The following is a 55,903-nucleotide window of genomic DNA, read 5'->3' on the forward strand; positions in this document are numbered from 1 at the left end:
CTCCATTGATAGTAGGCGTGGGCCGTGCCGTCGGTGACAGCTTCGGCGCGGTCGCCGGCCATTTCATAGCGTGCATCGAGCAGGCGCAGGGTGTTGTCGGCACGCTCGATAAACGTCCCCAGGCGAATAAACCGGAAGGCATCGTTGCGCATGATGGTGCCGTAGGTCGCCCCGCGAAACAGGTGGGAGCGCTCCTTGACCCATTCGCAGAACCGGCTCATGCCGTAGCGGCTCAAGCCCTGCTGGGCGATATCACGAATATCCAGCCAGGTCGCGTTGATGTTTTCCCACATGTCCGCAGTAATTCGCCCACGCACGGCATGGGCGCTGGCCCGCGCGGCGCCGAGGCAACTGTAGATGCTCGCCGGGTTGGCCGCGTCGAGGGCGAAGAAATGCAGCAGGTGTTCGGCGTGCAGTTCGCCATGACGCTCGCGGTAATCTTCCAGCGTGCCGGTGATCAACAGCGGCATGGCCAATTCATGCAGGCCATCGCCGCGCCCATCCTGGGGCATCAACGACAGCGAATAGCTGACATCGAGCATGCGCGCGAGGTTTTCCGCACGCTCCAGGTAGCGCGACATCCAGTACAAATCCGAGGCAGTTCTACTCAACATAATTCAATCCTCGACCACCCAGGTGTCTTTGGTGCCGCCGCCCTGGGACGAGTTGACCACCAGCGACCCTTCGCGCAACGCCACGCGGGTCAGCCCGCCAGGCACCACGCGGGTTTCCTTGCCGGACAGCACGAATGGGCGCAGGTCGATATGACGCGGGGCGATGCCGTTGTCGACGAAGGTCGGGCAGGTGGACAAACACAGGGTAGGCTGGGCGATATAGGCGTGGGGCTTGGCCTTGATGCGTGCGCGAAAGGCTTCGATTTCAGCCGCCGTCGAAGCCGGGCCGACCAGCATGCCGTAGCCGCCGGAACCTTGGGTTTCCTTGACCACCAGGTCCGGCAGGTTGGCCAGCACGTGGGATAATTCGTCGGGCTTACGGCATTGGAAGGTAGGCACGTTCTGCAGGATGGGTTCCTCATCCAGGTAGAAACGGATCATCTCGGGGACGAAGGGATACACCGACTTGTCATCCGCCACTCCGGTGCCAATCGCGTTGGCCAGCACCACATTGCCCAAGCGATACGCGGCGAGCAGGCCGGGCACGCCGAGCATGGAGTCCGGGTTGAACGCCAGCGGGTCGAGGAACGCATCGTCGAGGCGGCGATAGATCACATCGACGGCCTTGGGGCCGTCGGTGGTGCGCATGAACACCCGGTCATCACGCACGAACAGGTCGGCGCCCTCCACCAGCTCCACCCCCATTTCGCGGGCCAGGAAAGCGTGTTCAAAGAACGCGCTGTTGAAGCGGCCCGGGGTCAGCACCACCACACTGGGGTTATCCAGGGGGCTGGAGCTTTTCAGGGTATCGAGCAGCAGGTTGGGGTAATGATCGATGGGCGCGATGCGCTGGGCGGCGAACAGTTCGGGGAACAGGCGCATCATCATCTTGCGGTCTTCGAGCATGTAGCTGACGCCGCTCGGTGTCCGCAAGTTGTCTTCGAGAACGTAGTAAGTGCCGTCGCCGTCGCGTACGAGGTCGACCCCGGAGATGTGGGAATACAGGTCGCGGTGCAGGTTCAGCCCCTGCATCGCCAGTTGATATTGCTCGTTGGCCAGCACCTGCTCGGCGGGGATGATGCCGGCCTTGATGATGCGTTGCTCGTGGTACAGGTCGGCGAGAAACATGTTCAGCGCCTTGACCCGCTGGATGCAGCCGCGCTCGACCATCCGCCATTCGCTGGCGGGAATACTGCGCGGGATGGTGTCGAAGGGAATCAGGCGCTCGGTGCCCTGCTCGTCGCCGTACAAGGTGAAGGTGATCCCGGCGCGGTGAAACAGCAAATCGGCTTCGCGCCGGCGTTGGGCCAGCAGTTCAACAGGGGTATCAGCCAACCAGCGGGCGAACTCGCGGTAATGGGGGCGAACCTGCCCTGCCCCGTCGTACATTTCGTCGTAATAAGTGCGGATCATGCCGAACTCCTTGTCACCCGGACGCTTGAACCTTCGCAAGGCCCGTGCCAGCGGCATAAACACTTAAAAATCAGTGCGTTGAATAACCAAAGGGATCTGCTCGCACCGTCCTGGTGCGCAGAATGCCCCGCGCACAGGCGCACGCTTCATCGCAATGCGCGCTTTGGCTATCAACAGCATAGTCAGAGTTGATTTCACTGCCCGGTCGCGCTTGCGGATAATCGCAACCATCTGCTGAACAGCATGAGTACTACCGCTTCAGCGCAACGCTCTTCCCTTTAGGCCACCCTGCTCGGGTGGCTTTTTTTTGGCTGGAGAAATGCTGTGTAGGTGCGGTGATAGTGAGGTTGGCGACGATGCCGAACCGGACAGCGATTAGGGCTGGCCACAAACAAAATCGGCCGACCCGAAGGTCAGCCGATACGCTGTGTTTCTCATACTGCTACATGGGTAACCCACGCACCTCCTGCTTGACGCCCCATCCCTCGATAATGCCGCCCAGAGGCTCGACTACCGCCTCGAAGTCCTGCTCGAAGTCTCCTATGCCGTCGTAGGTTGCAAACATGATTTTGCTCAGTTCCAGGTACCAGGCGCCATCGTCGCGCGCGCTGACCTGGGCATTCAGGGATTCCCCACGAAATTCACCCGCAGCCCTGCGCGCCCGTTCCTCATCCGGGAATATGGCGTAGAACTCAATGGGGTGGAAACGCGAGAAGTCGAAGCCGCCTTCTTTCATGCGGCGCAGAACGTTGGTGCTGATGTCTTCTTGATAGGCTGTGCTCATGAAAAGTGCTCCTCGAATTGATGGATAGACTTTCCGTGCTTCCCGAAGCCCACGCCGTACTGGCGTGGGAGCTACGGCAAAAACATCACCGCTGGAAAACAAGCATGTAGCTGACAAGACCAGACCTTAGCGATTCGTTCGCTGATCTCACTTGCAGAGTAGCGCGAAGCTATCACCTCCACCAGAGGCGCTTTAAGTGTGTACAGGGAATATTCAGGCGGCGGGAGAGATGTCGAGGATCTGGATACTGTTCTGGTCTTTGAGGATCTTGACCGTAGGCTCAGGCTTGCGGCCCTCCAGGTCATTGAGGTCCAGTTCAGCGGCGATGGGCACCAGTTTGTTGCGAATCATGTGTGCCGCATCTTCGAGGCTGGGCTTCTGATCGCAGGTGAACTGCTCGACGGACTGAACGCCGTGATCATCAACGAAGGTAATCTGCCACTTTTGCATCGGTGCCTCCTCGATAAAACCCGTGTGTGGGCTTACCACTATCTGGACCTTGAGGGTTCGCCAAACGTTCCACTCAAGTCAGGAGGCACCAGATCAACTGCGCTTATTTTTCAGCGTGTTCTTTCAAGGCTTTCAAGGTGTTGAACGGCGCGTCCACCACAAACTTGTTGGCCAACCACGAAGGCACGCTGCCACCTGGCTCGGTGTGCACCTGGTAAGTGACTTCGGTCTGGTTGTCGCCTTTTGGCACGAGTTTCCAGAAGCCATCGACCTGGGCAACCCGTACGTAGCCTTTTTCTTCAGGCTTGTAAGTCGGGACGCCCTCGAGCTTACGGGTCAGCGTGCCGTCGGCCGCCTTGGTCGTGGTGATATGCAGGTAGGAATCCCGGTCCGTCACGGGGAACGGGGCCTTGAATTGGGTGTAGGTCCAGCTCTCGTCGCCTTTCTTGTCGACCAGCTTCTGGGACTTGCACTCGTGGATCCAGGCACAGGCACCGGCCACGTCTTCCTGCAGGGCGACGATTTTGGCCACAGGTGCCTTGATCACGGTCACACCGCGATAGGCCTTGTACTTGGAGCCGGCAATTTCGCTCAGGGACACTTTGATTCCGTCTTCGTCCTTGGCGACTTGCCAATCCTCAGCCTGGGCAGTGGCAGCAAACACCAGCGTAAAACCGCACAACACAGCCATTCGTTTCAGCGAACCCATTGTTGTATTCCTTATTGTTGAAGTTCCGATAGTAAAGCCCATCAAGCCGCCGTCATCTGCTCCCACCAGCCGATCAACCGGATTGCATCGGCCTGGTCGGTGCCGCAGACCTCGATATCGGCCTTGAAATCACTGCACACCGCCGGGCGTTCCGGCCGGCCGAACAGCTGGCATAGCTGTTCGACAGACAGGTGCAGGCAGCGTTCGCCGGCCGGTTTGCCGTGTGGCATGCCCGGTAATGGCGAACTGATGGAGGGGGCGATGCAGCACGCGCCACAGCCTTCACGGCATTTCATGACCAAAAGGTCCTCGACGACTCAATGTGGATGGCCGGGCTAGAGTACGCCCTTAAACAGCCGTTTTAAAATGGTCTAACAGGGGTTTTTCGCAGAAAACAAAAGTGACTGACCAGTCTGCGACAGATGGTCGAGGGGTGACGTCACGTTAAGGCGAAAAGTTTATTGCTTGAACTCGAACTCCAACGCCGCGCCTTCAACATCGCGGCGCTCTTCGTTGCGCAGTTGCAGTTTCATTTCATTGCTGAGCAGGCGCCCGTTGATCTGGAAGGCACTGTTGTCAGTGGGCTTGTCACCAAACATCGGCGGCAGCAGCGGTACGCTTTTGGGCTTGGGCATGGTGCCCAGGGGCTGCAGGTGCCGGACCATGTCCGTAGGCAGTGTCAGGTCCAACTGTGCCGGTGCCAGTTGGGTCTGGGCCACTTCGCGGGCCGATTTTGACTTGCTCGCTACCGGTGCACGCTTTTTCACCGTGGCGGCTTTTTTCTTGGTCGCGGCGGCTTTCTGCGCCGGTGCCGGTTTTTTTGCAGGCGTTTTCTGCTGGTTGCTGGCGGCGGGCTGGGCGTCAGTCACAGGCGTTGCCGCCAGCACCGGGCTGACGTTACACAGGCTTAACAGGCCAATCACCAAAGCAGCACGAACAATTGAGGTCATATCGCCTACAGCATTAACGGCAGAGGGCCATATGCTCGCTTGTTGTGCGCGGCATGACAAGCGCGGTGATTAGCCAGCTATCGGAGTTGTCCCCAATACGCCGCTCAAAAGCCGGCTGCCGTCTCCTGGCACAACTGGCTGGCCAACATCCCCAACGTCATCAGCGCCCGCTCTGCCTCGCGGTTCCACGGCGTGCCGCAATTGAGGCGGATGCAGTGGTTGAACTGCTCGGTATTGCTGAAGATCAACCCCGGCGCAATGCTGATGCCCTGTTGCAGGGCACGCACGTGCAGTTCCTGGGTATTGACCCGTCCGGGCAAACTGACCCACAGGATGAAGCCGCCGGTCGGGCGGGTCATCTGGGTGCCTTCCGGGAAATACTGCTGCACCGCCAGCTGGAAAGCGCTGAGGTTCTTGCGATATTCCTGGCGGATGTAGCGCAGGTGGCGGTCGTAGCCACCGTTCTCGAGGTACGCCGCCACCCCCATCTGGGTCACGCTGCAGGCGGAATGGGTACTGAACATCTGCAGGCGCTGGATTTCCTGCTGGTACTTGCCGGCGATCATCCAACCAATGCGCACCCCCGGCGACAACGTCTTGGAAAAGCTCGAGCAGTAGATGACCCGGTCCAGGCGGTCATAGGCCTTGAGGGCCTTGGTGCGACCGAGTTCGAACATCAGCTCGCCGTAGATATCGTCCTCGACAATCTGGATATCGAAGTCCGAGGCCAGCCGCAGCAATTGTTTCTGTCGCTCCTCGGGCATGGTGCCGCCCAGGGGATTGCTCAGGCGCGTGGTCAACACCAGGGCCTTGATCGACCATTGGTTGGCCGCCAGTTGCAGGGCTTCCAGGCTCATGCCGGTGGACGGGTCGCTGGGGATCTCGATGACCTTGAGGCCGAGCAGGTCGGCCAGTTGCAGCAAGCCGTAGTAGGTTGGTGATTCGGCGGCAATCAGGTCGCCTGGGCGTGTGAGCACGCGCAGCGACATCTGCAACGCATCCACGCAACCGTGGGTGATCACCACCTCGGAAGGGTCCACCACCACGCCGGCGTCGCGCATGCGTATCGCCACTTGGCGGCGCAACGGCTCGAAACCCGGGCTGAACATGTAGCTGAACGCACGCGGGCTCTGGAAGCGAGTGACCTTGGCCAGCTGCTGGTGCAACGCGCGGACCGGCAAGTAGTCGACACTCGGCACGGCGGCGCCCAGCGGGAACACCCCTTCACGGCGCGACTCGCCCAATACCTGCTGGATAATGCTGCTGCGGGTGACCAACCCGGGACGCTCGACACGGGCAATGTCCGGCGTTGGCGCCGTCAGCGCCGGCGTCTGGTGCACGTAGTAGCCCGATTGCGGCCGCGCCCGGATCAGCCCCTGGTCTTCCAGGTTGGCGTAGGCCTGCAACACCGTGGCATGGCTGACGTTGAGCTGGGAGCTCATCTTGCGCACCGAAGGCACGCGCTCACCCGGTTGATAGACACCGCGCCGGATGTCCTCAGCCAGTTGCTGGGCGATACGTTGGTAAAGCAACAGATTGGTCATGACGCAGCACTCGATTTCACGGGTATTTTATTTTTGTGTGAAACATACCGGCACAGTTTAGAAGTGTACGGGGACAGTTGCCACAATAGTCGAGCGCGGGCGGGAGTGACAGTAAAAACTGTAGGGGTGGGGGAATAGAATTCCAGCTCTGCACCGAAACGAAATGTGGGAGCGGGCTGCTCGCGAAGGCGGTGCATCAGCCACTTAAAGGGTGACTGATACGCCGTCTTCGCGAGCAAGCCCGCTCCCACATTTTGATCTGCGTTGGCGCCTTATCGGGCGGCGCCCAGTTGGCCCTTCTCGTCGGAGAATACAATTTCCACTCGACGGTTCTGCGCGCGGCCGCGCTCGGAGGCGTTGGCCTCGACCGGATACTGGTCGCCGTAGCCTTCGACCTGGATACGTTTTTCATCGATGCCGAGGTCGACCAGCACATCGGCCACCGATTGCGCACGGTCACGCGACAGCTTGAGGTTTTCCTGCTCGCCGCCGGTGTTGTCGGCGTAGCCCTCGATGCGCACTACGCGCTTAGGGTTCAGTTGCAGGAACTGCACGATTTTCAGCACTGTGCGGTTGGCCGAGTTTTTCAGCTCGGCGTCACCGGTATCGAACAGCACGTCGCCCAAGGTCATCACCAGGCCGCGATCGGTCTGGGTGGTGGCCAGGCTGGCGATCTGCTCTTCGAGCCATTTGCCCTGCTGCTGCACGCTGATCAGCTTGTTTTCACGCAGGGCCAACTGCAGGCGCTGGCGCTCCAATTCAAGCTTGGCGCCACGCTCCTGGTTGAGCGCCTGCTCAGTGTGCTCGCGAGCGATGGCACTGTAGCGCTGGCTCAGGTAGGCGTAATGCACCACGTCGGCGCCGCTGCCCCAGTAGCTGGACAAGCGATCGGCACGCGCGAGGGACTCACCGGCGCGGATCACGTCCTTGGGGGCGAAGCGCAGCACATTGGCGTCTTCCTTGACCTTCTGGAAGTCGTTGCCGGCCTGTTGCAGCGCCTGCTCGCCATTGGGATGGCTGGCACAACCGCCCAACACGGCGCTGCCCAGCAGCAACACACAGCTCACGGCACGGATCATCGGGCTCATTGGGCTTCCCCCAACTGCAATTGCTTGCGCAGACGCGTGATGCGGGTGTTGAGCACGTTGAGTTGTTCCTGGCTCTTGCGGGTCAATATCCGGGCTTCAGCCAGGCGCGCATCCAGCTCGGCCTGTTCGGCCTGCATGCGCGCGTCTTTGTAGGATTCATCGGCCATGTCGGCCTTGGCCTGGGCGAACTTGTCTTCGGCCAGTTTCAATTCGGGCGAGTCATCAGTACTGGCGCCCACGGCGCTGGCTTGTTCCAAGGCTTGTTGGGTGAGGCGTATTTGTTCATTCGGCGCAGGATCGGCTGCACATCCCGCCAGAGCGACAACGGCGAGGGCCGCGAAAAGAGGTCGAAGAGTCACTGAAAATCCCTACTTTGTTGGGGTGCCGACGGGTTGTTGCAATTGCGCTTTCCAACGCTCAAGATTGCGCTGCAGCGCGGCTTCCGCCACACCAGACCCGGGCAATTCTGTCATCTTTTTGGCGAGCTGTCCGCGCAACCACGGATCATTGCAGGCCGAGTTGTGGGAAATCGCCAGGTACAGGCCGGGCTGATCGATCGGGGTTTCGCGGGCGAGCAGGTCGTTGCTCATGCCCAGTGTCTGGGCCATGGCCATGCCCGAGTAACGCCCGGCCAGCACGTAATCCACCTCGCCCAGCAACAGTTTCTGGAAGGCCGGCGTCAGGCTCGGTAGACGTTGCAGGGTGAGTTGCTGATCGGCGAGGGTTTCGAACTCACGGCTCAAGCGTGCCCGCTCCGACACTGCGCCCTTGTGGCCGTGCAAGTCGGCGGCCGTGTTGTAGACCAGTGCCGAGTCCTTGCGTGTCCACACCAGATAGTCGGTCTGCACCAGCGCCGGGTGGATGTAGTCGAGGGTCTCCAGCTCGCCCAGGTTCAGCGGTGCGTCGGCGAGGATGTCCATGCGCCCGCTGCGCACTTCATCCAGGGCCAGGGAACGTTTGCCGCCGTAGAGCAGGTCGACCTTCAAGCCGAGGTCCTTGGCGACTTGCTGCAACACATCGGCGGTGGCGCCGATCAGGTGCGTGGGGTCCTGGGGATCACGCCAGAGCAACGGCGGTGCATCCGGGCTGCCGGTGATGACCAGGCGCTCACATTTGCCCGCCGCCAGCGTCAGGCTCGGAAGCAGTGACACACCCAGCAACAGCACCACCCAACGACGCAATTCCATCACAGACTCTCCCCATCACAAACGCATCCCTTGTAGGAGCCGGCAAGCCGGCGCCTACCAAGGCAAAAAAAAACCCGGTCACAAGGACCGGGCTCTTTATAAGTGAAGCGACTGGATTAGACCAGCTTCTCCAACTCGGGAACGGCTTCGAACAAGTCCGCCACCAGGCCGTAATCAGCCACCTGGAAGATCGGTGCTTCTTCATCCTTGTTGATCGCGACGATCACTTTGGAGTCTTTCATACCGGCCAAGTGCTGGATCGCGCCGGAGATACCGACCGCGATGTACAGCTGTGGCGCAACGATCTTGCCGGTCTGGCCGACCTGCATGTCGTTGGGTACGAAACCTGCGTCGACGGCAGCGCGGGAAGCGCCGACCGCAGCGCCCAGCTTGTCGGCCAGGGCGTACAGGTGTTTGAAGTTGTCACCGTTCTGCATGCCACGGCCGCCGGAAACGACGATCTTGGCAGCGGTCAGCTCAGGACGATCGGACTTGGCCAGCTCTTCGCCAACGAAGCTCGAAGTGCCAGCGTCGTGGGCAGCAGCAACAGCTTCAACCGCAGCCGAACCCCCTTCAGCAGCAACCGGGTCGAAACCGGTGGCACGTACGGTGATCACTTTAATGGCAGCGGTCGATTGCACGGTGGCAATGGCGTTACCGGCGTAGATCGGGCGCTTGAAGGTATCGGCGCTTTCTACCGAGATGATCTCGGAGATCTGGTCAACGTCCAGCTGCGCAGCAACGCGTGGCAGGATGTTTTTGCCGTTGGACGTAGCGGCAGCCAGGATGTGGCTGTAGCCAGCGCCCAGTTCCGCGACCAGCGGGGCAACGTTTTCCGGCAGTTGGTGCGCGTAGGCGGCGTTGTCGGCCAGCAATACTTTGCTCACGCCAGCCACTTTCGCAGCGGCGTCAGCCACGGCGCCAGCGCCTTGACCTGCTACCAATACGTGAATGTCGCCACCGATTTTCGCAGCGGCCGCCACAGTGTTCAGGGTAGCCGGGGCCAGCACCTTGTTGTCGTGTTCAGCGATTACCAAGATAGTCATGTTTAGATTACCTTCGCTTCGTTTTTCAGTTTCTCGACCAGTTCAGCCACCGACTTGACCTTGATACCCGCGCTGCGTGCAGCTGGCGCTTCGACTTTGACGGTCTTGTTGGTGGAGGCGGTGGAAACGCCCAAAGCGTCTGGAGTCACCGACTCAAGCGGCTTCTTCTTGGCTTTCATGATGTTTGGCAGGGACGCGTAGCGCGGCTCGTTCAAACGCAGGTCGGTGGTGACGATGGCCGGCAGTTTCAACGAAACGGTCTGTGCGCCGCCGTCGATTTCACGGGTCACAGCCACGCTGTCGCCGCTCACTTCGACTTTGGAGGCGAAGGTGCCCTGGCCGTAACCGGTCAGTGCAGCCAGCATCTGGCCAGTCTGGTTGTTGTCGCTGTCGATGGCCTGTTTGCCAAGGATCACCAGCTGAGGCTGTTCCTTGTCGACAACGGCTTTGAGCAACTTGGCCACGGCCAGCGAGGTCAGCTCTTCAGCGGATTCAACCAGGATGGCGCGGTCGGCGCCCAGTGCCAGTGCGGTACGCAGCTGCTCTTGAGCAGTGGTAGGGCCGATGGAAACCACGACGATTTCAGTCGCCACGCCTTTCTCTTTCAGGCGTACGGCTTCTTCCACGGCGATTTCGCAGAAAGGGTTCATCGACATCTTGACGTTAGCGAGGTCGACGCCGGAATTGTCCGCCTTGACGCGAACTTTCACGTTGTAATCGACAACGCGTTTGACAGCTACAAGAACCTTCATGGATTCCTCGTTACTCTCCGGTGAAAAGAAAGTCGCCTAGGCGAACCTGGCGGTTGATGCTCATCGGCACACAAGGGCACCTCCAAAAACCTCGGCGAGTGACCTTGCTCACGGGAAGTGACGACCGTTCGTCAGTGGTGACTGAGAGGTCATTCTTTATCGCAGCGTGTAAACTGCGCGCCATTGTTTGGACGCGCGTCACCTGTCTTGCTTTTGGACGTGCTCTTGAAACCTGCAGTCTGCCTACGGTAAGCGCAAAACCGACCGTATATTGACCGGAACACCTATTCTGGTCAATACGGCAAAATAGCCAGTCATAAGCCGCGCCTCTTTGATTTACCTAGCCTGCGGGCAATTCAAACAAACGTTTGTATTGGACGCTGACAGTGGTGTAGATATAATGCGCCACCTAGAGAGAAAGGTGGGTCATCCCCTGCCATTTGGCACAGTGATGATGGATACGACACCGAACCTCCACCCATTAGAAAAAAAAGCCTGTTGAGCCTTGAGTAGGAGATAGCCTGTGGAACGCGAATACATGGAATTCGACGTGGTCATCGTCGGCGCTGGCCCGGCGGGACTGTCTGCCGCCTGCCGACTGAAGCAGAAGGCCGCCGAAGCCGGTAAGGAAATCAGCGTCTGCGTGGTCGAGAAAGGCTCCGAAGTCGGCGCCCACATCCTCTCCGGTGCCGTGTTTGAACCCCGCGCGCTGAACGAACTGTTCCCGGACTGGAAAGCCCTCGGCGCCCCGCTCAACACCCCGGTGGTGCGCGATGACATCTATGTACTGCGCAGCCCCGACGCCTCCACCAAGGTGCCTGACTTCTTTGTGCCCAAGACCATGCACAACGAAGGCAACTACATCATCTCCCTGGGCAACCTGTGCCGCTGGCTGGCCCAGCAGGCCGAGAACCTGGGCGTGGAAATCTACCCAGGCTTCGCCGCCCAGGAAGCACTGTTCGACGAAAACGGCGTGGTCCGCGGGATCATCACCGGTGACCTCGGCGTCGACCGCGAAGGCAATCCGAAAGAAGGCCTGTACACCCCCGGCATGGAACTGCGTGGCAAGTACACGCTGTTCGCCGAAGGTTGCCGTGGCCACATCGGCAAGCAACTGATCCAGCGTTTCAACCTGGACAGCGACGCCGACGCCCAGCACTACGGCATCGGCCTGAAGGAAATCTGGGAAATCGACCCGGCCAAGCATCAGCCAGGCCTGGTGGTGCACACCGCCGGTTGGCCGCTGGACATCATGAGCGCCGAGAACACCGGTGGCTCGTTCCTTTATCACCTGGAAAACAACCAGGTGGTCGTCGGCCTGATCGTCGACCTGTCCTACAGCAACACCTTCCTGTCGCCGTTCGACGAGTTCCAGCGCCTCAAGCATCACCCGGTGCTGGCGCAGTACCTGGAAGGCGGCAAGCGCATCAGCTACGGCGCCCGCGCCATCTGCAAAGGCGGCCTGAACTCGCTGCCGAAGATGGTCTTCAAAGGTGGCGCGCTGATCGGCTGCGACCTCGGCACCCTGAACTTCGCCAAGATCAAAGGCAGCCACACGGCGATGAAGTCCGGCATGCTCGCCGCCGACGCCGTGGCCGACCGCCTGTTTGCCGAGTCCGAAGGCGGTGATGAACTGACCGCCTACGTCGACAGCTTCAAGTCCAGCTGGCTCTACGAAGAGCTGTTCGCCAGCCGCAATTTCGGCCCGGCGATGCACAAGTTCGGTCCGATCATCGGCGCCGGCTTCAACTGGTTCGACCAGAACATCCTCGGCGGCAAGATGCCGTTCACCCTGCACGACACCAAGCCGGACTACGCCTGCCTCAAGCTCGCGAAGGACAGCAAGAAGATCGACTACCCGAAACCCGACGGCAAGCTGAGCTTCGACAAGTTGAGCTCGGTGTTCATCTCCGGGACCAACCACGAAGAAGAACAGCCGTGCCACTTGAAGCTCAAAGACGCGAGCATCCCGATCGGCACCAACCTGCCGCTCTACGATGAACCGGCACAGCGTTACTGCCCGGCCGGCGTGTATGAAGTGGTGACCAAGGAAGACGGCGAAAAACGCTTCCAGATCAACGCCCAGAACTGCGTGCACTGCAAGACCTGTGACATCAAGGACCCTTCGCAGAACATCACCTGGGTCACGCCGGAAGGCGCAGGCGGGCCGACTTACCCGAACATGTAAGTCCGTCGCTTGAACAAACAAGGCTCCCAATCGGGAGCCTTTTTTTGTGGCCCGAAAAAAGCCACTCACCTCGGTCAAATGTGGGAGCGGGCTTGCTCGCGAAGGCGGTCTGTCTGTTGAGGAATGTGTTAACTGACCCAGCGTATTCGCGAGCAAGCCCGCTCCCACATTTACGCTGTTGTGCCTGATGGAATTATGCAGCCCGCTCTTCACCGGGGTTGCGCAAAAAGTAGCGCTTGTACTCGCGACTGAACTGCGACGTGCTCTGGTATCCCACGTTATGCGCCGCCTGCGCCACGCCCATGCCTTCGACCAGCAGCAACTGCTGGGCCTTGAGCAGGCGCAGCCGTTTCAGGTATTGCACCGGCGACAACAAGGTGCAGCGCTTGAAATGCTCATGGAACGTCGACGCACTCATGTGCGCATACCCCGCCAATGTCTCGATATTCAGCGGCTCGGCGTAATGGGCATGCAGGTGATTCAACGAGGTAGCGATCCGCGAAAACTGCCCCTGCTGTTCCACCAGTGCGCGCAGTACATCGGCCTGGGGCCCGCGCAAGGCGGTGAACAACAATTCGCGCACCCGCGCCGGGCCCATGATCCGGCTTTCCAGCGGATCGTGCAGGCACTGCAACAGCCGCTCGACGCAGCCGCGCATCGCATCGTCGAGCACCACAGAGCTCATCGATTCCAGGGTCTGCGCCGTCGGCGGCGGCCCGGCCTGCATGCCCATGGCCATGACCAACTCACCCAATACCACCCGATCGATGCCCACTGTCACCCCGTACAACGGGGCGTCGGGCGCCATGGCAAAGGTCTCGCATTCGAACGGTACCGGCATCGCCTGGATCAGGTAGTGACCGGCGCCGTACTCCAGCGTGCGCGGGCCCAGGTAGGCGACCTTGCTGCCCTGCGCCACGAACATCAGGCTCGGCTCATAGATCTGCGGCCCGCGCGCCACGTCGCAACTGGCGCGCAAGACCTGCACGCCGGGCAAGTGGGTCGGGGAGAAACCGTCGCAGGGCGTGAGCCCCTCAATCAAGGAAACCAGCGTGGCGTTGGCATCGAGATGGCGGGTCAACAACATAAAAGCAGCTCTCGCAAAGATACGTCTTGGTGCAGGCCAGCTGGCTTCAAGCCACAGGCTGCAAGAAAGCTCGCAGTTTATAGCGTGCCGCTTGCAGCTTGCCGCTTTTAGCTGCTCCTCCGGAGCTTTAGGCATGAGACTCGGAGCATTTGCCATGGTCGCACCCGGGGTCGGCGCGCAGAATGCGCCACCTCCCCAGTCCAAGCTTTTGCGAGGTTTCCCCATGTACACCGCTATCGGTTATGCCGCCCAGTCGGCCACCACTCCCCTCGCCCCCATGTCGTTTGAACGTCGCAGCCCACGTGCCGATGACGTGGCCATCGAGATTCTCTACTGCGGCGTCTGCCACTCCGACATCCACCAGGCACGCAACGAGTGGGGCATCGCCGTATACCCACTGATGCCGGGCCACGAGATTGTGGGCAAAGTCACCGCCGTCGGCGCCAGCGTCACCGCGCACAAAGTCGGCGACCTGGTCGGCGTAGGCTGCATGGTCGACTCCTGCCGCCACTGCGACGCGTGCAAATCGGACCTGGAGCAATACTGCCTCGAAGGCCCGACCATGACCTACGCCACCCCCGACCGCGTCGACGGCAGCAACACCATGGGCGGCTACTCCGACAGCATCGTGGTCAGCGAGCACTTCGTGGTCAAGATTCCAGCCAAGCTCGACCTCGCCAGCGCCGCGCCGATCCTCTGCGCCGGCATCACCACCTACTCGCCGCTCAAGCACTACGGCGTCAAGGCCGGCGATAAAGTCGGCGTGCTGGGCATGGGTGGCCTGGGCCATATGGGCATCAAGTTTGCCAAGGCCATGGGCGCGGAAGTGACCTTGTTCACCCGTTCGGCGAGCAAGGCTGAAGAAGGCCGTCGCCAGGGCGCCGATCACGTGATCGTGTCCACCGATGCCGAGCAGATGAAGGCCGCCGCCGGCAGCTTCGACTTCCTGCTGGACACCATCCCGGTACAACACGACCTCAACCCCTACCTCGATGTACTGCGCTTTGACGGCGTGCACATCCTGGTCGGCCTGATCGAGCCGGTAGACCCGCCGGTGAATGCGGCCAAGCTGGTGCTGGGGCGTAAAGTGCTGGCCGGTTCGTTGATTGGTGGCATTGCCGAAACCCAGGAAGTCCTGGATTTCTGCGCCGAGCATGGCATCACCTGCGACATCGAAATGCTCGACATCCGCCAGATCAATGAGGCTTACGCCCGCATGATCGCCGGTGATGTGAAGTACCGCTTTGTCATCGACATGGCGACCCTGAAGGCCTGATCAGGCCTTTGCGCCCAACTCCGCGGAAAGCCGGGCCGCGACCTGTTTGATCACAGGGATCAGCTCGGCCATTTTCTCCAGCGGCATGTAGGGCACGGTACTGGCGATGCTGATGCCGGCGACGATTCGCCGGCTGGCATCGCGCACCGGTGCCGCCACGCAACGGATCGACGGTTCGTTGTCTTCCAGATCGAACGCGTATCCCCCCACCACGTATTCATGCATGCGCTGCTCGAACTGCGCCCAGGTTTGTTCCGGGTGCTGCGGCCATTGCAGGCTCTTGCCTCCCGCCGGCAGGCTGGCTTCGTACAGCCGCTGCCATTCCTGCGCGGTGTCATCCAGCAACATCGCCTTGCCCACACCGGTACGCGCCAAAGGCATGCGATGGCCCACCCGCGAGCGCATTTCCGGACCGTTGCGGCCTGGATTCTTGTGCAGGTAGAGCACGTCATCGTATTCGCGAATGGCCAGGTGGATGGTGTCGCCGGTCAGCGCCGACAGCTCATCCAGATACGGGATGGCCAGGGTCACCAGCGGCAACTCTTCGCGAGCCTGGAACCCCAGCTCGATCAACTTCGGCCCCAGCAGGTAACCGACCTGCGGCACCACGCGCAGGTAGCGCTCTTCCACCAGGCAACTGGCCAGCCGGTGCGTGGTACTGCGGGTGGTGCCGATGCGCTTGGCGATCTCTTTCAGATCCCGCGCACCGGCCGCCACCGCCTGTACCACGCCCAGGCCACGCAGCAGGGTCTGGGTGCCGGTAGGCGCAGCGTCTTTGACGGGAGTGTGGGCGTTTTCCTGCATATCGGGCCTATGTGGTGGTACGAAAACGGCGCCATTATGGCAAATGCAGCCCTCCTGAACAGAGGAGATCCACTGTGGGAGCTGGCTTGCCTGCGATGAGGGCGTGTCAGCCAGTAAATGTGCAGGCTGACACACCGCTATCGCAGGCAAGCCAGCTCCCACATTTTGATCTTCACAGGGCACGACTTTAGCGTTGCTTCATGCGGTCGATAATCACCGCCAGCAACAGGATCGAACCACGGATCACGTACTGGTAGAAGGTGTCGATGTTCTTCAGGTTCATCGCGTTCTCGATGATCGCCAGGATCAGCACCCCGGCAATCACATGACGGATCATGCCGATACCACCGCTCAACGAGACCCCGCCCAGGACGCAGGCCGAGATCACCGTCAGCTCGAAACCCTGGCCGATCATCGGTTGGCCCGAGGTCATGCGCGAGGCCAGGATCACACCGGCCAGCGCGCCGATCAAACCGTGCACGGCAAAGATGATGATCTTGGTGCGGTCGACGTTCACCCCGGCCAGCAGCGCCGCTTCCTGGTTGCCACCAATCGCCATGGTGTTGCGCCCGTAGGTGGTGTAGTTGAGCAACCAGCCGAAGAACACAAAGCACAGCACGGTGATGATGATCGGCACCGGCACGCCCATCAGTTGGCCGTTGCCGAACACGAAGAAGCCTTCGTCCATCACCCCGACGGCCTTGCCGTTGGAGAAGATGTAGGCCAGGCCGCGCACAATCTGCATGGTCGCCAGGGTCGCGATCAACGCGTTGATGCGCAGCTTGGCGATGACGATACCGTTGATCAGCCCCACCACCAGGCCCATGGCCAGGGCGGCGGACACACCGAGCACCACGCTGTCGGTGTCGCGGATCACGATCCCCGCCACCACGCCGGCGCAGGCGATCACCGAGCCCACCGACAAGTCGAAGTGCCCCGACGCCAGGCAGAACAACATGGTGCACGCCGCGATGCCCACGGTGGAAATCGCCAGGCCCAGGCCGCGCATGTTCAGCGGCGAGAGGAAGTTGTCGATAAACAACGCGCTGAGCACAAAGATGCTGAGTGCCGCCAGCAGCATCACCCAGTCATCGAGAAACTTGCGCTGGTTGAAACCCGGCCAGAAGCCCTTTGCAGTTTTTACCTGAGACATAGCCAAACCCTCTTATTCTTCAAGCCCGCGAACGCGGGAGCGCCAGTTGCAGCAGCCGTGCTTCATCCGCTTGATCGCGGGTCAGTTCGCCGGTCAGGGCGCCTTCGCTCATCACCAGGATGCGGTCGGAGATGCCCATCACTTCCATCAGGTCGCTGGACACCACGATCACCGCGATGCCGCTGGCGGCGAGGTTGTGGATGATCTGGTAGATCTCCGACTTGGCGCCGATATCGATGCCACGCGTCGGCTCGTCCAGCAGCAGTACTTTCATCGGCATCGACAGCCAGCGGCCGAGAATGGCCTTCTGCTGGTTGCCCCCCGACAGGTACATGATTTTCTGCTCGGCGTTCGGCGTCTTGACCTTCATCGCCTTGATCTGCTTGTCGGCGTTGCCCTTCTCCCAGCCGTCGCGCAGCAGCCAGCCAAACGTGGCATGCGCACCACGCGCACTGATGTTGATGTTCTCGGCGACGCTGGACAGCGGAATGATGCCCTCCTTCTTGCGGTCCTCCGGGCACAGCAACACGCCAGCGGCGATGGCATCGCGGGGCGAGCGCAAGGGCAGCGCCTGCCCGTTCAATTCCAGGTGGCCGGCGGTCGCGCGCTCCAACCCGCTGAGCAACCGGAACAGCTCGGTCCGCCCGGCACCGACCAGGCCAAACAGCCCGAGGATCTCGCCCTTGTGCACTTGCAGGCTGACCGCCTCACGCAGGCCCGGGCCGAGCAGCCCCTCTACCTTCAGCGCCACCTCGCCCTGCTCGCGCGGGCGATAGTCATAGATGTCCTGGATGTCGCGGCCGACCATGCAGGTCACCAGTTGGTCGTGGGTCAGCGTGCTCATGTCCTCGAAGGTGCGCACGTAGCGACCATCCTTGAACACCGTGACGGCGTTGCAGATGCGGAACACTTCTTCCATGCGATGGGACACGTAGAGCACCACTTTGCCCTCGTCGCGCAGCCGCGTGATGATCGCCATCAAGCGGTCGATCTCGCGGGCGGACAGGCTGCTGGTCGGCTCGTCGAAAGCAATCACATGCGCACCTCGCGACAGCGCCTTGGCGATTTCCACCAGTTGGCGCTGCCCGAGGGACAGCCGCCCGAGCTTTTCGTCGGGGTCGATCTCATCGGCCAGGCCCTTGAGGCAGGTCAGCGCCTGCTGGCGCAACAGCCCGCGATTGACCACGCCAAAACGCGTCGGCAAATGCCCGAGGAACAGGTTCTCGGCCACCGTCATTTCCGGCACCAGGTGCAGTTCCTGGTGGATCACCGCGACGCCGTTGGCGATGCTGTCGGCGGCGGATTTGAAGTCCATGGTCTGCTCGCCGATCTGCAGCGTGCCGCTGCTCGGCAGGTAGGCGCCGCCGAGAATCTTCAGCAGGGTCGACTTGCCGGCGCCGTTCTCGCCCATCAGCGCATGTACCGAATGCGGCCGCGCTTCAAAGCTGATCTGCGCCAGGGCTTTCACACCGGGAAACTCCTTGCCGATGCCATTGAAACGCAGGGCCGCGCCGCTCATTTCCACAGCCCGATTTTGCTCAACTCTTGCTTGAAATTGTCGCGGGTGATCAGGGTGACATTGTCCAGGGCGGTGAACTTGGCAGGCTCGGTGCCTTTGGTGACCCACTCGAACATCGCGCTGGCGGTTTTGTAGCCCGAGGCATCCGGGCTCAGCAGCATCGAGCCGTAGAAACCGGTATTGGATTTCTTCAATTCCTCGATTGCATCGGTACCGTTGATGCCGACACCGATCACGTTGGCCGCCTTGAAGCCGGCGCTTTCAGTGGCGCGCACGCCGCCCAGCACGGTGCTGTCATTCATGCCGCCGATCAGCAGGTTTTTCGCACCACTGGGCAGCTTCACCAGCGCCGAGTTGGTGGCGTCCATGCTGCCGGGGACGTCGAGGGTTTTCTGCGCACTGAAGAGGATATGGTCAGCCGGCAGGCCCGCCGCCTTGAGGCCTTCCACCGAGCCGTCGGTGCGTTTCTTGCCGGTTTCCAGCTCATCGAAGGTGTTGATCACGGCGTAGGTTTCTTTCCAGTCCCAGCCGCGTTTTTTCGCTTCGGTGGCCATGGCTTCGCCTTGTTTCTGGCCGATCTTGTAAGCGTCCAGGCCGACGTAGGGCACGTCTTCCATAGGCTTGCCCTTGGCGTCGACGAAACGGTCGTCGACCGCCAGCACCTTGAGGTTATTGAGCTTGGCCTTGGCCATGATCGCCGGGCCAAGGGACACGTCCGGCGGGCAGATCACAAAGCCCTTGGCGCCGTTGGCCGCGAGGGTGTCGATGGCCGACAGGGTCTTCTCACCGTCGGGCACCGCGATCTTGATCACGGTGAAACCCTGGTCCTTGCCGGCCTTTTCGGCGAAGGCCCATTCGGTCTGGAACCAGGGTTCTTCGGCCTGCTTGACCAGGAAGCCGATCTTCACTTCTTCGGCGAGTGCCACGCTGCTGAACGCCATCGCGAGCGCCAGAGTGCCTAGTGTCTTCTTGAACATGAGCCACCTCTTGTTGTTATTGAGCGTTACAAGTTCTAGTCGTGGTACATCACGGACCGCCCGCCATCGATCATCAGGCAGGTCGCATTGATGAAAGGCGCCTCGTCAGTCGCCAGGAACAATGCGGTCATCGCCACTTCGATCGGCTGGCCGATGCGCTTGGGCGGGTGCAGGTCGAACGCACGCTGGCGTTCGGCGTGGGGGTCGGGGAAACCGTTCCAGTAGTCGACGTTGAGCTGGGTTTCGATGTAGCCCGGCGCGATGGCATTCACGCGGATGCCCTTGGGCGCGTATTCGATGCCGAGCGCGCGGGTGAGGCCGAGCAGGCCATGCTTGGCCACCGGGTAAGGGAAACAACCGGGAATGATGTGGCTGGAATGGGTGGAGGCGATGTTGATGATGTTGCCGATGCCCTGCTCAATCATGTGCGGCAGCACCGAACGGCAGCCGTACCAGGCGCCGTCGAGGTCGATGGCGAAGCAGCGGCGCCAGTCCTCGTCGGTCATCTCCAGCGGGTCGCGGAATACGTTGACCCCGGCGCAGTTGACCAGCACATCGACGCGACCGAAGCGTTCGATGGCGACATTGACCAACGCCTGCCACTGCGTCTTGGAGGTGATATCGACGGGTTGCGCGACGATCTCAGCGCCACGTTCGCGCCAATGGGCGGCGACTTTCTCGACCTTGTCGCCCTGGATATCGGCAATCACCAGGCGCGCCTGCTGGGCCTGGAAACAGGCGACGATCGCCTCGCCAATGCCCTGGGCGGCGCCCGTGATGATCACCACCTTGTTCTTCAGCCGTTCACCATAGGTGGGCTCGGGCACAGCGGGTAACGACAACGGTTGGGGCTGCATCGCTTCACCTGTTTTATTTTTGGTAGTGAGTGCTGATGCAGGCGACTATAAACCCATCTTTTGAAATATCTCAATATATAAATTTGCATCCCACATAGTGAGCAAAAATCAAAAAAATGTGGGAGCAGGCTTGCTTGCGAATGCCGTGGCCAGTCACACATGAGTTGACTGATCCAGCGCATTCGCAAGCAAGCCCGCTCCCACCTGTTGATCTTCAGTGTCTACAGGCTGGGGGACTAGCCGAGGGCAAAGTCGCGCAGCGCATCGCCTTCCATGCGGTAGCGAACCCACTCTTCCTGCGGCTGGGCGCCGATGGATTTGTAGAAGGCAATCGCCGGCTCGTTCCAGTCCAGCACGCTCCACTCGAAACGGCCGCAGCCGTTGTCGCAAGCGATCTTGGCCAAATGCCGCAAGAGCTTCTTGCCGGCGCCGCCGCCGCGTTGCTCGGGGTTGATGTACAGGTCTTCGAGGTACAGGCAGTTGCTGCCCAGCCACGTGGAGTAACTGAAAAAGAACACGGCAAAACCGATCGGCAAGCCGTCCCGCAAGCAGATCAGGCCATGGGCGGTCGCGCCCTCGCTGAACAGACTGCGCTCGATGTCCGCGACACTGGCGATCACTTCATGCCGGGCCTTCTCGTACTCGGCAAGCTCGGTGATGAAAGCCAGGATCTGCGCAGCATCGCTGGGCACGGCGGGGCGAATCTCGATGGTCATGGGCGAGCCTTGGGCAATTTCAAAGCACACATACTAAGACGCTTTCATGACGAGTTGCAGTGCAATTTCGAGAGGGTGCGGGTGCTTTACTCCGTCGCGCAGTGATCCGAGCACCACCAACCACAGAACAATCGCCGTGGCCGCCCATGGTAAACAGTCGGCATAACGCCAACGATTCGAGACTTGCCCATGCACGCCACTCCGCCGGTGGGCGCGAAGACTTTCGCGCTGTTCTGCCTTGCCAGCTTCCTGCTGTCCCTGTCCTACGGTTCGACGTTTTTGCTGTCGCTGCTGATTCACGCGCGCGGCGGCAACGACCATGATGCCGGCAGCGTGATTTCCATGGCGATGCTCAGCACCTTCGTGGCCGTGGTGCTCTCCGGGCATTTGGCCGATGCGCTGGGCGCGGCCCGGGCGATTGCCGGGATGGGCGTGTTGCTGGTGGTGGCGTGCCTGGGTTTTGCCCTGGTGCCCGGGTTTGGCCAAGGCTTGATGGTGTGCGGGCTGGCCCTGGGATTGGGTTGGGGCGTGTTCTACACACTGGGGCCGATCATCGTGACCTTGCTGGTAGAACCACGGCAGCGAGCCAAGTACTTTGCGCTGCTGTCGGGCAGCATGCTGAGTGGGATCGGCTCCGGCCCCCTGCTCGGGCGGGCCGCCAGCGCGCTGGACCTGCCCCTGACCAGCGCGTTCTATATTGCCGGGCTGGCCAGCCTCGCCGGTGTGGTGATGTTCTGGCGTATGGGCGCTCGGCTCAAGCATCACGCGAACGTGCCAGCCGCACGTATTTCCTGGGCTGCCAGCCGCAGAGTGCTGTCTTCCAGGGCGGCGTTCGCCATCCTGATGGTCGGCTTGGGAGGGTGCGTATTTGGTGGGCTTTCATCGTTCCAGACCAGCTACGCAGCCGCGCATGGCCTGGACTATTCGCTGTTCTTCGGCGGGTTCCTGAGTGCCGCCATTACCAGCCGCCTGTTGATCGCCGGCTTCGTGGTCAAGCGCGACGCCTACCGCGCCGCCTGCGTGTTGTCCGGGTTGATGCTCGGGTCGATCGCTCTGTTTGCTTTTGGGGTGAGCGGCAACCTCAGCTACCTGCTCGCGGCTGCCACGTTGGGCGTGGGTTACGGCCTGACGTACTCGGTGATCAACGGGCTGGTGGCCAATGAAGCACCGCCCGGCACCACGTCCCAGGCCCTGCTGTTGTTCAGCCTCGGGTACTTTGTCGGCGTGTTTGGCTTTCCGCTGCTGGCGGGCAAGATCATCGTCGAGTACGGCCTGTCGACCCTGATGCTCTGCGTGCTGGCTATCGCCGCACTGAACTGGATGATCACCGTGGCCCGCCTGATCGCGCGCAGGCTTTCGGCACACAAAATCTTACAGGTGGGCTAATACCGTTCGTCGCCATCAAGGCACGAACGCCGAAGCCGGGCGGACCAATAGAGGGTAAGGACATTAATCATATGGAGACACCCTCATGAAGAATTCCAAGTTTGCCGCCCTCGCCCTCACCGGCCTTTTGTCTGCCACATCGCTGGGCGCCTTCGCTGCCACCTCGTCCACCGGCAAGACTGACCCGGCCGGCAGCTCGCCAAACCCTGCCACCCAGGAATCCCAGGACTCGATGGGCACCGGCATGGACACCAACGGCGGCGCGATCATCCAGCCAGGCGCAGACCCGCGCACCCAGGGCAACGACACCCAACGCCAGGCTCCGGCCGCCGTCGGCAATGGCAAGATGGGCCCCGCGATCAATCAACCCAACATCAACAAAGGCGACGACTCGAACGTGCCTGGCGCGCCGAAACAGCCTGCGCCTTGATGGATCGATAGCAACACCAACACCCGATCATTTCCCAGTGAAGAGGTACGCATGAACGTCGATAGAAACCTTGAAAAAGAAGTCCTCACCCGCCTGTTGCACGCCCACCCGAACGGCCTGGGCAAGGAGGTGCTGGATAACTACCGCGGCGAAAAGGTGGTGGCCAGTGTCTTGGCGTTCCTCCAGGACCGCGGGCTGATCAAGGATGGGCATGTGACCACCGACGACGCCGGTGAATACTCGTTGAACCTGCCGATCAAGCTGACCGCCTCCGGTGTCGACGAGGCCCGCAAGCTTGAAAGTGAAGGCCCTCAGTAATCCATTTTGTCTGGCCTGGCCCTGGCGACAGGGCCAGTGGGAGTATCGCAATGCCTCTAGGAAGCAAAGCCAAATACACCGCCGCACAGAAGCGCAAAGCTGCCCGTATCGAACAGAGTTACGAGCACCAGGGCGTAGCCAAGGATGAAGCTGAGGCCCGCGCCTGGGCTACCGTCAACAAGCAGTCTGGCGGTGGCGAAAAGGCCGGTGGCTCGGGTCAGCGTAAAGCCCCGCAGGAAAAGTCCCAGGCCCGCAGCGATTCGGCCAAGCGCGCCGTGGCCAGCCGTGACGGCCATGCGCGCAACAGCCGGGCCTCATTGGCGACGCAAACCAAGCAGAGCTTGCTGCAGGAAGCGCGGGCCAGGGCCATTCCGGGCCGCTCGAGCATGCGCAAGGATCAACTGATTGAAGCGCTGCGAAAGGCTGGCTGACGCCAGTCTTCCGAACATTTCAACACCCATTCTGGGCTGTGGCGAGGGAGTTTGCTCCGGCTGCGCTGTCGAACCGTAGCAAGCTCCCTCGCCACCACTCGCCCACATATTTTGCGCGGTGTCGCCAATCAGCGATGCGCCGAGACCAGCAGCATCATCGGACGCTCTTGCTCTTCTGCCAACGCTGGCAGGGCCTTGAGGTCGGCTTCGCTCGGCCCCCACTCCTGCACATGGCTCAGCGTGAACCCCGTCTGGATCAGCAGATTGAGCAACGTGCCCAAGGTACGGTGCTGCTTGATCACGCCCTCGGCCAACCAATTCGTCACCCGTGGCCCCTCTAATTGGTAACTGTCCACCGGCCAGCTTTTGCGACCCTGAGCATCGACCTGCCAGCCTGGGTTGCGCGGCGCCATGAAGATCGGGTGCTCGATGGAAAACACCAGCCGCCCACCCGGCACCAGCGCTTGATGGAGGGTCTGGAACAATCGCTTTAGGTCGACGATGTAATGGAACGCCAAGGAGCTGTAGGCCAAATCGAATGTGCCCGCCGGCAGATCGAGTTGTTCCAGGTCGGCGATGGCGTAGGTGACGGTCGGCGCCGAGGTCATCGCCCGGGCCCGCGCCAGCATCTTGTGCGACACATCCAGGCCAAGCACCTGTGCGGCGCCCTGCTCCTGGGCCCAGCGACTGAACCAGCCATAACCGCAGCCCAGATCAACCATGTTCAAACCGGACATCGGCGGCAGCAAGGCCTGCAAGGCGGGCCACTCCGGCGCGCCGGCGAGGCCCTCCACCGAGCGGCTCATTTTGCTGTAGCCCTCGAAGAAGGCCGGCGTGTCGTAGATGTTCTGGGTCATGGGACGGCTCCGTACTGAGTGCCCCTATTCTGCCAACAACGCGTCCACTTCGGCAGCCCCTGGCGAAGTCGCCGGGCCCCAGCGCGTGACCGCCAGAGCCGCGGCGGCGTTGGCGCGACGTGCTGCCAGGGCCGGTTGCAGGCCGCTGGCCAAACCGGCCAGGAACACCCCGGCATGGGCATCGCCCGCACCGTTGCTGTCGACCGCCTGGACCTTGAAACCCGGCACATGCTCAGCCTCGCCCCGACGACTGACCCAGCAACCCTGCGGACCGTCACGCACCACCAACAAGGCCTCGGCAGGCAAATGTCGAGTGAGTGCGAGCAGCGCATCGGCGAGCGTCGTGGCACCGGTAAACGCGAGCGCCTCCGGGCCGTTGCTGGTCCAGATATCGATACGCGGCAGCAAGGCAACCATCAACGCCGAGTCCGGCGCCTTGACCAAGGGGCCCGGGTCGAACACCACGGGTATAGCGCGCGGCAGCGCCAGCAGCCAATCGAGCAACGCCTGCGCCTTGCCCTCGAGCAACAGGCTGTAGCCGCTGACGTACACATAGTCGTCTGCCCGTGGCACGACGCCTGCCAAGTCCTCGGCCGTCAAGTCGCCTTCAGCGCCGATATGGGAAATGAAGGTGCGCTCGGTGGTGGCTTCGGTCAGCGACACACACAGGCCGGTGTCCTTGTCGTCACTGGCCGCCTGGGCGATTTCCACGCCTTCGGCCTGCATGGCCGCACGGGCCAGGTCACCAAAGCGCCCGCGGCCATGGCGCCCGAGGTACACCACCGGCAACCCATTGCGGCGCGCGGCGGCCATCACGTTGAAACCACCGCCGGCTTCGAAGCTGGCCGACTGCGCCAGCACGTCGCCGCCGGTCGCGGGCAGGGTGTCGAGGGCCATGACCAGGTCAACGATGACCTGGCCGGTGTGCAGCAATCTAGACATTGTGACTCTCGACTAAAGCTGGACGACGGTCAGCCGCGCCGCCCAGCAGCGCATAAATCCCGCCGGCCACCAGGAAGGTGACGATCCAGCCCAGGCCGTTGTGGCCCAGCCAGGAGTCGGACAACGGCCCGGCGAACCAAATGTTTTCGGCAGTGGTGCCGATGGTGGTGAAGCTGAAGCCCAGCACGATCGCCACGGCCCAGGCGCCAAACGCACGCCACTCAACCCCGCCACGGTACCAATAGGCGCTGCTGGGGCTGACGTCGAGCAGGTCCTTGGGGCTGTAGTAGTGACGGTGGATCAGGTCGACCACGAAGATCCCGACCCACGCGGTGATCGGTACCGCGAGCAATGAGATGAAGGTGATGAACGGGCCGTAGAAACTGTCGGCGATCAGCATGAAGTAGATGGAGCCGGCGAAGATCGCCACGATATCGACGATCACCGCGTGCACACGCTTGACCTTCAAGCCGAGGGTCAAGGTGGTGAGGCCGGCCGAGTACACCGACAAGTTGTTCGACAGCAGCAGCCCACCGAAGGCGGTGATCAGGTACGGCACAGCCATCCAGGTCGGCAGCATGTCGCGGATCGCGATGATCGGGTCAGTTGCCGACGCCAGGTCGTTGTTGCCCACCGACAGCAGGCCGCCGAGGGTAATCAGCAGCACCAGCGGAATGCCCGCACCGAACGCCGCGGACGCCACCAGGCGCACGGCCTTGACGCTGCGGTGCTGGTAGCGCGACATGTCGGCACCGGCGTTGGCCCAACCGATACCGGTACCCGCCGCCATGGTGCCGATACCGATGATCATCGCGCTCAACGGCGCCGGGGTGGCGTTGAACACCGCGCTCCAGTCGATGGTGGCGCAGAGGAAACCGCCGACCAGGATGTTCAATGCCCCGAACACGTAGGTCGACCACTTCTGGATCACCAGCAAGGTCGCGTGGCCGAGGCCGGAAACGGACAGGGTCAGCAGCACGAAAATGGCGATGAAGATCAGCGTCAGCAGCGGCGCGCTCTTGGCCTCGACCGGCGAGCCAAACAGGATCGAACACAACGACAGCAACACGAAGGCGGCGGTGGTGGTGTTGACGGTTTCCCAGCCCAGGCGCGACATCAGCGAGACCAGCGTCGGCCCGATGTTGCCGCGTACCCCGAAGATTGCGCGGGACAGCGTCAGGCTCGGCGCACGGCCACGTCGGCCGGCAATCGAGATAATGCCCACCACCGCGAAAGAGCCGGCGGCGCCGAGGATCGCGACGATGATCGCCTGCCAGATCGCCAGGCCGCGAAACGCTACCAGGGTCGCGCCCAGCGGCAAGCCGAGGATGCTGATATTGGCCGCGAACCACACCCAGAACAGTTGCAGCGGATGGCCGTTGCACTCGCCTTCAGGGACCGGTTCGATACCACGTGTTTCCAGTTGCCCGGCACTTTGGCCGGAAGAAGTGCTGCTCATGAGGGGTGCTCCTGGTGCCTGTATTGTTGTGGTTGTGGCAGAGAATCAAAGCTTTAACCGGTCATCCTGACTCGACGCGACCTATGTAAGAGCCGGGGGGCACGCCTACAGGGTTCAGCGCAATGTAAGCAGCCCCGCGACCAACGGCTGCAAATCCAGGCCATTGACCTGCTTGACCTGTTCGATCATCGCTTCAGGCCAGCACTGCAGGCCCAGACAGGCGCCGAGCATGGCGCCGAGGATCGCGGCGATGGTGTCGGTGTCTCCGCCAAGGCTGGCGGCCAGGCACAGCGCCTCGAAGGCATCCAACTCACCCACCGCCACTTGCTGGGCGAGGGCAAACGACACCACCACGGACTCCTGGGAAGCGACAGAGGTGCCGATCAATTCATACAGCAGCTCGGCAAACAGGGCCTTGTCGCCGCTGCCGACGCTCAGGGTTCGCGCCCAACTGATGCGCGTGGAAATCCGTCCACCAGCCACCCAGTGACCATGGCTTTCCGCCTGCTGGGCGATCTGCGTGCCGATGTTCAGCGCTTCACCGAGGTCCACGCCATTGATGCCTGCCGAGACTACCGCCGCGACTGCCGCCGCGCTGGAGATGCCCAGCGTGGTGTTATGGGTCACCTGGCACGCCTGGATCACCGCCTGGATAAACTGCACCGGGTCACTGACATCGGCGGCAATGCCCACCGGCGTGATGCGCATCGCTGCGCCGTTGGTGGTGCCATAGCGCCCGGATTCTTCCGGGGTATGGCCGGCGAGGATCATGTCGATGGCGCGTTTGGTGGACGGCCCGAGCAGATCCTGCGAGCCCTTGGCACGCATCACCGCTTCCCAGTCGATCAGGCGTTGCGCGAGCACGGTCGGCTCGATGCTGCCCTGCCCTTCGACCAGCAACTCGCCGACCAGGATCGCCTGCTCGGTGTCATCGGTGATGGAGCCGGCCGGCATGTTGGGGGCAATGGGCTGATCGGCGTCGGCGTCTTCCAGGCCGGTAATGGCTCCGAAACGCGCGCGGACCTGCTCGCGGCTCAAGGATTGGGTGGGCATGCCCAGGGCATCACCCAACGCCAGACCGTAGAAAGCGCCGAGGGCGCGATTTTGCTGGGTCATTTCGACGCTCCGAACTGCAGGTGCAGGCGAAAGTGCAGAGGGTCGAGCAAACTTTCGACGTACTCCATGAAGCGTTCGCGACGGTCATAAGTGGTACGCGAGGCCTTGAGAAACACGCTGCCGGCTGGACGGCCGAGCAACTCGGCGTCTTCATCGCTCAAGGGCTCGGCGCCGATCCACTGGTCACCTTCGGCGCCCACATAGCCGTAGGCGGCCAGGGTGATGGTCAGGGAGTTGTCGATCAGCCCCACACGCGGCAGGCTGTCGAGGCCACCGGCAGCAGGCATCAGCGAGCGCTCCAGCGACACGGCTGTGCCATCGGTGGTACGCCGACGGCGGTCGAGGGCGATGAATTGGTCAGTGCCGAAACGGCTGAGCAGGTCCGGGCGGGTGACCGCTTCCAGGCGCAGGATGTCGGTGGTCACCAGCGCGCCGGTGTCAGCCAACGCCTGGGCCCAACCGCTGCGCTGGTCGAGCACCATGCCGTCAAAGGTGACGATGGAACCGACGCCGCTCTGGGTCGCGATGTAATTGCGCCGCTTGAGTTCGGCCAGGGCTTCGCGCAGAGTGCCTCGGCTGACCGCAAACTCCTCGGCCAATTGATGCTCGCCCGGCAGCAGGAAACCGTCGGCCATCACCCCACCCTCGATACGGCGGATGAGTTCGTCGACGACGCGTTTTTTCTTATCAAATCGAACATGTCTAATCATGTACAAATTGATAACCGAAACCGCCCGATCACAGCAAGCGAATTATTTCAGGGGGAAGGGAAAAACGCCCTCAGGGCTCCAGGCCAATCGGGAAAAACACCCCGTCGCTCCACACGCCCAGCCAGTTCTGACCGTTGATCGGACGGCTCACCGCCAGCTCCACCAGTTGGTAGAACACGTTGCGATGCACCAGGGCTTCGAGGTTGGTGCGCACCCGCACATACGGCGCAGGTTCCTGGGTGACGGGGTCGATGACCACCCGCAGAGGGTGCTCAAGCCCGGCGTCGATCAGTTCATCGACGTTGGTAGTAAAGCGCAGCACCTGGCTGTCGCCCTGCCCCTGCACGTCCAGGGTCACGGCCACAAACGGCGCGTCATCGACACGGATGCCGACCTTTTCCACCGGGGTGACCAGGAAATAATCATCGCCATCGCGGCGGATGATGTTGGAGAACAACTTGACCATCGGCTTACGCCCGATAGGCGTGCCCTGGTAGAACCAGGTGCCATCGCGGGCGATGCGCATATCGATGTCGCCGCAGAAATCCGGGTTCCACAGATGCACCGGCGCCGGTCCCTTGCCCTTGGGCAGTTGGGCCAACAGATCATTGGCCTTGGCGGAATCGGTCATGGGGGTCTCCTGTGTCTTACTGATCGCTCATTCCCAGCAGGCCGCGGGCGTACTGCGCCAGCGGGCGGGCAATCAGGTCTTCTGGCTTGTTGTCGTGGAACGTCAGTAAACCGCCACGACTGCGAATGCGTGCAGTATCAATCAAATACTGGGTGCTGGTCTCGATCAACATGATCTGGATTACGCCGCTGTCCAAGCCTACGCGGTCGAGGGCCTGCTGGTCGGTCCACTCATCGGCATTGCCGATACGGTCATCCGCCGCGGCAAACCGGCAGTACAACAGGTAGTGCGCGCCGGCCGCACGGGCTTCGGCCATGGCTTGTTCGAGGCCTTCGGGCTGACGTGCACGACGCACCATGGGGAAGTATTCGACGAAGCCGTTGAAGGCTTCCTCGGCGACCACGTTAGGTCGCGGGTACGCGCTGCCCGGTGGCACGAAGGCACCCTGGGCGATAAATACAAAGGAATCCGGCTGTATGCGAACCGAGGCGGTCCGGCGGGTATCGCTGTGGTCGAGCAACCCGGCGTCGCTCATCTGATAGCGGGTGCCTTCGGCCATATCGCTGACGGTCATGCAACCACTCAGCGTCAACGACGCCAGCAACAAAACCAGGTTACGCATCCTAATCCTCCAGAAGCCGGTGACGGAAAACCGGCGAATGGGCACGAGATGCAGAATCCAGGCCACTCGCAAGCGGCGCAAAGCAAATGGGGGAGCGGCTTGCTCGCACATGCGGCGGATCAGTCGATATTTCCTTGGACCGGCCCACCGAATGCGCGAGCAAGCCCGCGCCCACAGGGTTCTGCGCCAGCCTGGGCTAGCCGCCGATGATCTTCATGATGGTGGCGCCGCCCGAGAACGCGACTTCCTGCTTGTCACCCAACGCCTTCATCAACAGGCCCTGCAAGGCCGGCAGTGCCTGATGGCGGGGTTGATCCAACAGGTCACCGACGTAGTGACGGTTGCTCGACGACAGGCAACCGTGCAACCAGCCGGTGGACGACAGCCGCAGCCGCGAACACGTACGGCAGAACGGCACGCTTTCATTCGCGATGACGCCAAAGAAGCCTTTGCCCGGCACTTCGTAGCGCACTGCCGTGGCATCGACCGGGGCGTTGGCTTGCAGGTATTCATACTGCTCGCCGATCAGGCTGAGCAATTGCTGCAGGCTGACGAATTGCTGCAGGAATGCATTCGAGTCCTTGGCCAGGTGGCCCATGCGCATCAACTCGATAAAGCGCAACTCGTAGCCTCGCTCCAGGCAGTAATCGAGCAACGGCATCACCTGATCGAGGTTCTGGCCGCGCAGGGGCACCATATTGACCTTGATCTTGATCCCGGCGGCGCGGGCCTGGTCCATGCCATCAAGCACAGTGGCCAGGTCACCGCCACGCGCGATGCTGCGAAAAGCGTCGGCATCCAGGGTATCGAGGGAGACGTTGATGCGCCGAATACCGGCGTCCACCAGCAGCGGCAGTTTGCGCGCGAGCAACTGGCCATTGGTGGTCAGGCTGATATCACTGAGCCCCATCCCGCCGACAGCGCCCATGAAGGCTTCCAGCTTGGGGCTGACCAACGGCTCGCCGCCGGTGATGCGAAGGCGTTCGATCCCCGCCGCCTCGATCAGATAGGCCACGCCACGAGCCATGGCCTCGGCCGAGAGTTCGTCCTGGGCAGCCACCAGCCGCTTGCCGTTTGGCACGCAGTAAGTACACGCGTAATTGCAGGCTGAGGTCAGGCTGATCCGCAAATTGCGAAAACGCCTGCCTTGACGATCAACGATCATGGATCACTCCGGCAGAGGATGAATCGGGCGCGCTAAAAGCTGACCTATAAATCAGCTTTTAGCAAGGTCCTTGCCTGAGTATATTCCTGGGGTACTGCGCCCGACAGCAACTATCAGGTGGCAGGCGTTTCGGCAGGCGCCTGTGGCAGCTCGGCGCTGTGCTTGCGTTTGTTGCCCATGCGCACGCCAATGTCCATCAGGAACTGGAAGAAGCCTTCCTGATCTTCCAGCACATTACTCCAGAACGGCGAGTGATACAGCGCCACGGCGCCGTGCACCAGGGCCCAGGCCGCGCAGTAGTGGAAATACGGCGGTACGTCTTCCAGCTTGCCTTCGCTGATGCGGCCCTTGATCAGCAGGGTCAGGCGTTCGAAGTTCGAGGCGCGGATCTTGTGCAGTTCCTCGACCATCTCCGGCACCTGATGGCCCTTGACCACTTTCTCTTCCAGGCGATCAAACAGGCGGTAGCGCTGCGGGTCACGCATGCGGAACTCGAAGTAGGCGCGGGACAGCGCCTCCTTGTCCTTGTCGACATCGGCCGAATGCAGCAGCTCGTTCAAATCACGCTCGTAGTCGAGCATCAGGCGCAGGTAGATCTCGGCCTTGGACTTGAAGTGCTTGTAGATCGTGCCTTTGCCGATACCGACGGCATCCGCGATCATCTCGACGGTGACGCTGTCTTCACCCTGTTCGAGGAACAACTTGAGTGCGGTGTCGAGAATTTCCTGCTCACGGCGGCGAAACTCTCGGACCTTACGGGGTTCTTTGTGCATGAGGAAGAGGTCTGCAGAGGTCGGAATAGGGAGGGTTGCGCAGGGCCACGGATACGCGGCGATACGATTTACCCAGTGCGAGGGATTATCCCGACTGAACGGTCGTTGGGCAACGTCTATGTGAACCCGCCGCACACTTTAGTTTCGGCGCGCCAACGTTTCCTTTGATTTCAGTCAGAAATAATACGCAACAACTATCCACGTGCACCCAGCCAATGAGAACTCAAGCGAAGCGCGCGTATTCCAAATCTGTTTAAAAAACGATCAGATGCGACTGGACTGAATGGGATACTGATCAATACTTGAACTGTCGGCGTGACATCTCCCCCAAGTGACGCGCCGACCTGGGTACCGACGGACTGTGTGCCCTTGTTTTACTCCTAATGGTCTTAACCCGGATTCACCCCCCAGAACCCGGGTTTTTTTTGCCTGCGATTTGAGCCTGTCAGCCGGCGACGTGGGCCAACGGGAACAGGCGCTTGAAGTTGTCGGTGGTCTGCTGTGCAAAGCGCTCGTAAGACTCACCCCGCAGCATGGCCAGGTAATCCGCGACATCCCGTACGTATTCCGGCAGGTTCGGTTTGCCGCGATGAGGAATGGGCGCCAGGTATGGCGAATCGGTTTCCACCAGCAGGCGGTCGGCCGGCACCTGGCGTGCCACGTCGCGCAGGGCGTCGGCATTGCGGAAAGTGACGATGCCCGACAGGGAAATGTAGAAGCCCAGGTCCAGGGCCGCCTTGGCCATGTCCCAATCTTCGGTAAAGCAATGCAGCACGCCGGCCTGGGGCAACGCGGCCTCGCGCAGCAACGTCAGGGTGTCGGCACGCGCGCCACGCGTGTGGACGATCACCGGCTTGCCGGTCTGCTGGGCAGCTTGCAGGTGCAGGCGAAAGGAGGCCTGCTGCAGGTCGGCGGCTTCGGGCTCGTAGTGGTAGTCCAGGCCGGTTTCGCCAATCGCTACCACACGCGGGTGGTTGAGTTCGCCCAGCAGCCAGTCGAGAGCCGGGGCTTCACCGGGCTTGAGGTCCAGCGGGTGGATACCCACCGAACAGTCCACATCGGCGTAGCGCTCGGCCAGGGCCTTGACGTCGGCGGCATTCTCGGCGCTGACGCCGATGCACAGGAAGTGCCCTACCCCACGCTGGCGAGCCGCTTCAAGCGCAGCATCAAGGGAGCCACCGTGCTGGGCAAGGTCGAGGCGATCGAGGTGGCAATGGGAGTCTACGAGCATAGGAATCTACAACTTGAGTCGCGAAAGTGTCTGGCCAACGATACACCCGTCGGCCACCGAAATTAACGCCGGCCCAGCAAGCCGACCCACTGCACCAGCAGCGCTTCGAGCAGCAGGACACGGTTGAGGTTGGCCTTGCCGAGCACTTTCTGGCGCTGGGCGAGGATCCAATCCTGGATGTTCAGCACCTTGTCCTGCGCACTTTTCTGCGCGAGGTACTGCACCACCTTGCGCATGTCCGGCAGGCCCAGGCCGCTTTCATCCTGGGTCAGCTGGTAGCGCAGGATCAGGCTCGACCAATCGCAGAACCAGTCGAACAGCAAAAGCAGGGGGATGTCCTTCCAGGCGCTTTCGGCCAACTGCGTGGCAGACAGCTCTTGCTTGAGCAGCTTCTTCACGCCGTCGACCACCAGCGCGCGTTGCTCACGCACGCCCTGGGCCTGCAGCTTCACAGCCGCCAGCGGTGAGCCAGCCGCCAGGGTGAGCAATTCGACCCGCTCCTCCTCGGAGCACTCCGGCAGCGCCTTGGCCAGCCACTGCAGGCTCATGGCTTCGCTCGGCAACGGGCATGCCTGCTGCACGCAACGGCTGCGGATAGTCGGCAACAAGCGGCTGGACTGGTGACTCACCAGCAGCAACACAGTATCGCCGGACGGCTCTTCGAGGCTCTTGAGCAAGGCGTTGGCGGCGTTGATGTTCATCGCCTCCACCGGCTCGATCAGTACCACCTTGCGCCCGCCCATCTGCGCGGTTTGCACCACGAAGCTGACGAGGTCACGCACCTGGTCGACCTTGATCGCCTTGTCGGCTTCCTCGGGTTCGAGCAGGTAGTTATCCGGGTGGCTGCCGGCCTTGAGCAACAGGCAGGACTTGCACTCACCGCAAGCCTGCAGGTTGACCGGACGCTGGCACAGCAGGCTGGCCATGAGTCGCTCGGCCAAATCACGCTTACCGATCCCCGCCGGCCCGTGCAGCAGGTAGGCGTGGGCGTGCTGGGCACGGCCGGCCAGTTGTTGCCAGAGGCTGTCCTGCCACGGATAGGCTTCAGCCACGGGCGCGCTCCAGCAGGTTCGGCAACAGGGCATCGATGGCTTGCTGCACCTGGGCCAGCGGCTGCGCAGCATCCAGCAGGTAGTAACGCGCAGGCTCAGCCTTGGCGCGCTTGAGGAACGCCGTGCGTACGGCGTCGAAGAAGGCTTGGCCTTCGAGCTCAAAACGGTCCAGGCGACCGCGCGCACTGGCGCGGGCCAGGCCGACTTCCACCGGCAGGTCGAAGACCAGCGTCAGGTCAGGGCGCAAGTCGCCTTGAACGAAGGTTTCCAGGGTGGCGATGCGCTCCAGGGACAAGCCGCGACCACCGCCCTGGTAGGCATAAGTGGAGTCGGTGAAGCGGTCGCAAATCACCACGGCACCGCGCGCCAGGGCGGGGCGGATCACTTCGGACAGGTGCTGCGCGCGCGCAGCAAACACCAACAGCAACTCGGTATCCGCATTCATCTGTTCCTCGCCCGGGGCCAGCAACACTTCACGGATGCGCTCTGCCAGCGGTGTGCCACCGGGCTCGCGGGTCAACACTACCTCGATGCCCTCGGCGCGCAAACGCTCGGCCAGGTAATCGCGGTTGGTGCTTTTGCCGGCGCCTTCGGGGCCTTCCAGGGTAATAAACAAGCCAGTCACGGGCAGTCCTTAGTCAGAGTCATTGCGGGCTTTGCGGTGCGGCGGTGTCCGGCGCAGGCTCAGCTGGCTTTTCAGCCGGGGCTTCGGCCGATGGTGCTGCGTCTTGCGCAGGGTTCACGACCGGTGCCGGGCTGGAGCGGTAATCGGCCCGGCGCTTGAGCTGGAACTCGCGCACGGCGGCATTATGCGCATCCAGGTTGTCGGAGAAAACATGACTGCCATCACCCCGGGCGACGAAATACAGGCTGCTGCCCGGGACCGGGTTCAGCGCCGCATGGATCGCTTCGCGGCCGACCATGGCGATCGGTGTCGGCGGCAGGCCAGCCACCATGTAGGTGTTGTAGGGGTTGGCTTCCTTGAGGTGTGCACGGGTCAACTTGCCGTTGTAGCGCTCGCCCAGGCCGTAGATCACGGTGGGGTCGGTCTGCAGCAGCATGCCGATCTTCATGCGCCGCACGAACACGCCGGCAATCTGGCCGCGCTCCTCGGGCACGCCGGTCTCTTTCTCCACCAGGGAGGCCATGATCAGCGCTTGATAAGGGTCAGTGTACGGCGCATCGGCGGCGCGTTTGCTCCACTCCTGGGCGAGTACGTCGTCGAGGCGGTTGTAGGCTTTTTTCAGGAATTCGACATCGGTCATGCCGCGCACGAAGCGGTAGGTGTCCGGGAAGAACCGCCCCTCAGGGAATACGCCAGGGTGACCGAGCTTCTCCATCACTTCACTGTCAGTCAGGCCCGCGAGGGTCTGCACGATCTTTTCATGCTTGGCCAGGGCGAGGCGTACCTGGCGGAAATTCCAGCCTTCGACCAGGGTCAGGCTGTATTGCACGACTTCGCCACGCTGCCACAGGCCGATCAGGCCCTGTGCGGTCATGCCCGGGGTCATGCGGTATTCGCCACTGTGCAAGGGCTGACCATCAAGGTTAAAGCGCCAGTACAGGCGCAACCAGAAGGCGCCGTCGAGCACGCCGTCGGCTTCCAGGCGATTGAACGTACCGGTGGGCGTCGCCCCGGCCGGCACATCAAGCAATTGCTCCTGGGTCAGGTTCAAGGGCTGCTTCAGGGTGGAATCGAGTTTCCAGGCGGAAAACCCCAACAGCAACGCCGCCGAGAACAGACCGATCAGCAGCAGTACAACCAGTTTTCGTATCAACTCAAGCATCCAATAGCGCGCGAACAATGCCCTGCAGTTTACGGGTGAGCGGCCCAACCGGCCAGCTCATCGCAGCGCAGCCACGCACCGGCCAAATGCCATACACGCTGTTGCACACAAAGACTTCGTCAGCCTGTTGCAACTGCTCGAGACTCACGTCAGCCACGGCTACCGGGACGCCCAGGGCTTGTGCCTGGGCCAGGATCTCGGCGCGCATGACCCCGGCAACCCCGCAACGATTCAGATCGGCGGTTAGTAACAAGCCATTACGCACCAGGAACAGGTTGCTGAAAACGCCTTCGATGACCCGCCCGGACATATCCAGCATCAAGCCTTCGGCATGTTCGGCATCTTGCCACTCGGCACGGGCAATCACTTGCTCCAGGCGGTTGAGGTGCTTGAGACCGGCCAGCAAGGGCTGCTCGGACAAGCGGGTGGCACACGGAAACAGGCGGATACCATCGGTTCCATGGGCTTGGGGATAATGAGCAGGCGCATTGCCCTGCAGGAGACGGCGCACCGGTGCACCAGGGTTGAAGCCATAGCCGCGCAGGCTGTCGCCGCGGGTGAGGATCAACTTGAGGACACCGTCGCCGAGGGCGGCGGCATAAGCCAGCACTTCGCTGCGGATCAACGCATGATCCGCCGCTAAAGCGAGGCGCTTGCAGCCCTCTTCGAGGCGCTGCAAGTGGCGGTCGAGCAACACGGGTTGTCCGGCCCTGACGGCGAGGGTCTCGAACAGACCATCGCCATACGCCAGGCCGCGATCTTTCAGGGGCACGCTGTCCGCTGGCTGACCGTCGACCCAGCTGTGCATCACTCGGCGAACCGGCGGAACACCAGGGAACCGTTGGTGCCGCCAAAGCCAAAGGAGTTGGAGATCACCACGTCGATCGGCATCGGCTGCGCTTCGTGCGGCACGAAGTTCAGGTCGCAGCCTTCGTCCGGCTCATCCAGGTTGATGGTCGGCGGAGCGACCTGATCCTTGATGGCCATCACGCTGAAGATCGCCTCGACCGCGCCCGCCGCGCCCAGCAAGTGGCCAGTCATGGACTTGGTGGAGCTGACTGCCAGCTGGTAGGCGTGCTCGCCAAACACCGACTTGATGGCTTCGGCTTCTGCCAAATCGCCCGTCGGGGTCGAGGTGCCGTGAGCGTTGATGTACTGCACTTGCTGCGGATTGACCTTGGCATCGCGCAGGGCATTGGTGATGCAACGCGCAGCGCCGGCACCGTCGGACGGCGGCGAGGTCATGTGGTAGGCGTCGCCACTCATGCCAAACCCGATCAGCTCGGCGTAGATGGTCGCACCACGCGCCTTGGCGTGCTCCAACTCTTCGAGTACCAGCGCACCGGCACCGTCGGACAGCACGAAACCGTCACGGCCCTTGTCCCAGGGACGGCTGGCACGGGTCGGCTCATCGTTGCGGGTCGACAGCGCACGGGAAGCACCGAAGCCGCCCATACCGAGGCCACACGCGGCCATTTCGGCGCCGCCGGCGATCATCACGTCAGCTTCATCGTAGGCGATGTTGCGCGCGGCCATGCCGATGCAATGCGTACCGGTGGTGCACGCCGTGGCGATCGCGTAGTTAGGTCCCTGTGCGCCCAGGTGGATGGACAGGAAACCGGAAATCATATTGATGATCGAGCCCGGGACGAAGAACGGTGAAATTCGACGGGGGCCGGAATCATGCAGCGTGCGGCTGGTTTCTTCGATATTGGTCAAACCGCCAATACCCGAACCCATGGCCACGCCGATGCGGTCACGGTTGGCGTCGGTGACTTCCAGGCCGGCGTTACGCACTGCCTGAAAACCGGCTGCCAGGCCGTATTGAATGAACAGGTCGAGTTTGCGGGACTCCTTGACCGAGAGATAGTCCTCGACATTGAAGCCCTTTACCGAGCCGCCAAAACGGGTGGAATAGGCAGAAAGGTCCGTGTGTTCGATCAGACCAATACCACTGTGGCCAGCCAGAATGCCCTGCCAACTGCTCGGCACATCCGTGCCCAGTGGCGACAACATACCCATACCGGTGACTACGACGCGTCTACGCGACACAGCACTCTCCTTTTTCTTGATGACGACACTTTGCTTCGGCGCTCACTTTTCATCAGGGCTAAAGAAAAAACCGCACGCCGTTACAGCAGTGCGGTTTTTCCCTAACAGCAAGCGACGACTACAAACTATTACGCCTGGTGGCTAGTAACGTAGTCGATAGCAGCTTGAACAGTAGTGATTTTTTCAGCTTCTTCGTCCGGGATTTCGGTCTCGAATTCCTCTTCCAGAGCCATCACCAGCTCAACGGTGTCAAGGGAATCGGCACCCAGGTCTTCTACGAAGGAAGCAGTGTTGACCACTTCTTCTTCTTTAACGCCCAGTTGCTCGGCGACGATTTTCTTGACGCGCTCTTCGATGGTGCTCATACCTTGTTTAACTCCTAATGGACAAATTCAGGCAGCTGGCCAGTGGGTAAGTGTATAGAAAGCCTTTTCAGCTTTTCAACTGAAAGCTTCACCCTGTACCCGGTCGGCCACCTGCCTATAAATTAAGTTGCAGCTTTATAACGGATTTTAGACAGCTCGTATGACATTTTTTTGAAGCGATCCGTCACAATTTAACTCATGTACATCCCGCCGTTCACCGGGATTGTAGCCCCAGTCACGTATGCCGCACCGTCGGATGCCAGGAAAGCGACCACATTCGCGATCTCTTGAGCCTGGCCCAGACGGCCCAGCGGAATCTGCGTCAGCAAGCCTTCACGCTGTGCTTCCGGCAGCTCGCGGGTCATATCGGTGTCGATGAACCCTGGGGCCACCGAGTTGACCGTAATCGACCGCGAACCGACTTCACGTGCCAATGCACGGCTGAAACCTTCCAGACCGGCCTTGGCGGACGCGTAGTTTACTTGGCCTGCGTTGCCCATGGCACCCACTACGGAGCCAATATTGATAATTCGGCCCCAACGCGCCTTGGTCATGCCGCGCAAAACACCCTTGGACAGGCGAAACAGACTGTTCAAGTTGGTATCGACCACGTCGTACCACTCGTCGTCTTTCATGCGCATCATCAGGTTATCGCGGGTAATCCCGGCATTGTTCACCAGAATCGCCGGCGCGCCGAACTGTGCGGTGATCTCGGCCAGTACGGCAGCCACGGATTCATCGCTGGTCACGTTCAGCTCAAGGCCGGTGCCCTGTACGCCGTTTTCCTTCAAGGTCGCGGCGATACGCTCGGCACCCGAGGCGGAAGTGGCGGTGCCGATCACAACGGCGCCCTGACGGCCCAGTTCCAGGGCGATCGCCTGGCCAATGCCACGGCTTGCGCCGGTAACCAGTGCAACTTTACCTTGCAGACTCATGCAGGCTTCTCCTAAGTTCGGGGATCAGGTTTCAGGCCTGTGCCGCAAGCGCGGCAGCGAAGGCATCCGGGGTATTGAGGTTGGCAGTCGACACGCCGTCGGCGCAGCGCTTGTTCAGGCCGGCCAGGACTTTGCCCGGGCCGCACTCGACCAGTTCAGTGGCGCCATTGGCAGCCAGGGTCTGCACCGATTCTACCCAACGCACGGGCTTGTAGAGCTGCTCCAGCAGGTCGCGCTTGAGGGTGTCGAGGTCTGCAGCCACGGCTGCGCTGACGTTCTGCACCAGCGGAATCTGCGGCGCCTGCCAGTTGATGGCAGCGATGGACTCGGCAAAACGCTCGGCCGCCGGGCGCATCAGCTCACAGTGCGACGGCACGCTGACCGGCAACGGCAGGGCGCGTTTGGCACCGCGTGCCTTGCAGCCTTCAATGGCGCGTTCGACAGCCGCCTTGGCACCGGCGATCACCACCTGGCCAGGGGAATTGAAGTTCACCGCGCTGACCACTTCGCCCTGGGCCGCTTCGGCGCAGGCTTCGATCACCACGGCATCGTCCAGACCCAGGATAGCGGCCATGCCGCCCTGCCCGGCCGGAACGGCTTCTTGCATCAACTGGCCACGACGCTCAACCAGCTTGACCGCCTCACCCAGGGTCAGGCTGCCCGCCGCCACCAGGGCGCTGTACTCACCCAGGCTGTGACCGGCAACGAATGCCGGACGCGCGCCGCCTTGTGCCAGCCACAAGCGCCACAGGGCGATCGAAGCGGTCAGGATGGCCGGCTGGGTCTTGTCGGTTTGATTGAGTTGCTCTTCCGGCCCCTGCTGGGTCAGTGCCCACAGGTCGTAACCCAGGGCATCGGAAGCTTCCTTGAAGGTATCCAGGACCTGCGGATATTGCGCGCCCAGCTCGGCCAGCATGCCGAGGGACTGCGAACCCTGCCCTGGAAAGACGAATGCGAGGGATGTAGACATGTAACAAGCCCCTAATGATCTGGTCGTCGGAAATCGACGCCCCTACGGTGGGAGCGCACGAAACTGACAGATTGGATGGTCAATTGAACTGGCCGGTCACATTTAAGCATTCCCGGGCCGATTCGCCTAAGGCAACAGGTCCTCGAGACGGCCGTGCAAGCGTTGCGGCAGGTTTTCCTGGATCTCGATCAAGGCCCGTGCAATCGCGCTCTGAAAGCCTTCCACACCAGCAGAACCATGGCTCTTCACCACAATGCCCTGCAAGCCGAGAAAACTCGCACCGTTATGCCGCGCCGGCGCCAGGTCAGCCTGCAGGCGCCGCATCAATGGCAGTGCCAGGGCACCCACCAGGCGCGACGCCAGATTCTGCTTGAACAAGGCCTCGATACGCGCAGCAATCATGGTCGCCAGGCCTTCGCTGGATTTGAGCAGGATATTGCCGACAAACCCATCGCACACCACCACATCCGCTTCGCCACGGTACAGGCCATCACCTTCGACGAAGCCTACGTAGTTCAAACCCCGCGCGCCCTGCAGCAAGGTGGCGGCCAGCTTGACCTGCTGGTTGCCCTTGATGTCTTCGGTACCGATATTCAGCAAGGCCACGCGCGGGCGCGCCACGCCCAATGCTTCGGCAGCCACCGAGCCCATCACTGCGAACTGGAACAGGTGCTCGGCACTGCAATCGACATTTGCCCCCAGGTCCAGCAGTTGGCAATAGCCTTTCTGCGTCGGAATCGCGGCCACCATCGCCGGCCGATCAATCCCCGGCAGCGTCTTGAGCACGTGTCGGGACAGCGCCATCAACGCCCCGGTATTGCCGGCACTGACACAGGCTTGCACCTTGCCATCACGCAGCAACTCAAGGGCCACCCGCATCGAAGAGTCGGGCTTGCCGCGCAGGGCTGCCGCCGGCTTGTCATCCATGCTGATGGTTTCGCTGGCTGGCGTAATCGTCAGGCGCGCGCGATCCACCGCCGGATGGCTGGCAATCAGTTCTTCAAGAAGGGAGGGTTGACCGACAAGGGTCAGGTGCAGCGAGGGTGTGGCAGACAGGCTGGCAATGCAGGCCTGAACAATGCTGCGGGGACCGAAGTCCCCGCCCATTGCGTCAATCGCGATGACTAGGGCAGACAAGTGATTACTCGTCAGCGCCCTTGTCGATCACTTTACGGCCACGGTATACGCCTTCTGGCGATACGTGGTGACGCAGGTGAACTTCACCGGTGGTCTTTTCTACGGACAGGGTGCTAGCCTCGAGAGCGTCGTGCGAACGGCGCATGTCACGGGCGGAGCGGGATTTTTTGTTCTGCTGAACAGCCATAATTGATTAACTCCTAAACGTTTGGGTCACGCTTTAACTGCGCCAATACACTGAACGGGTTGGACCGCGTTACCTCGTCCTCGCTCGGTTCGGGCTCGTCATCGAGGCCCGCCGGCTGCTGGCATTCTTCCGGATGATGAGCAGGCACAATGGGCAAGGCGAGCAAAAGCTCCTCCTCGATCAGTGCATGCAGATCCAAAGGATCTTCGCCCAGTTCCAGCACGTCATAACCTTTCGGCAACGACTGGGTATTCGCACCCTCCTTCACCACAGCATAACTGCACTCGCTGTGGATCGGCAGGGTGACCAGCTCAAGACAACGCTGGCAAACCATTTTGACTTCGGTGTCGATAAAGCTGTGAATTACCACAGATTTACGTTCATCTCGTTCAAAAACGAATTTGGCCTGCACCGTACCGACAGTGTCGGAAAGCGGGTCGCAGAGTCTCTCCAAATCGGCCAGCAGCAACTCACCTTGAAGGGAGGTGCCACGATCAGCCAATTTGCGCGGGTCAACGTGAGGTGGAATCGGGTCATTCAACATAGGCGCAGCATTATAGGGATGCACCCGGCCATGTCAAAGGAAATTCAGCCCTGTGCGTCAGCCGGTCGCCCCGCTAGAATCCCCGGCTGCCTTGAGGAGACGCCCATGCTGCCTTTATTACTCGCATCCAGCTCGGTTTATCGCCGGGAATTGCTCAGCCGCCTGCACGTGCCGTTCATCTGCAGCTCGCCGGATATCGACGAAAGCCACCGTGCAAATGAATCCGCCGTCGACCTGGTCAAGCGCCTGGCCGAAGAGAAAGCCCGCGCCCTCGCCGCCCGTCATCCAGGCCATTTGATCATTGGCTCCGACCAAGTGGCCGCGCTCGACGGCCGGATCATCGGCAAACCCCACACCTTTGAAAATGCCCGCGAGCAATTGTTGGCGGCGAGCGGCAAGCGTGTGAGCTTTCTGACGGGCCTGGCACTGCTGAACAGCGAGACAGGGCACTGCCAGGTCGACTGTGTGCCGTTTACCGTGCACATGCGTGAGCTGGACGCTGAGCGTGTTGAGCGCTATCTGCGGATCGAGCAGCCGTATGACTGCGCAGGGAGCTTCAAGGCTGAAGGCTTGGGTGTGAGCCTGTTCCAGAGCACCGAAGGGCCGGACTCGACCAGCTTAGTGGGCCTACCATTGATACGACTGGTCGACATGCTGCTGGCCGAAGGCGTGCAAATCCCCTAAGCCCACCACCAAACTACTGTGGGAGCTGGCTTGCCTGCGATAGCGGTGGTCCTGCCACTATAAATGTCGACTGGCCAACCGCTATCGCGGGCAAGCCCGCTCCCACATGTGAATCGATGCGCCTGCTGGATCAGCGCAGGCTCGGGCCTTGGAAGCCCATGTAGAACGCCAGCTTCTCGGCCACGCTGGCACCCAGCCGCTTGGAGAAGCGATCAAACGGCGATTCCTCAACCGTGAAATCCACCAGCTCTTTCTCGCCAATCACATCGCGCGCCACCGAGCTGGCACTGCCCAGGCCATCGATCAAGCCCAGCGGCAATGCCTGCTCGCCCGACCACACCAGCCCGGAGAACAGCTCCGGATGATCTTTGTCCTTGAGGCGATCACCGCGCCCCTGCTTCACGCTGGCGATGAATTGACGGTGGGTGGTGTCGAGCACGCCCTGCCAGAACTGGGTTTCATCGGCCTTTTGCGGCTGGAACGGATCGAGGAAGGCCTTGTGCTCACCCGAGGTATAGGTGCGACGCTCCACGCCGAGCTTCTCCATGGTGCCGACAAAGCCGTAACCGGCCGCCGTTACACCGATGGAACCGACCAGGCTGGCCTTGTCGGCATAGATCTGGTCAGCAGCGCTGGCGATGTAATAGGCGCCCGAGGCACCCAGGTCGGAAATCACCGCGTACAGCTTGATATCCGGGTGCAGGCCGCGCAGACGACGAATCTCGTCATACACATAACCCGATTGCACCGGGCTGCCGCCAGGACTGTTGATGCGCAGGATCACACCCTTGACCTTGGGGTCTTCGAACGCGGCACGCAGACTGCTGACAATATTGTCGGCGCTGGCCGACTCCTTGTCGGCAATCACCCCGCGCACTTCAATCAGGGCGGTGTAGTTGGCGCCGCGGGTTGCGCTTTTTTCCATGTCCATCAACGGGCTGAACAACGCGAGCATGGCAATAAGCCAGACAAAGGTCAGCAACTTGAAGAAAATCCCCCAACGCCGTGCCCGGCGCTGCTCCTGGACACTGGCCAGGAGGGTTTTCTCCAGCAGCTTCCAGCTCTTGTCATCACTGCTATCGGCCTTTTCGGGCGCTTTCCACTCGTCACTCATGCCATTAACCCCAGCAAAGACTTATCGGGCCTGGCTGAGCCAGGCCTGCAGTTCAGAAAAATGATCAATCGTCAGCCTGGGCTCGTATTGCTGCAAGGCTTCGGCTGCCTGGGCACCGTAGCTGACCGCCACGCTGTCCATGCCGGCATTGCGCGCCATCATCAGGTCGAAAGAAGCATCGCCCACCATCAGTGCCTGGCGCGGCGCTACACCGCAATGCGCCAGGATCTGCTCAAGCATCAGAGGATGAGGTTTGCTGGCAGTTTCATCCGCGGCGCGGGTGATATCGAAGAAGTCTTCAAAACCATGCGCCTTGAGCACCCGATCCAGCCCGCGACGGGCCTTGCCGGTGGCAACAGCGAGGTGATACCCCTCGGCGCGAAACGCTTCCAACGACTGCATCACGCCCTCGAACAACGGTGAAGGCGTGGCCTCCAGCGCAATGTAGTGATCGGCGTAATGGTCGCGGAACGCCACTAGCTCAGCGTCGCTGATCTGCGGATACAGGGTGCGAATCGCCTCGGGCAAGCCCAGGCCGATGATGCCCTTGACCGCCAGGTCGCTGCACAGTGCATAGCCGGAACGGGTCGACGCGACGTGCATCGACTCGACAATCCGGCCAATGGAATTACACAGGGTGCCGTCCCAATCGAAAATCAGCAGTTTGTAATCAAGGTGCGACACTCAAACGCTCCACGGTCTTGGCCCACATCTCATCGACCGGCGCCTGCAGCTTCAGCTCGCCGCCGTCGGGCAGCGGCACAGTGAGCATGTAGGCGTGCAGGAACAGGCGCTTGCCGCCCAGGTCGCGGATCTCCTTGGAGAAATCCTCATCGCCGTACTTGGTATCACCGGCAATGCAGTGGCCTGCGTGCAGCGTATGGACGCGAATCTGATGGGTACGCCCGGTGACCGGCTTGGCCTCGACCAGGGTGGCGAAATCGCCGAAACGGCGCAGCACCTTGAACAGGGTCAGGGCTTCTTTGCCCTCCTCGTCCACTTCAACCATGCGCTCGCCGGAACGCAGGTTGCTCTTCTGCAACGGCGCACGAACGCTCTTGATCGAACTGGCCCAGTTGCCGCGCACCAGCGCCATGTAGCGCTTATCCACGCCATCGCCACGTAGGGCGGTGTGCAGGTGGCGCAACATGCTGCGTTTTTTGGCAATCATCAGCAGGCCGGAGGTGTCACGGTCCAGACGGTGGACCAGCTCCAGCTCTTTGGCATCCGGGCGCAACTGACGAAAGGCTTCGATCACGCCGAAATTCAGGCCGCTGCCGCCGTGAACCGCAATGCCGCAGGGCTTGTTGATCACGATCAGCTTGTTATCTTCGAAGACAATCGAGGCTTCAAGGCGCTGCAACAGGCCCTGGGCCAACGGCACAGGCTCGTCGCGTTCTGGCACGCGCACCGGCGGCACACGGACGATATCGCCCGCCTGCAACTTGTACTCGGGCTTGATGCGGCCCTTGTTCACGCGCACTTCGCCTTTACGCAAGATGCGGTAAATCAAGGTCTTGGGCACGCCTTTGAGCCTGGCCAGGAGAAAATTGTCGATGCGTTGGCCGGCATATTCCGGCGAGACCTCGAGCAGCTGGACGCTGGGGGTCTGGGGGGCGGTAGTCGTCATGGCGGCGATGATAACAATTTTTTATGGAATTGAAGCACTTAATCATTGCTGCTATAGTCGCGAACGCCGCCAAAAGCGGCCTGGACAGAGGACTTGCGGCAAACTGCCGGCCCTGACCATCGCAATTCATCAGGACGCGAGGCCGTCCTACGGGGCTTTCGCCACCCTGGAAGGCTCGAGATTGTAACAAGCGCAGGTGACATGAGGCCTGAAGCGAGTGCAGAAAGCAGAGTGAATACTCGCATTCTGCGCCGATATTTACGGCCAGTTCACAAAGTGCAGTCAGTCTTGGGCCAGACCATGGCGAATGTTTCGGAAACAACGCCTGTTAAGAGCTGAGTGAGAGCGCAGTCGCCCACACCTAGTCTTGTTTAGCCATGAGCGTGGACTCCCCATTGGAGAACACGGTAAATGCCAACCCGCTGCGGATTCTGCGCGCGGCAGCACCCGAATTATCAGGGATACGTGTAGGGTGGAGATGCACAACCGTCGGACCGTGTAGCACTAGGCTTATATTTAGACGCTTCATCTCGTCCACAGTCGCCGGTTGATTCCTCCTCCTGACCTTAGCTTTTGTTGAAGTGGTGCCTTTGTCACCACCGCTAACAAGCAGGACGCGTCCGTCGCGATACCGGCCCAATTGGCAGGTTTTGCTGGACACTGGAGTGGCCAACCACTCTTGACGCACCTGACACCGACCGTGAGAAGTCGTGTGTGCCGAACGCCGTTTCCGGCAGCCCGGAAACCGACGGTACAACATGAAAAGAATGCTGATTAACGCAACTCAACCCGAAGAGTTGCGTGTTGCACTGGTAGATGGCCAACGCCTCTACGACCTGGACATCGAATCCGGTGCACGCGAGCAAAAGAAGGCCAACATCTATAAAGGCCGTATTACTCGCATCGAACCAAGCCTTGAGGCTGCCTTTGTCGATTTCGGCTCCGAGCGCCACGGCTTCCTGCCCCTCAAAGAAATCTCCCGCGAATACTTCAAGAAAGCCCCTGAAGGCCGCGTAAACATCAAGGACGTCCTGAGCGAAGGCCAGGAAGTCATCGTCCAGGTCGAAAAAGAAGAACGTGGCAACAAGGGCGCCGCCCTGACCACCTTCATCAGCCTGGCCGGTCGTTACCTGGTACTGATGCCGAACAACCCGCGTGCCGGCGGTATTTCCCGTCGCATCGAAGGCGAAGAGCGCAACGAACTGCGTGAAGCGCTGAACGGTTTGATCGCACCGGCCGACATGGGCCTGATCGTTCGCACTGCCGGCCTGGGCCGCAGCAGCGAAGAAATGCAGTGGGACCTCGACTACCTGCTGCAACTGTGGACCGCCATCAAGGAAGCGTCCCTGGATCGTTCCGCGCCGTTCCTGATCTACCAGGAAAGCAACGTGATCATCCGCGCTATCCGCGATTACCTGCGCCAGGACATCGGCGAAGTGCTGATCGACAGCGTTGAAGCCCAGGACGAAGCCCTGACCTTCATTCGCCAGGTGATGCCGCAGTACGCCAGCAAGATCAAGCTCTACGAGGACAGCGTGCCGCTGTTCAACCGTTTCCAGATCGAAAGCCAGATCGAGACCGCTTTCCAGCGCGTCGTCGAACTGCCTTCCGGCGGCTCCATCGTGATCGACCCGACCGAAGCCCTGGTGTCCATCGACATCAACTCGGCGCGCGCCACGAAAGGTAGCGACATCGAAGAAACCGCCCTGCAGACCAACCTGGAAGCGGCTGAAGAAATCGCCCGCCAGCTGCGCCTGCGTGACATCGGCGGCCTGATCGTGATCGACTTCATCGACATGACCCCCGCCAAGAACCAGCGCGCCGTGGAAGAGAAAGTCCGCGAATGCCTGGAAGCCGACCGTGCCCGCGTGCAAGTTGGCCGCATTTCGCGCTTCGGCCTGCTGGAAATGTCCCGTCAGCGCCTGCGTCCATCCCTGGGCGAGAGCAGCGGCATCGTCTGCCCACGCTGCAACGGCACCGGCATCATCCGTGATGTTGAATCGCTGTCGCTGGCGATCCTGCGCCTGATCGAAGAAGAAGCCCTGAAAGACCGCACCGCCGAAGTCCGCGCGCAAGTGCCGATCCCGGTCGCAGCCTTCCTGCTCAACGAAAAACGCAACTCGATCACCAAGATCGAACTGCGCACCCGTGCCCGCATCGTGATCCTGCCGAACGATCACCTCGAGACCCCGCACTTCGAAGTGCAGCGCCTGCGCGACGACAGCCCGGAAGCCCACAGCGGCCAGTCCAGCTACGAAATCGCCGCTGCCGCTGCCGAAGTAGAAGAAGTCCAGCCAGCCGCTGCGACCCGCACCCTGGTTCGCCAGGAAGCAGCCGTGAAGACGGCACCGGCGCGTGCCAACGCACCGGTACCGACTGAAGTTGCCGCCCCGGTTGCCGCGCCGGCCGCCCTGCCTGAGCCAAGCCTGTTCAAGGGCCTGGTGAAGTCGCTGGTCAGCCTGTTCGCCACCAAGGAAGAGCCGGCCGCGCCGGTGGTGGTTGAAAAACCTGCCGCTGAGCGTCCAGCCCGTAACGAAGAGCGTCGCAACGGTCGCCAGCAAAGCCGTAACCGCAACGGTCGCCGTGACGAAGAGCGCAAGCCTCGCGAAGAACGTGCTCCACGTGAAGAACGCGCACCCCGCGAAGAGCGCGCGCCACGCGAAGCCCGTGAAGACACACCAGCCGTAGCCCGTGAAGAACGTGCACCGCGTGAAGAGCGCGCACCGCGCACTCCACGTGCACCGCGTGAAGATCGCAAGCCACGTGGCGAGCGTGAAGAGCGCGTGCGTGAACTGCGCGAGCCGCTGGACGCTGCACCTGCCGTTGCCGCTGCTGCCGGCGCTGTCGCTGCTGAAGAGCGTCCAGCTCGCCAGCCACGCGAAGAGCGCGCCCCTCGCGAAGAGCGCCAGCCGCGCCCACCGCGTGAAGAGCGCCAGCCACGTGCCGAGCAAGCCGCTGCTGCCAGTGAAGAAGAAGTGCTGACCGGCGAAGAGCAACTGCAGGACGACGGTCAGGACAACGCCGAAGGCGATCGTCCACGCCGCCGCTCCCGTGGCCAGCGTCGTCGCAGCAACCGTCGTGAGCGTCAGCGTGATGCCAACGGCAATGTGATCGAAGGCTCGGAAGAAGCCGGCGAAAACGCAGAAGCCGCGACCAGCGAACCGACCGGCGCCGAACTGGCTGCAGGCCTGGCCGTTACCGCTGCCGTGGCCAGCTCGGTGATCAGCGCGCCCGCTGAAGCCCAGGCGCACGAGCAAGCTGAACGTGCTACCGCCGCTGTCGAAGAAACCGTTGTGGTTGAAGCACCTGTCGCGCACACCCCAGTGGAAGAAGCGCCAGCTGTTGAAGCACCGGTCGTAGAAGCCACCACCCCGATCGAAGCCCCAGTGGTGCCGGAAGTGGAAGTGGCCCCAGTGGTTCGCGAAGTTCGCGAAGCACAGCCGGAAGCCGAATTGGCCGCTGTCGAGCCAGCACCGGTGGTTGAGCCTCAGCCTGTGGTTGAAGCCGCCGTTGAAGCACCAACTGAAGCCCCGGTTGTCGAAGAAGCTGCCCCGGCAGTGCGTGAAGTTCGCGAAGAACAGACCGCCTTCCAGTGGACCGCCCCTGAGCCAGCCGCCCCGGTTGAAGCGCCAGCACCTGCCCCTGTGGTAGAGCAAGCGCCAGCGCCGGTGGTTGAAGCCGTGGTTGCCGAACCTGCGCCAGTGGTCGAGCCTCAGCCAGTGGTGGAAGCGCCAGTGGTTGCCGAAGTCGCCGCTCCGGTGGTTGAAGCAGCACCTGCCAGCGCCCTGACCGAAAATGGTCGTGCGCCGAACGATCCACGTGAAGTGCGCCGTCGTCGCAAAGAAGCCGAGGCAGCCGCCGCTGCAGCTGCTGCTGCCGCCGAAGCACCAGCCCCGGCCGCTGAAGCCGTGGTTGAACACACTGCCCCGATCGTCGACGAAGCCCCGCGCGCCGTCGAAGAAGTGGCAGAGCACCACCCAAAGGCCCTGGAAGAAGAGCACGAGCCTAAACCTCTCGTCTGATTCCAACCGCCACTAAAAAGCCCCGCCTGAGTGATCAGGCGGGGCTTTTTATTGAGCGCAAGAAACCAAGCTTTATCCCTGGGATACATTCGCCTGCAGGCGCTGGCTGGCCGGCTCCTACCGTTGGATGGGGGAGAAACTCAAACTCTGCGGCAGGTCGACGTCCCAGAGTACGCCCGGATCATCTACAGGCACTTCGCTGACGGTCGCCTGTGCAAACAGCCGCCTGGCCCCTCGGTCACCGGTCAGCGCCATCAGGCCCGGTGCCAGCGCCCGGTCAAACGCCACGGGATGCCCATACTGCCCATCCTGCAGCGGCACGCTGATACCGCCCTCCTCCAGCGCAGCGATCACCCGCTCGATGCTCGACGACTGCACAAACGGCATATCCCCCAGCACCACCAGCCAACCTTCAGCGGTGCCACTGGCCGCGACGGCCGCCGCAATGCTGTCGCCCATCCCCGCTGAATCCAGCAGCAACACTTCGCAGCCGTAGGCTTGCGCCAAGCGAATCACCTCAAGGCGCTCCGGCGAAGTCACCACCCAGCGTTTTACCACCCGCGGCGGCAGCGCCAAAAGCACCTGTTCGATCACCGGCCGCGTCACGCCATCCAGGCCGACGCAATCGGCGAGCAACTTGTCTTGATCGGCGCCGGCCTCGGCACGAAAACGACGGCCCTGGCCGGCCGCCAAAACAATCGCGGTAATCGTCACTCCGCCACCACCGGCAGCGGCTTTTTCTGCATTGGCGCTACGCCATTCTTGATCGCGACAATTTCCGCCATCAGCGACAACGCGATCTCCGACGGCGTATGGCTACCGATATGCAAACCAATCGGCCCGTGCAAACGCGCGACTGCCTCGGCAGACAAGCCCAGCGCCGCGAGGTTTTCCCGGCGCTTCTGGCTGTTGACCCGTGACCCCAGCGCGCCGATGTAGAACGCGCTGGAATTCAACGCCGTCAGCAAGGCCATGTCGTCCAGCCGCGGGTCGTGGGTCAGGCAGACGATAGCGGTGCGCTCATCGGTCTGGATATTCAACACAGCCTCATCCGGCATGCCCGGCACAAAGCGGCCATGCTGCTCTTCCCAGCCGTAGACAAATTCGTCGCGTGGGTCGCAGATAAGGACTTCGAAATCCAGCAAGCGCGCCATTTCCGCCACGTAGCGCGACAGCTGCCCGGCACCGATCAACAGCAGGCGCCAGCGCGGGCCGTAGATGGCCCGCAGGCGCTCGCCATCAAAGCTGACGATGTCGGTCTTGCTCGCGTTGCTCAGGGTCACGGCGCCTGTGGCCAGGTCCAACTCGCGGGCGACAATTTCATGCGCTTCGCAGCGCGCCAGCAATTGCGCGACCCAATCCCAATCCTGCACACGCTCCTCGGTCAGGCGCAGCGTGCCGCCGCAAGGCAGGCCGAAGCGCGCCGCTTCATCGCGGGTGACGCCGTAGGTGACCAACTGCACCGGCGGCCCGTCACCGGCCAGGCGGCCGTCCTGCAAGCGCGCAATCAGGTCATCCTCGATGCAACCGCCGGACACCGAGCCGATCACCACGCCATCGCCACGCAGCGCCAACATGGCGCCCGGCGGCCGTGGTGCACTGCCCCAGGTCTGGACCACGCTGTACAACACCACCGGCTGACCGGCGCGACGCCATTCGAGCACGCTGCGCAAGACATTCAGATCCACACTGTCCATCAACACTCCTGCAAGCGTGCAGCGCAGCCAAGCGGCTGGCCAATGGATTTTAGAACGGGCAACCCTGCGCGAGTTTCATCAGCGTAGACCGACCCGAGTGAACGGCAGTCCCATAAAGACGGGCTTCAATGCAATCTGATGAAGTGTTTACTTAATGTAAATCAAAAAATCGAAAAAGTGATCCACCCGAAACGCAAACGCCCCGAACAAGTCGGGGCGTTTGTGCGAAGCGTCGGTGTCAATTCACACCAGAAAGCGCTTACTTCACCGAAGCAGGAGCAGGACCTTCGGCGACGCCCAGGTCATCTTCCACGCGGGTGTCGGAGATGCCAGTACCGCCGGAAGCCAACTCGCTGTGCAGCTTGTCGGTGTCCAGTTCCTTGACCCACTTGGCCACGACGATGGTGGCAACGGCGTTACCGACCAGGTTGGTCAGCGCGCGAGCTTCGGACATGAAGCGGTCGATACCCAGGATCAGCGCCAGGCCGGCAACCGGCAGGTGGCCGACGGCCGACAGGGTTGCAGCCAGTACGATGAAGCCGCTACCGGTCACGCCTGCAGCGCCTTTGGAGGACAGCAGCAGCACCAGCAGCAGGGTGATCTGGTGGGTGATGTCCATGTGGGTGTCAGTCGCCTGGGCGATGAACACGGCAGCCATGGTCAGGTAGATCGAAGTACCGTCGAGGTTGAACGAGTAGCCAGTCGGGATCACCAGGCCTACTACGGACTTCTTCGCGCCCAGGCGCTCCATCTTGATCAGCATGCGTGGCAGTGCGGATTCGGAGGAGGAAGTACCCAGCACGATCAGCAGCTCTTCACGGATGTAGCGAACCAGCTTCAGCACGCTGAAACCGTGCGCGCGGCAGATGGCGCCCAGCACCACGACCACGAACAGGATGCAGGTGATGTAGAAGCAGATCATCAGCTGGCCCAGTTGCACCAGCGAACCGACACCGTAGGCACCGATGGTGAACGCCATGGCGCCGAGGGCACCGATTGGGGCGAGCTTCATGATCATGTTGATGATGTTGAACATCACGTGCGCGAAGCGATCGATGAAGTCCAGGACCGGCTTGCCGTAGGCACCCAGGCGATGCAGGGCGAAACCGAAGATCACCGAGAACATCAGCACTTGCAGGATGTCGCCGTTGGCGAACGCACCGACGATAGTGTTCGGGATCACATTGAGGATAAAGCCAACCACGCTCTGGTCTGCACCGGCAGTCACGTAGGCCGCGACTTTGGAGGCGTCCAGGGTTGCCACGTCGATGTGCATGCCGGCGCCCGGTTGCACAACGTTGACGACGATCAGGCCGATCAGCAGGGCGATGGTGGAAACGATTTCGAAGTACAGCAGCGCGTAGCCGCCGGTTTTGCCGACCGATTTCATGCTTTGCATGCCAGCGATGCCGCTGACAACGGTGCAGAAGATGATCGGGGCGATGACCATTTTGATCAGCTTGATAAAGCCGTCACCCAGTGGCTTGAGGGCCACACCGGTCTGTGGGTAGAAGTGACCGAGCAAAATACCGATAACGATTGCAACGATCACCTGGAAATACAGGGATTTGTAGATTGGCTGACGAGTCGTCATTGCAAAGTTCCTCAATCGTCCCGTGTGGCAAATATCCGCCATTGCCCACGACACTTGAATTGCGAACCCTCCTGCACTGGAGGGATTTGTTGTTTGCGAGGCTTGTAGGACCAGGCCTGCGCTGTCGTATGTATCGCAAACGGCGTGCCAGCTTTGGTAAAAATCCTACAGGCCTTTAGACATCAGGGCTGGGGGATTTCCGGCCCCTTCTAACGCAGGCAAACAGGTGGCGGATTTCCGCCCACTCGCCCAATCCCGTCCTACAATTTGGCGGATATCCGCCTTGTCCCTCTCCCAGGGGGTGGCTACCATCGGCCACTCCATGGACGAGGCCTTCGCATGCGTGAACGTACCATCGCCAGTCATTACGCCCGGGCGGCCCTCGGCGGTGCACGCCGAGCCGGCTACGATTATTCGGGCCTGCTGTTGCAAGTCGGTATCACCCCGCAATTACTGAGCGAACCTCGCGCCCGTATTGCACCGGAGCAATTTACCCGACTGCTGCAAATGCTCTGGCTGGCGCTGGACGACGAATACCTGGGCTTTGCCGACGGCCCAAGCAAACGCGGCACTTTCGCCATGATGTGCCACGCGCTGATCCACTGCCGCACCCTGGAGAAAGCGCTGGAACGCGGCTTATTATTTTATAGCCTATTCCCACAAGGTCCGCGCTGGCAGCTGACCCGCGAAGGCGACATGGCCCGCTTGAGCCTCGACGACTCGCAACTGTGGGACCCGGACCATTTCCTCAGCGAATGCCTGCTGGTGATCTGGCATCGCCTGGGCAGTTGGCTGATCGGCCAACGGATTCGGCTGCACCAGGCCACGTTCAGCTACCCGATGCCGGCCCATGCCACTGAATACGACCTGCTGTTTCCGTGCACCCTGGTGTTCGGCGCCTCGAGCAGCAGCCTGGTATTTCCCAGCCGCTACCTGAGCCTGCCGCTGCTGCAGGACGAGCGTACGCTCAAGCACTTCCTGGAACGCTCGCCGGCGGATTTGCTGTCGCGCCCCGATGAGGGCGACAGCCTGAGCAGCCAACTGCGGCGCCTGCTGAGCCGCGACCGCACGCCCTGGCCGGACCTGGAAGCCGTCGCCCAGCACCTGCACATCAGCCCGCAAACCCTGCGCCGGCATCTGCGAGAGGAAGGCACCAGTTTCCAGGCACTCAAGGATGAGCTGCGGCGGGACATCGCCATCTATCACCTGGGGCGGGCGGATCTGTCATTGCAGGAAATCGCCGAGCAGTTGGGATTTTCCGAACCGTCGGCGTTTCATCGGGCGTTCAAGAAGTGGACGGGGCTGACGCCGGGGGCTTACCGGGCGCAGGAAAGTTAGAGGTGTGCCGGCGATGAGGCCATCACCGCCGATGAAGCTCACACCGCCGGAAAGTGAATCTTGAACGCCGCCCCACCCAATGGTGAATCACCCAGGGTCAGGCGCGCGCTGTAGCTTTCAATGATGTCCTTGACCACCGCCAGGCCAATGCCCTGCCCCGGATGCTGGCGGTCCAGCCGCTCGCCCCGCTGCAGGATCCGTGCACGCTGATCCGGTGGCACCCCGGGCCCGTCGTCTTCAATGCACAGCTCGGTGCCTTCCAGGCTTTCCACCAGGCTGATGCGCACTTCGCTCAGGCACAGCCGGTAGGCGTTTTCCAGCAGGTTACCGAGCAATTCGAGCAAGGCGCCTTTCTCGATCGGTACGTCGCACTCTTCCGGCAGATCAAAAGACACGGTCACGCGTTTGTCGCGATAGACCTTGTCCAGCGTGTCGCACAAGCTTTGCAGCACCGGTTCCAGGCGCACCTGGTGGCGCACCAGGCCGCTTTTGCGCAGGCTCGCGCGCTGCAACTGGTAGCTGATCTGCTGGCTCATGCGCTCGATCTGCGATTGCAGGACCCAGGCCTGGTCGCGGTCTTCCGGACGCTGGGCCATGTCCTCGCTTACGCCCTGCAATACTGCCAGCGGGGTTTTCAGGCTGTGGGCCAAGTCGTCGAGGGAGTCGCGATAGCGTGCCCGCTGCTCGCGCTCGCTGTGCAGCAAACGGTTGAGCGAGCCGGTCAGGCGCAGCAGTTCGCGGGGATGTTCTTCGCTGAGGCTTTCGCGGGTGCCGCCTTCGATCTGGTCGAGTTCCTGGCTCAGGCGCCGCAAGGCTTGCAGGCCCCAGGTCAGGCCCAGCCATAGCAACGTCAGCAGCACCAGCAAGGCTGCGCCGAAGCCCAGGTACAGGTTTTCGCGCAGGCCTTCGAGGGTCAGCTGGTATTCGCGCACCGGCTGCAGGGCGACGATACTGAACGCCGCGCTCTTGCCGCCGAGCAGCTTGACCTCGACGTCATAGACAAAGAATTCCTGGCCGTTGGCTTCGCGAATCCGCGCAAATTCATTGCCGCGTCCGTCATAGCGCGGCTTGTAGTTGATGTTTTCTTCTTTGGTCGCCCGCGAGCGCCACACCAGGTGGCCCTCACGGTCATAGATGTAGCCCAACAGGCGGCTGTCAGTGAGGTTGAAACGTTCGTCAGGCAACTGCGCCGGCATCAGCAGCCGGTTGTTTTCGACGCGTGCCGCCGAAATCAGGGTGGTGACATCCGACGCCAGGCGCTGCTCGATGGAATCCTGCAACGCCAGGCTGAACGCCCCCTGCATGGCCGGCAACAAACCCAGCATGAACAGCACGGCCAGGGTGGCGGCCGCCAGCATCAAGCGCACGCGTAGCGAGCGAATCAACGGCAGCGCTCATTGAACAGGTAGCCCAGGCCGCGCACGGTGTCGATCGGCTTGAACCCCGCCGGGCCTTCGAGTTTGCGGCGCAGGCGGCCGACCAGCACTTCGATCACGTTTGGATCGCGCTCGTCGTCATCGGGGTAGAGCTGCTCCATCAAACGGTCCTTGGCCACCACTTGCTGGTGATGGCGCATCAGGTATTCGAGGATCCGGTATTCGTAGGCGGTC

At 61.7% G+C, this 55,903-nt stretch carries 58 protein-coding genes (2 of these 58 only partly in view); 9 read left to right on the forward strand and 49 right to left on the reverse strand.

Annotation, left to right across the window (positions count from 1 at the left end; all coding sequences use genetic code 11):
• From JFU04_RS22210 to JFU04_RS22270, 13 genes are all read right to left on the reverse strand, one after another.
• Positions 1–614, reverse strand: partial view of an alpha-E domain-containing protein gene (locus JFU04_RS22210; RefSeq protein ID WP_065909369.1) — the 5' portion only. 337 nt of this gene lie to the left of the window's left edge; the window shows 614 of its 951 coding nt (coding positions 1–614); the start codon lies at positions 612–614; its stop codon lies off the left edge, out of view.
• Between the two features lie 3 nt (positions 615–617).
• A complete protein-coding gene (locus tag JFU04_RS22215) occupies positions 618–2,027 on the reverse strand; it encodes a circularly permuted type 2 ATP-grasp protein (protein WP_120449513.1) in 1,410 nt (469 codons plus the stop codon).
• A gap of 442 nt (positions 2,028–2,469) precedes the next feature.
• Complete coding sequence (locus JFU04_RS22220; protein WP_015885395.1) at positions 2,470–2,811, reverse strand: ribonuclease E inhibitor RraB; 342 nt, start codon at positions 2,809–2,811, stop codon at positions 2,470–2,472.
• A gap of 213 nt (positions 2,812–3,024) precedes the next feature.
• Positions 3,025–3,261 carry a hypothetical protein gene (locus JFU04_RS22225; protein ID WP_065909365.1) on the reverse strand — a complete coding sequence of 79 codons (237 nt, stop codon included), beginning with the start codon at positions 3,259–3,261 and terminating at the stop codon, positions 3,025–3,027.
• A gap of 103 nt (positions 3,262–3,364) precedes the next feature.
• Positions 3,365–3,970: an START domain-containing protein gene (locus tag JFU04_RS22230; protein ID WP_065909364.1), complete on the reverse strand. Its 606-nt coding sequence runs from the start codon at positions 3,968–3,970 to the stop codon at positions 3,365–3,367.
• 41 nt (positions 3,971–4,011) lie between these two features.
• The gene (locus tag JFU04_RS22235) at positions 4,012–4,266 is read right to left on the reverse strand and encodes a YkgJ family cysteine cluster protein (RefSeq protein WP_065909363.1); all 255 of its coding nucleotides are present in this window, start codon (positions 4,264–4,266) and stop codon (positions 4,012–4,014) included.
• A 162-nt stretch (positions 4,267–4,428) separates the two neighbouring features.
• A complete protein-coding gene (locus tag JFU04_RS22240) occupies positions 4,429–4,920 on the reverse strand; it encodes a translation initiation factor 2 (RefSeq protein WP_120449515.1) in 492 nt (163 codons plus the stop codon).
• A gap of 104 nt (positions 4,921–5,024) precedes the next feature.
• On the reverse strand, positions 5,025–6,464 hold the full coding sequence (locus JFU04_RS22245) for an aminotransferase-like domain-containing protein (protein ID WP_017527404.1): 1,440 nt from the start codon (positions 6,462–6,464) through the stop codon (positions 5,025–5,027).
• Between the two features lie 272 nt (positions 6,465–6,736).
• Positions 6,737–7,552 carry an OmpA family protein gene (locus JFU04_RS22250; protein WP_065909360.1) on the reverse strand — a complete coding sequence of 272 codons (816 nt, stop codon included), beginning with the start codon at positions 7,550–7,552 and terminating at the stop codon, positions 6,737–6,739.
• Entirely contained in the window at positions 7,549–7,911 is a 363-nt protein-coding gene (locus JFU04_RS22255) for a DUF4398 domain-containing protein (protein ID WP_065909356.1), read from the reverse strand. The genes JFU04_RS22250 and JFU04_RS22255 overlap by 4 nt, the downstream gene beginning before the upstream one ends.
• A 9-nt stretch (positions 7,912–7,920) precedes the next feature.
• Positions 7,921–8,739, reverse strand: coding sequence for a substrate-binding periplasmic protein (locus tag JFU04_RS22260; RefSeq protein ID WP_065909354.1), 819 nt, complete (start codon positions 8,737–8,739; stop codon positions 7,921–7,923).
• A gap of 116 nt (positions 8,740–8,855) precedes the next feature.
• Positions 8,856–9,785 (reverse strand): electron transfer flavoprotein subunit alpha/FixB family protein, encoded by a 930-nt coding sequence (locus JFU04_RS22265; protein ID WP_065909352.1) that lies wholly within the window; start codon positions 9,783–9,785, stop codon positions 8,856–8,858.
• A 2-nt stretch (positions 9,786–9,787) separates the two neighbouring features.
• The gene (locus JFU04_RS22270) at positions 9,788–10,537 is read right to left on the reverse strand and encodes an electron transfer flavoprotein subunit beta/FixA family protein (RefSeq protein ID WP_016973648.1); all 750 of its coding nucleotides are present in this window, start codon (positions 10,535–10,537) and stop codon (positions 9,788–9,790) included.
• Positions 10,538–11,060: 523 nt separating this feature from the next.
• Here JFU04_RS22270 and JFU04_RS22275 point away from each other — a divergent pair.
• The gene (locus JFU04_RS22275) at positions 11,061–12,725 is read left to right on the forward strand and encodes an electron transfer flavoprotein-ubiquinone oxidoreductase (RefSeq protein ID WP_065909350.1); all 1,665 of its coding nucleotides are present in this window, start codon (positions 11,061–11,063) and stop codon (positions 12,723–12,725) included.
• A 193-nt stretch (positions 12,726–12,918) separates the two neighbouring features.
• Here the strand turns inward: JFU04_RS22275 and JFU04_RS22280 are convergent, their stop codons facing one another.
• Positions 12,919–13,812, reverse strand: coding sequence for an AraC family transcriptional regulator (locus JFU04_RS22280; RefSeq protein WP_065909348.1), 894 nt, complete (start codon positions 13,810–13,812; stop codon positions 12,919–12,921).
• 223 nt (positions 13,813–14,035) lie between these two features.
• Here JFU04_RS22280 and JFU04_RS22285 point away from each other — a divergent pair, with 223 nt between their 5' ends.
• A complete protein-coding gene (locus JFU04_RS22285) occupies positions 14,036–15,088 on the forward strand; it encodes an NAD(P)-dependent alcohol dehydrogenase (RefSeq protein WP_106802876.1) in 1,053 nt (350 codons plus the stop codon).
• On the opposite strand, the gene JFU04_RS22290 is transcribed toward JFU04_RS22285, so the two are convergent.
• The 6 genes from JFU04_RS22290 to JFU04_RS22315 all read right to left on the reverse strand — a co-directional run bounded on the left by JFU04_RS22290 (position 15,089) and on the right by JFU04_RS22315 (position 21,114).
• The gene (locus JFU04_RS22290) at positions 15,089–15,892 is read right to left on the reverse strand and encodes an IclR family transcriptional regulator (RefSeq protein ID WP_065909342.1); all 804 of its coding nucleotides are present in this window, start codon (positions 15,890–15,892) and stop codon (positions 15,089–15,091) included. It abuts the gene before it with no gap.
• A 187-nt stretch (positions 15,893–16,079) separates the two neighbouring features.
• Positions 16,080–17,045: an L-arabinose ABC transporter permease AraH gene (gene araH / locus JFU04_RS22295; protein WP_025854166.1), complete on the reverse strand. Its 966-nt coding sequence runs from the start codon at positions 17,043–17,045 to the stop codon at positions 16,080–16,082.
• A 19-nt stretch (positions 17,046–17,064) separates the two neighbouring features.
• On the reverse strand, positions 17,065–18,564 hold the full coding sequence (gene araG, locus JFU04_RS22300; RefSeq protein ID WP_201145722.1) for an L-arabinose ABC transporter ATP-binding protein AraG: 1,500 nt from the start codon (positions 18,562–18,564) through the stop codon (positions 17,065–17,067).
• Positions 18,561–19,541: a substrate-binding domain-containing protein gene (locus tag JFU04_RS22305; protein ID WP_065909335.1), complete on the reverse strand. Its 981-nt coding sequence runs from the start codon at positions 19,539–19,541 to the stop codon at positions 18,561–18,563. Before JFU04_RS22305 ends, araG begins: the two co-directional genes overlap by 4 nt.
• 35 nt (positions 19,542–19,576) lie before the next feature.
• The gene (locus JFU04_RS22310) at positions 19,577–20,398 is read right to left on the reverse strand and encodes an SDR family oxidoreductase (protein ID WP_201145723.1); all 822 of its coding nucleotides are present in this window, start codon (positions 20,396–20,398) and stop codon (positions 19,577–19,579) included.
• Between the two features lie 236 nt (positions 20,399–20,634).
• Positions 20,635–21,114 carry a GNAT family N-acetyltransferase gene (locus JFU04_RS22315; protein ID WP_106802872.1) on the reverse strand — a complete coding sequence of 160 codons (480 nt, stop codon included), beginning with the start codon at positions 21,112–21,114 and terminating at the stop codon, positions 20,635–20,637.
• Positions 21,115–21,303: 189 nt separating this feature from the next.
• Here JFU04_RS22315 and JFU04_RS22320 point away from each other — a divergent pair, with 189 nt between their 5' ends.
• The 4 genes from JFU04_RS22320 (at position 21,304) to JFU04_RS22335 (ending at position 23,679) form a co-directional block, all read left to right on the forward strand.
• Entirely contained in the window at positions 21,304–22,500 is a 1,197-nt protein-coding gene (locus JFU04_RS22320) for an MFS transporter (protein WP_201145724.1), read from the forward strand.
• Between the two features lie 85 nt (positions 22,501–22,585).
• Entirely contained in the window at positions 22,586–22,930 is a 345-nt protein-coding gene (locus JFU04_RS22325) for a hypothetical protein (RefSeq protein ID WP_065909324.1), read from the forward strand.
• Positions 22,931–22,981: 51 nt separating this feature from the next.
• The gene (locus JFU04_RS22330; RefSeq protein ID WP_106802870.1) at positions 22,982–23,248 is read left to right on the forward strand and encodes a hypothetical protein; all 267 of its coding nucleotides are present in this window, start codon (positions 22,982–22,984) and stop codon (positions 23,246–23,248) included.
• 50 nt (positions 23,249–23,298) lie between these two features.
• Positions 23,299–23,679 (forward strand): termination factor Rho, encoded by a 381-nt coding sequence (locus JFU04_RS22335; protein WP_201145725.1) that lies wholly within the window; start codon positions 23,299–23,301, stop codon positions 23,677–23,679.
• 128 nt (positions 23,680–23,807) lie between these two features.
• On the opposite strand, the gene JFU04_RS22340 is transcribed toward JFU04_RS22335, so the two are convergent.
• The 21 genes from JFU04_RS22340 to JFU04_RS22440 all read right to left on the reverse strand — a co-directional run bounded on the left by JFU04_RS22340 (position 23,808) and on the right by JFU04_RS22440 (position 42,214).
• Complete coding sequence (locus JFU04_RS22340; protein ID WP_201145726.1) at positions 23,808–24,536, reverse strand: class I SAM-dependent methyltransferase; 729 nt, start codon at positions 24,534–24,536, stop codon at positions 23,808–23,810.
• 24 nt (positions 24,537–24,560) lie between these two features.
• Positions 24,561–25,478, reverse strand: coding sequence for a PfkB family carbohydrate kinase (locus JFU04_RS22345; protein WP_201145727.1), 918 nt, complete (start codon positions 25,476–25,478; stop codon positions 24,561–24,563).
• On the reverse strand, positions 25,471–26,937 hold the full coding sequence (locus JFU04_RS22350) for a purine-cytosine permease family protein (protein WP_065909313.1): 1,467 nt from the start codon (positions 26,935–26,937) through the stop codon (positions 25,471–25,473). The genes JFU04_RS22345 and JFU04_RS22350 overlap by 8 nt, the downstream gene beginning before the upstream one ends.
• 114 nt (positions 26,938–27,051) lie before the next feature.
• A complete protein-coding gene (locus tag JFU04_RS22355; RefSeq protein ID WP_201145728.1) occupies positions 27,052–28,053 on the reverse strand; it encodes an ADP-ribosylglycohydrolase family protein in 1,002 nt (333 codons plus the stop codon).
• Positions 28,050–28,763, reverse strand: coding sequence for a GntR family transcriptional regulator (locus JFU04_RS22360; protein ID WP_106802865.1), 714 nt, complete (start codon positions 28,761–28,763; stop codon positions 28,050–28,052). Before JFU04_RS22360 ends, JFU04_RS22355 begins: the two co-directional genes overlap by 4 nt.
• 70 nt (positions 28,764–28,833) lie before the next feature.
• Positions 28,834–29,394: a DUF1285 domain-containing protein gene (locus tag JFU04_RS22365; RefSeq protein ID WP_065909304.1), complete on the reverse strand. Its 561-nt coding sequence runs from the start codon at positions 29,392–29,394 to the stop codon at positions 28,834–28,836.
• A 16-nt stretch (positions 29,395–29,410) separates the two neighbouring features.
• Positions 29,411–30,016 carry a DUF4823 domain-containing protein gene (locus tag JFU04_RS22370; protein WP_065909302.1) on the reverse strand — a complete coding sequence of 202 codons (606 nt, stop codon included), beginning with the start codon at positions 30,014–30,016 and terminating at the stop codon, positions 29,411–29,413.
• A 196-nt stretch (positions 30,017–30,212) separates the two neighbouring features.
• On the reverse strand, positions 30,213–31,181 hold the full coding sequence (locus JFU04_RS22375) for a GTP 3',8-cyclase MoaA (protein ID WP_065909301.1): 969 nt from the start codon (positions 31,179–31,181) through the stop codon (positions 30,213–30,215).
• A gap of 113 nt (positions 31,182–31,294) precedes the next feature.
• Positions 31,295–31,954 carry a TetR/AcrR family transcriptional regulator gene (locus JFU04_RS22380; protein WP_065909300.1) on the reverse strand — a complete coding sequence of 220 codons (660 nt, stop codon included), beginning with the start codon at positions 31,952–31,954 and terminating at the stop codon, positions 31,295–31,297.
• Positions 31,955–32,399: 445 nt separating this feature from the next.
• The gene (locus tag JFU04_RS22385) at positions 32,400–33,185 is read right to left on the reverse strand and encodes a TatD family hydrolase (protein ID WP_201145729.1); all 786 of its coding nucleotides are present in this window, start codon (positions 33,183–33,185) and stop codon (positions 32,400–32,402) included.
• A 62-nt stretch (positions 33,186–33,247) separates the two neighbouring features.
• Positions 33,248–34,237, reverse strand: coding sequence for a DNA polymerase III subunit delta' (locus JFU04_RS22390; RefSeq protein ID WP_065909296.1), 990 nt, complete (start codon positions 34,235–34,237; stop codon positions 33,248–33,250).
• Positions 34,230–34,862 (reverse strand): dTMP kinase, encoded by a 633-nt coding sequence (gene tmk, locus JFU04_RS22395; RefSeq protein WP_065909293.1) that lies wholly within the window; start codon positions 34,860–34,862, stop codon positions 34,230–34,232. The genes JFU04_RS22390 and tmk overlap by 8 nt, the downstream gene beginning before the upstream one ends.
• Before the next feature lie 19 nt (positions 34,863–34,881).
• Positions 34,882–36,015: an endolytic transglycosylase MltG gene (gene mltG / locus JFU04_RS22400; protein ID WP_120449540.1), complete on the reverse strand. Its 1,134-nt coding sequence runs from the start codon at positions 36,013–36,015 to the stop codon at positions 34,882–34,884.
• A gap of 1 nt (position 36,016) precedes the next feature.
• Positions 36,017–36,832 (reverse strand): aminodeoxychorismate lyase, encoded by an 816-nt coding sequence (pabC, locus tag JFU04_RS22405; protein WP_065909289.1) that lies wholly within the window; start codon positions 36,830–36,832, stop codon positions 36,017–36,019.
• Entirely contained in the window at positions 36,832–38,076 is a 1,245-nt protein-coding gene (gene fabF, locus JFU04_RS22410; protein ID WP_065909287.1) for a beta-ketoacyl-ACP synthase II, read from the reverse strand. The genes pabC and fabF overlap by 1 nt, the downstream gene beginning before the upstream one ends.
• Positions 38,077–38,204: 128 nt before the next feature.
• A complete protein-coding gene (gene acpP / locus JFU04_RS22415) occupies positions 38,205–38,441 on the reverse strand; it encodes an acyl carrier protein (RefSeq protein ID WP_003175607.1) in 237 nt (78 codons plus the stop codon).
• A 191-nt stretch (positions 38,442–38,632) separates the two neighbouring features.
• On the reverse strand, positions 38,633–39,376 hold the full coding sequence (gene fabG, locus JFU04_RS22420; RefSeq protein WP_065909285.1) for a 3-oxoacyl-ACP reductase FabG: 744 nt from the start codon (positions 39,374–39,376) through the stop codon (positions 38,633–38,635).
• Between the two features lie 31 nt (positions 39,377–39,407).
• Entirely contained in the window at positions 39,408–40,346 is a 939-nt protein-coding gene (fabD, locus tag JFU04_RS22425) for an ACP S-malonyltransferase (protein WP_106802861.1), read from the reverse strand.
• Between the two features lie 126 nt (positions 40,347–40,472).
• Positions 40,473–41,483: a phosphate acyltransferase PlsX gene (gene plsX, locus JFU04_RS22430; protein WP_083221498.1), complete on the reverse strand. Its 1,011-nt coding sequence runs from the start codon at positions 41,481–41,483 to the stop codon at positions 40,473–40,475.
• Positions 41,484–41,487: 4 nt separating this feature from the next.
• Complete coding sequence (gene rpmF, locus JFU04_RS22435) at positions 41,488–41,670, reverse strand: 50S ribosomal protein L32 (RefSeq protein ID WP_003179396.1); 183 nt, start codon at positions 41,668–41,670, stop codon at positions 41,488–41,490.
• A gap of 13 nt (positions 41,671–41,683) precedes the next feature.
• Positions 41,684–42,214, reverse strand: a complete 531-nt coding sequence (locus JFU04_RS22440) for a YceD family protein (protein ID WP_010566563.1) — start codon at positions 42,212–42,214, stop codon at positions 41,684–41,686.
• A gap of 105 nt (positions 42,215–42,319) precedes the next feature.
• Here JFU04_RS22440 and JFU04_RS22445 point away from each other — a divergent pair, with 105 nt between their 5' ends.
• Positions 42,320–42,898: a Maf family protein gene (locus JFU04_RS22445; RefSeq protein ID WP_201145730.1), complete on the forward strand. Its 579-nt coding sequence runs from the start codon at positions 42,320–42,322 to the stop codon at positions 42,896–42,898.
• A 130-nt stretch (positions 42,899–43,028) separates the two neighbouring features.
• Here JFU04_RS22445 and JFU04_RS22450 read toward each other — a convergent pair whose 3' ends face one another.
• From JFU04_RS22450 to rluC, 3 genes are read right to left on the reverse strand one after another with little or no spacing between them, the layout of a single operon-like run.
• A complete protein-coding gene (locus JFU04_RS22450; RefSeq protein ID WP_065909277.1) occupies positions 43,029–44,012 on the reverse strand; it encodes a S49 family peptidase in 984 nt (327 codons plus the stop codon).
• Positions 44,013–44,033: 21 nt separating this feature from the next.
• On the reverse strand, positions 44,034–44,696 hold the full coding sequence (locus JFU04_RS22455) for an HAD-IA family hydrolase (protein WP_201145731.1): 663 nt from the start codon (positions 44,694–44,696) through the stop codon (positions 44,034–44,036).
• Positions 44,683–45,642: a 23S rRNA pseudouridine(955/2504/2580) synthase RluC gene (gene rluC, locus JFU04_RS22460; protein WP_028617584.1), complete on the reverse strand. Its 960-nt coding sequence runs from the start codon at positions 45,640–45,642 to the stop codon at positions 44,683–44,685. The genes JFU04_RS22455 and rluC overlap by 14 nt, the downstream gene beginning before the upstream one ends.
• Positions 45,643–46,400: 758 nt before the next feature.
• Between rluC and rne the strand changes: the two genes are divergently transcribed.
• On the forward strand, positions 46,401–49,664 hold the full coding sequence (rne, locus tag JFU04_RS22465) for a ribonuclease E (RefSeq protein WP_446739689.1): 3,264 nt from the start codon (positions 46,401–46,403) through the stop codon (positions 49,662–49,664).
• Positions 49,665–49,781: 117 nt separating this feature from the next.
• Here rne and JFU04_RS22470 read toward each other — a convergent pair whose 3' ends face one another.
• The 3 genes from JFU04_RS22470 to JFU04_RS22480 all read right to left on the reverse strand — a co-directional run bounded on the left by JFU04_RS22470 (position 49,782) and on the right by JFU04_RS22480 (position 52,955).
• Positions 49,782–50,378, reverse strand: a complete 597-nt coding sequence (locus tag JFU04_RS22470) for an NTP transferase domain-containing protein (RefSeq protein ID WP_201145733.1) — start codon at positions 50,376–50,378, stop codon at positions 49,782–49,784.
• Complete coding sequence (locus JFU04_RS22475) at positions 50,375–51,361, reverse strand: XdhC family protein (RefSeq protein WP_201145734.1); 987 nt, start codon at positions 51,359–51,361, stop codon at positions 50,375–50,377. Before JFU04_RS22475 ends, JFU04_RS22470 begins: the two co-directional genes overlap by 4 nt.
• A 259-nt stretch (positions 51,362–51,620) precedes the next feature.
• Positions 51,621–52,955, reverse strand: a complete 1,335-nt coding sequence (locus tag JFU04_RS22480; protein ID WP_065909268.1) for a dicarboxylate/amino acid:cation symporter — start codon at positions 52,953–52,955, stop codon at positions 51,621–51,623.
• Positions 52,956–53,294: 339 nt separating this feature from the next.
• On the opposite strand from JFU04_RS22480, the gene JFU04_RS22485 reads away from it, so the two are divergent.
• Entirely contained in the window at positions 53,295–54,293 is a 999-nt protein-coding gene (locus tag JFU04_RS22485; protein WP_065909264.1) for an AraC family transcriptional regulator, read from the forward strand.
• Positions 54,294–54,331: 38 nt separating this feature from the next.
• On the opposite strand, the gene JFU04_RS22490 is transcribed toward JFU04_RS22485, so the two are convergent.
• Positions 54,332–55,678, reverse strand: coding sequence for an ATP-binding protein (locus tag JFU04_RS22490; RefSeq protein ID WP_065909262.1), 1,347 nt, complete (start codon positions 55,676–55,678; stop codon positions 54,332–54,334).
• Positions 55,675–55,903, reverse strand: the 3' portion of a protein-coding gene (locus JFU04_RS22495; RefSeq protein WP_065909260.1) for a response regulator. The gene runs 449 nt beyond the window's last position; the window shows 229 of its 678 coding nt (coding positions 450–678); the start codon falls outside the window, past its right edge; it ends in the stop codon at positions 55,675–55,677. The genes JFU04_RS22490 and JFU04_RS22495 overlap by 4 nt, the downstream gene beginning before the upstream one ends.

Origin of the sequence: Pseudomonas sp. TH21, from assembly GCF_016651025.1 — a bacterium.
Taxonomy (GTDB): domain Bacteria; phylum Pseudomonadota; class Gammaproteobacteria; order Pseudomonadales; family Pseudomonadaceae; genus Aquipseudomonas; species Aquipseudomonas aylmerensis.

What these genes read in the sequence shown, in the direction of transcription:
- JFU04_RS22215 (WP_120449513.1), bottom strand. Translation starts at nt 2,027, where the DNA reads ATGATCCGCACTTATTACGACGAAATGTACGACGGGGCAGGGCAGGTT.
- JFU04_RS22220 (WP_015885395.1), bottom strand. Translation starts at nt 2,811, where the DNA reads ATGAGCACAGCCTATCAAGAAGACATCAGCACCAACGTTCTGCGCCGC.
- JFU04_RS22225 (WP_065909365.1), bottom strand. Translation starts at nt 3,261, where the DNA reads ATGCAAAAGTGGCAGATTACCTTCGTTGATGATCACGGCGTTCAGTCC.
- JFU04_RS22230 (WP_065909364.1), bottom strand. Translation starts at nt 3,970, where the DNA reads ATGGGTTCGCTGAAACGAATGGCTGTGTTGTGCGGTTTTACGCTGGTG.
- JFU04_RS22235 (WP_065909363.1), bottom strand. Translation starts at nt 4,266, where the DNA reads ATGAAATGCCGTGAAGGCTGTGGCGCGTGCTGCATCGCCCCCTCCATC.
- JFU04_RS22240 (WP_120449515.1), bottom strand. Translation starts at nt 4,920, where the DNA reads ATGACCTCAATTGTTCGTGCTGCTTTGGTGATTGGCCTGTTAAGCCTG.
- JFU04_RS22245 (WP_017527404.1), bottom strand. Translation starts at nt 6,464, where the DNA reads ATGACCAATCTGTTGCTTTACCAACGTATCGCCCAGCAACTGGCTGAG.
- JFU04_RS22250 (WP_065909360.1), bottom strand. Translation starts at nt 7,552, where the DNA reads ATGAGCCCGATGATCCGTGCCGTGAGCTGTGTGTTGCTGCTGGGCAGC.
- JFU04_RS22260 (WP_065909354.1), bottom strand. Translation starts at nt 8,739, where the DNA reads ATGGAATTGCGTCGTTGGGTGGTGCTGTTGCTGGGTGTGTCACTGCTT.
- JFU04_RS22265 (WP_065909352.1), bottom strand. Translation starts at nt 9,785, where the DNA reads ATGACTATCTTGGTAATCGCTGAACACGACAACAAGGTGCTGGCCCCG.
- JFU04_RS22270 (WP_016973648.1), bottom strand. Translation starts at nt 10,537, where the DNA reads ATGAAGGTTCTTGTAGCTGTCAAACGCGTTGTCGATTACAACGTGAAA.
- JFU04_RS22280 (WP_065909348.1), bottom strand. Translation starts at nt 13,812, where the DNA reads ATGTTGTTGACCCGCCATCTCGATGCCAACGCCACGCTGGTTTCCTTG.
- JFU04_RS22285 (WP_106802876.1), top strand. Translation starts at nt 14,036, where the DNA reads ATGTACACCGCTATCGGTTATGCCGCCCAGTCGGCCACCACTCCCCTC.
- JFU04_RS22290 (WP_065909342.1), bottom strand. Translation starts at nt 15,892, where the DNA reads ATGCAGGAAAACGCCCACACTCCCGTCAAAGACGCTGCGCCTACCGGC.
- araH (WP_025854166.1), bottom strand. Translation starts at nt 17,045, where the DNA reads ATGTCTCAGGTAAAAACTGCAAAGGGCTTCTGGCCGGGTTTCAACCAG.
- araG (WP_201145722.1), bottom strand. Translation starts at nt 18,564, where the DNA reads ATGAGCGGCGCGGCCCTGCGTTTCAATGGCATCGGCAAGGAGTTTCCC.
- JFU04_RS22305 (WP_065909335.1), bottom strand. Translation starts at nt 19,541, where the DNA reads ATGTTCAAGAAGACACTAGGCACTCTGGCGCTCGCGATGGCGTTCAGC.
- JFU04_RS22310 (WP_201145723.1), bottom strand. Translation starts at nt 20,398, where the DNA reads ATGCAGCCCCAACCGTTGTCGTTACCCGCTGTGCCCGAGCCCACCTAT.
- JFU04_RS22315 (WP_106802872.1), bottom strand. Translation starts at nt 21,114, where the DNA reads ATGACCATCGAGATTCGCCCCGCCGTGCCCAGCGATGCTGCGCAGATC.
- JFU04_RS22320 (WP_201145724.1), top strand. Translation starts at nt 21,304, where the DNA reads ATGCACGCCACTCCGCCGGTGGGCGCGAAGACTTTCGCGCTGTTCTGC.
- JFU04_RS22325 (WP_065909324.1), top strand. Translation starts at nt 22,586, where the DNA reads ATGAAGAATTCCAAGTTTGCCGCCCTCGCCCTCACCGGCCTTTTGTCT.
- JFU04_RS22330 (WP_106802870.1), top strand. Translation starts at nt 22,982, where the DNA reads ATGAACGTCGATAGAAACCTTGAAAAAGAAGTCCTCACCCGCCTGTTG.
- JFU04_RS22335 (WP_201145725.1), top strand. Translation starts at nt 23,299, where the DNA reads ATGCCTCTAGGAAGCAAAGCCAAATACACCGCCGCACAGAAGCGCAAA.
- JFU04_RS22340 (WP_201145726.1), bottom strand. Translation starts at nt 24,536, where the DNA reads ATGACCCAGAACATCTACGACACGCCGGCCTTCTTCGAGGGCTACAGC.
- JFU04_RS22345 (WP_201145727.1), bottom strand. Translation starts at nt 25,478, where the DNA reads ATGTCTAGATTGCTGCACACCGGCCAGGTCATCGTTGACCTGGTCATG.
- JFU04_RS22350 (WP_065909313.1), bottom strand. Translation starts at nt 26,937, where the DNA reads ATGAGCAGCACTTCTTCCGGCCAAAGTGCCGGGCAACTGGAAACACGT.
- JFU04_RS22355 (WP_201145728.1), bottom strand. Translation starts at nt 28,053, where the DNA reads ATGACCCAGCAAAATCGCGCCCTCGGCGCTTTCTACGGTCTGGCGTTG.
- JFU04_RS22360 (WP_106802865.1), bottom strand. Translation starts at nt 28,763, where the DNA reads ATGATTAGACATGTTCGATTTGATAAGAAAAAACGCGTCGTCGACGAA.
- JFU04_RS22365 (WP_065909304.1), bottom strand. Translation starts at nt 29,394, where the DNA reads ATGACCGATTCCGCCAAGGCCAATGATCTGTTGGCCCAACTGCCCAAG.
- JFU04_RS22370 (WP_065909302.1), bottom strand. Translation starts at nt 30,016, where the DNA reads ATGCGTAACCTGGTTTTGTTGCTGGCGTCGTTGACGCTGAGTGGTTGC.
- JFU04_RS22375 (WP_065909301.1), bottom strand. Translation starts at nt 31,181, where the DNA reads ATGATCGTTGATCGTCAAGGCAGGCGTTTTCGCAATTTGCGGATCAGC.
- JFU04_RS22380 (WP_065909300.1), bottom strand. Translation starts at nt 31,954, where the DNA reads ATGCACAAAGAACCCCGTAAGGTCCGAGAGTTTCGCCGCCGTGAGCAG.
- JFU04_RS22385 (WP_201145729.1), bottom strand. Translation starts at nt 33,185, where the DNA reads ATGCTCGTAGACTCCCATTGCCACCTCGATCGCCTCGACCTTGCCCAG.
- pabC (WP_065909289.1), bottom strand. Translation starts at nt 36,832, where the DNA reads ATGCACAGCTGGGTCGACGGTCAGCCAGCGGACAGCGTGCCCCTGAAA.
- acpP (WP_003175607.1), bottom strand. Translation starts at nt 38,441, where the DNA reads ATGAGCACCATCGAAGAGCGCGTCAAGAAAATCGTCGCCGAGCAACTG.
- fabG (WP_065909285.1), bottom strand. Translation starts at nt 39,376, where the DNA reads ATGAGTCTGCAAGGTAAAGTTGCACTGGTTACCGGCGCAAGCCGTGGC.
- fabD (WP_106802861.1), bottom strand. Translation starts at nt 40,346, where the DNA reads ATGTCTACATCCCTCGCATTCGTCTTTCCAGGGCAGGGTTCGCAGTCC.
- rpmF (WP_003179396.1), bottom strand. Translation starts at nt 41,670, where the DNA reads ATGGCTGTTCAGCAGAACAAAAAATCCCGCTCCGCCCGTGACATGCGC.
- JFU04_RS22440 (WP_010566563.1), bottom strand. Translation starts at nt 42,214, where the DNA reads ATGTTGAATGACCCGATTCCACCTCACGTTGACCCGCGCAAATTGGCT.
- JFU04_RS22445 (WP_201145730.1), top strand. Translation starts at nt 42,320, where the DNA reads ATGCTGCCTTTATTACTCGCATCCAGCTCGGTTTATCGCCGGGAATTG.
- JFU04_RS22450 (WP_065909277.1), bottom strand. Translation starts at nt 44,012, where the DNA reads ATGAGTGACGAGTGGAAAGCGCCCGAAAAGGCCGATAGCAGTGATGAC.
- rluC (WP_028617584.1), bottom strand. Translation starts at nt 45,642, where the DNA reads ATGACGACTACCGCCCCCCAGACCCCCAGCGTCCAGCTGCTCGAGGTC.
- rne (WP_446739689.1), top strand. Translation starts at nt 46,401, where the DNA reads ATGAAAAGAATGCTGATTAACGCAACTCAACCCGAAGAGTTGCGTGTT.
- JFU04_RS22475 (WP_201145734.1), bottom strand. Translation starts at nt 51,361, where the DNA reads ATGGACAGTGTGGATCTGAATGTCTTGCGCAGCGTGCTCGAATGGCGT.
- JFU04_RS22480 (WP_065909268.1), bottom strand. Translation starts at nt 52,955, where the DNA reads ATGACGACTCGTCAGCCAATCTACAAATCCCTGTATTTCCAGGTGATC.
- JFU04_RS22485 (WP_065909264.1), top strand. Translation starts at nt 53,295, where the DNA reads ATGCGTGAACGTACCATCGCCAGTCATTACGCCCGGGCGGCCCTCGGC.